Raw genomic sequence first — 57,671 nt, 5'->3', positions numbered from 1 at the left:
GTAATGCATTCAATGATCGATCTTACTCTCTCATATTTAATGAAGTGTGATAATATTACTTTAGATAAAAAAAGAAGAGAAGGTTTGAGTGAATTGATAGAAGATGTTAAAAAGAATGTTAGCACCACTAATGATAACAATATTATAAGCTACCTAGAGAGAAAAGGCTTTAGTGAGCAATTTGCTAGAGATGAGCTCTTACCGCAAATAAAGACAGTAATTGAAGCATTGAGTAAAAGTGATAATGAGCAATGCAGCTTAATAGTTGATAATTGGCGCTTAAGCAAAGAGCTCCATGACCTCATGGAAAGAGAGGAAGGTATACTACATAGTCTCATTGATTTCTGCAAACAAAATAAATGTATCTTTGCAGGAATTGGGAAAAATGATCTTGGTATTGGAGAAAACAGACTCTTTTCAGCGATAATACGTAATCAGATAGGTGGATATCGAACTCTTTATTGTGATTATGAAAAAAGAGATTTTGATTCATTGGCTAAATATGCGTTGACAACGGTTATAGATGGATCGAAAGGTCGTGGATTTGATAGTGAATATAATCATGTTGCATCAATATTTGCAGATTCGGTTAGTCAGTTCAATAATCCATCTGAAGCCCTACAGAATCTTGGAAGAAATAGAGAGCGTAATGAGAGCAGACAATCATGGTTTTTGCTGCTGCAGGTGAAGAAGTTGAGCTATTTGTGAATAAGATCTTAGCAAATTTTAAAAACGAACCACAGAAATTTTGTCAGAAAGTTTTGTTTCCAGCTACTAATAAATACAATAAGTTGCTAAAAAATAGAATGGGAGAAGAACTTGGAAGAAAAATAGAAATCTATATTAGTAAAAATATTGATGCATTAGGAAATATTGATGATTCAGCTCTGAAGAAGTTTTCTAGTGATTTGATAAAAGAAACGTATGAAAAAGTTCATGATATAAATGATTTTGATGTCAAAAAGACAGAACAAGATTTACATAGGATTTTAAAAAGTACAGAGGCATACCTTCGTTCATATGAGAACAGAATTAAAAACAACGGTAAATTATCTTGCACACGCTCAGCTTTATTTTCTGTGGGGAGTGCTATAACAAAGGTAATGTATTATCTTTGGGCAGGGTTTGACTATTTAGTCTTTTTGGCTAAAGCGTACAATATAGATAAATCTGGAGATACCAGTGCAAGAGCGTATGTACACATAATCAGAAACTGTCACTGTGAAAGTAGTGTGAAGGCGCAAAATGTATTGGTTCATGCATTAGAAATTGCCAAAGAACATGACAGCAGTTTCAAAAGAAATAGTTTGTACGAAGGCAATGAGGATAGATGTAAAGAAAAAATCATCTCATATTTTCAATCCAAGCAATATATACGTGCATTAGATAGAACAATTGCTCAAATTGAAAATAAACACTTGGTAACAATTTTGAAAGCTGTAGGCTACGAAGATGATGCTAATAAAATGGCACAAGAAATCAAAGATTTTTTATGTGATTTAAAGAATTTAAATTGTGTAGACTTGAGAGAAAAATATTATCAAGGCAACTTATATCAAGAAAGCAAATTATACAAAATCAATAATCAAGTTAGTACGATAATTGATGAAATTGTAAGGTGTCATAAGTGGCATCATGGAATAGAGGACTTAGAGCTAAAATTAAAAATCAACCATAATATTTTTGAAGTCAGAGTTAACAATGATTTTTCTAAGTTACGTGAGAAAAACTTTAACAAACGCTCTAAAGAAAGGACATATCTAGGTAGAGCTATGTTACTTATTGGGTTTATAATTTCAATGGAGCTTATAGGTAGAATATCATCAGGTCAGACCATGCCATTGCCTTTACTTTGCGGTTTTATAGTATTTGGACCACTGGCACTCTTGTGTGGTGCATTGTTATATGAAATAACAACCTATTTAGTGAGAGGAGCATTTTTTACTTTTGGAGTGCCAGTTGTGTTAGAGGAGCTATTTAAATTCATTGTTAAAAACAGTTTAATGCAGAAGTTATTAGATGTGGCATTATCGTTTGGTAATGGTGCTTTCTTAGGTGTTGAGAAGAGTGCCGTGCAATCTTTTATATTTGAAGATGCAACAAAATTTGACTCACTAAGTGATATAAATGAGCTTACACTGATAAGAGAACAGGAAAAGGCAAAGTGTACAAATGAAGTAGCTGATAAAGTTGTAGCTACAGGTGCGCCGTAGAGACATGGAAAGTGTTGAAGCTGCATGATAGATGAGAGGGTGGGCCCCTCGGAGCCGGTTTACAAGAGCAGGCTTTAAACAACCATAAGCTGCTTTGGTAAAGAGCCAAGGTGGTGAGCGTTATGGAAAAGGTGCAACTATGCATCATGTGTGAAGTAGAGAGATGAACGAAAGTGAACCACTGATGAAGTGTCGAAAATGACAATTAGGAGGCGTCAAAACCAGGGGTTCTGTAGTAACCTGGGATAAGTCTATCAGGAGCTTGTTTACTGGGTAGATGGCGTCCGGCATAGAGGTGGCATGAATCTATTTTAGGCTATTGTGCGGAACTACGGGAACCTGTCGTTTCGATGATAAGGAAGAAATCCAAGGAGCTAAACTCTAAGGATGAGAGTACCGATGCGAAAAACAGGGGCGGATCAGCTCGTAGTAGTGAAGAAGTTTCTGTAATGGGAATGGAGCGAAGGGGCTGAGTTATTTAGTTTTAGTTATTTATCAACCGCAAGGGAGGAGTTAATGAATAAAACAAAGTCTTTTGATATACCAAAGCAACTTATTTGGAGAGCTTATAAACAAGTATCGAGAAATAAGGGTGCTGCTGGTGTAGATGAGGTTTCGATAACAAAATTTGAGGAAAATCTAAAAGATAATCTGTACAAACTATGGAATCGGATGTCATCTGGAAGTTATTTTCCAGAAGCTGTAAAAGCTGTTGCAATACCGAAAGGTACAGGAAGAGGACAAAGAATTTTAGGTGTTCCTTCAGTAATCGACAGGATAGGGCAAACAGTAGCTTCTATGTATCTTGAGCCGCTAGTAGAGCCAAAATTCCACGAAGATTCATATGGTTATAGACCAAATAGATCTGCATTGGATGCGGTAGACACAGCGCGTAAAAGATGCTGGAGGTACGATTGGGTGATAGATCTTGATATATCAGGATTTTTCGACAATTTAGACCACAAGTTGGCATTGCAAGCTATCAAGAAGCACACAGACTGCAAATGGGTCATACTGTATGTTGAAAGATGGATGAAAGCTCCAATTCAGCAAACAGATGGCAGTAAGGTAATCAGGGATAAAGGAGTTCCACAGGGAGGTTCAATAAGCCCGATAATCTCAAACATATTTATGCATCATGTATTTGATGAGTGGATGAGACAAAAGTGCCCAACAATACCATTTGAGAGGTATGTAGATGATGCGATAGTGCACTGTAAGACTCAGAAGCAGGCGGAATTTATGAAGATAGCAATTGAAGAAAGATTGGCTGAGCATAAGCTAAAATTACATCCTGAAAAGACACAAATTGTGTACTGCAAGGATGACAATAGAAAAAGTGAATTTCCTACGCAAAGTTTTGATTTTCTGGGCTACACATATAGACCAAGGTTAGCAAAAAGTAAAATAGGAAAGCATTTTGTTTCATTTCTTCCTGCAATTAGCAACAAAGCCAAGAAAAATATTACTACAACCATAAGGTCATGGAAAATACTACGAAATACACACAAAACATTAGAGGAAATATCAAAGATAGTAAATCCAATAGTCAGAGGCTGGTATCAGTACTATGGCAGGTTTTACAGGAAAGAGATATACAAACCTCTGAGAAACATAGAGCGGCACCTAGAAAAGTGGGTCAGAAGAAAGTACAAGAAACTTCGAACTCATGGAAGACTAGCAAGGCAACTTCTAGGAAAAATGAGAAAGGAAGGGCCAGAAACTTTCTACCACTGGATATTAGGTTTAGGTCAAAAGATGAATAATGGAAGCTGTGTGAGTCGAGAGGTTCATGCACAGTTTTGCGAGGGGCTCGTGGGGAAGTTCCACCGGTCTACTCTCCCTTTATCTGCAATTTTGATACAGCCAACAACTAGTGAGCAGGAAGGTTTAGTTTTTAACTAGAACTTTTCAGATAAATACTGAGTGAGGATTTCAATGCCTTCATCAATCTCTTTTTCAGTGATAATGAGTGGAGGCAAGATTCTTAGAACGTTATCTGATGTTACTCCAACAGTAAGTAAACCACGGTGACTTAGCTCTTCTGCAAATTTTTGGTTATTCATTTTTACTTTTATTCCTAGCATCAACCCTTTTCCTCTCACTTCTTCTATCATTGGAAACTTGCTTGCTAAATTTTCTAGTTTGTTTTTTAAGTACTTACCTCTAACTTCAACATTTTCTAAGAAGCCAGGGCTGAGCAATTCATCCAATACAGCATTACCTACTGAAGTTGCAAGTGGATTACCACCAAAAGTAGAACCATGCATACCGACCGCCATGTACTTAGCAACCTTTTCAGTTGCAAGACAAGTCCCCAGAGGGAAACCTCCTCCTATTCCTTTTGCAAGAGCACATATGTCAGGCTTAATTCCTATGTGTTCATATGCAAATAACTTTCCTGTCCTGCCAGCACCGCACTGAACGCAATCAAAAAATAGCAGTATGTCGTTTTCGTTACATAGTTCTCTTAGCTCTTTCATGAAGACTTCACTCATTACTTTAATACCACCTTGTCCCTGTATTGGTTCTATTAATATAACACCTATGCCATTAGAAATTGCTTTCTTTACACTCTCAATATTGGGCTCTATGTTATCACACCAGTCAATATAAGGATTCAGTAATTCAGAAAATTTCTGTCTATCGTTTGTTGCACAAGTTAAAAATGTCCTTCCATGAAATGCACCATGAAATGTTAGAATTCTATAGCGATTTTTATTACCTTTTCCATTTTGATAGGCCCTAGCGATTTTAAGTCCACATTCCACTGCTTCTGATCCAGAATTTGCAAAAAATACAGTATTAGCAAAGCTGTTGTTTATTAAATTTTCTGCAAATTTGTTGGCAGTAGATATATTATAGGTATTTGATATATGCCATAGTTTTTCTCCTTGTAATTTTAGGACATCAGTTAATCGTGGGTTGGCATGACCTAAACTGCTAACAGCTATTCCAGAGTGAAAATCTATATAGCGCTTATTATCGATATCATACAAGTAAATACCTTTGCCATAAGAAAAATTTATGTTAACAGGAGAATAAACTGGCAAGATAGGAGAAATTGTCATAAAAGTATGATATGCTAATTTTTTATTAATACCATAAAAGACGTTATTTCACAATGAGAAGAATATGTATAAATTAAGTAAATTAATTTTTACTACACTAAAAACAAATAGATATACAAAAATTATCTCGCTATTCTTATTAATTTTTGTGGTTTTATTGGGCACAATATACCGCAGTTATTCATTAAAGAATAATTTTCTTTCTTTTTACCGTAATTCAAATGCAAACTTAAAAGATCTATTGGAAAATAGTATAATAAAAAAATATCATTATTTACTAATAGAAAAACATCATATTAAATATAACAGTTTTGATTACATAAACCAGTTGGTAAAATTGCGTGCTGAATTGTTACAATCAGTAAGCAAAGTAAGAAATTTTAGCTTAATACTGTATGATCAAAATGCCAGAGTAATTTTCAGTAATTTTAATACTCAAGGTCATGACTATGAGCAGTTGCTTACAAATGATGAAATTGATAAATTGCTAAGCAATCAAGAAATATTTTACGCTACAGGAAATACATTAACTTCTACTTTCCCTATATTTCATGAAGATGACATTAAGCCTTCATTTTTTTTGAAGATCATTCAAAGCTATAATGACTCTTATATTATGGTATATAGTCTATTTTCAATATTAATGGGCTTATTACTGGTTATCTTAATACTAATAATGCTTTATTTGCACTTTTCCAATACCCAAATGCTAGCCAAGCAGCATAAAACTAATATTGAATTACAAAGGGTTAAAGAGGCATTAGAGCAAGAAAATGCAAATAAGATAAAATTTTTTGCAAGTGTTACACATGAGTTGCGTACACCTCTTAATGCTATTATTGGATTTGCAAAGTTGATCAAAAATGAAACTTTAGGTTCGGTAGATCACTCTAAATACAAGGAATACGTAGACGATATATATAATGCTGGTACACATTTACTTGCTTTGATTAATGATGTGCTCGATTTTTCTAAAGCTGAATCAAGTAGTTTAACAGTAGAGAAAGTGAAGTTTAATCTGAATAAGATAATAGATTCGTGCTTAAAAATGTTATCACCTAAACTAAAAGAAACAGGTATTAGTTTAAAGAAAGAGATATCTGATAAACAATTATTAGTTATCGCCGATCCCAAAAGAATGAAGCAAGTTATAATAAATTTGTTATCAAATGCAATCAAGTTCACTCCTCAAGGTGGTTTAATAAGAATGATTATTAAAGAGAATATAGAAAAAAATTTATTAACTATTGAGTTTCATGATAATGGAATAGGGATAATGCAGCAGGACATATATAAAGTTATGTCCGTTTTTGGCCAAGCAGATTCGGGATATAGAAACGAAGGCACAGGTATCGGATTACCTCTAAGCAAGAAATTAGTAGAGTTAATGGGTGGGACTTTCAACATTCAAAGTGAAGCAAAACTTGGTACTACGATAACATTGAGCTTCTTTTATGAAGAGCAAACATGTGAAAAGTTGATTGATTTTTAGTAAAATATATTTGATATTGCACTTTTATATCTAGTACATTCCTAAGTCATACTGACGTGATACCTCTTGGCTAATAATAAGTAGCGGAATGTAAGTAAATTAAACTTTTTTAGCTATACTTCCTGAAAACACTTTATAATTCTTGAGCATAAAGAAAATTCCTTTAATAATGAAGCATGCTAATCAGGAACTTAATAAAACAAGCAACTCAAGTAGGAAATAGTGAAAACGTAATACAATATGTCAAATATCTCTATCAATTTGAGAAGTTTAGAAATACATTAAACCTCACTTTGTCACTAATAAAGCAAACTAGACTCTCGTTTGAAATATATCAAGAAGGATTAGTGGATATGGAAGAGGGAGTGTGTAAGACAATTCGTTCTTCTGGTTTAAATAAGTATGTTATTGTGCTAAGAAGGTCAAATCCTTACATCATAGTACATGAACTTTCACATATGGTTGAAAATGAACTGAACTTAAGCTTAGAGCAAGAATTTCTCTATAAAGTTTATCAGGATATTGAGCAGAACTTAAAGCAGTCAAATATTCTGGTACAAAAAATTATTGGTCAAATTATATTTAAGGAGATACAAGTTTACCAAACTCCAAAATCACGTGCGTCTGAGTTATTCGCACGCTATTTTGAGCTGTTTGCTTGGGCTCAGGAAGTTTATCCTAAAGATAAAGAATATCTAATTCGCACTCAAGATTTAAATAAAGTATTTCTTGCTACTAACCAATGGAAAAAGAGATGCCTGGATCCACAAATAATGAAGATAATAGATAAAGAAGTAAAGGAGTATAGCAATAAAACTGCCTTTAAAGATATAAACAAAGTACAAAGCAGTTGGACTAATAAATTTTCCTCTGGGAGTAAAAAAATTGGTTCTATATTTGGAGATGATAATTAGCTTAACAGAACAAAGTTCACTTCTTCAACATTTCAAGTTATAGTTCTCACAATTAAAGAGTTCAAATATATATGAAAACTATATTAGCTGTTGAAACAAGCTGTGATGAAACTGCAGCAGCAATTGTAAATAGTAATAAGCAAGTCCTTGCTCACGAAATTCTTTCTCAGGAAGAGCACAAAAAACGCGGTGGGGTAATACCTGAAATAGCGTCACGTGCTCATATGAAGCATTTAAGTGGTCTAGTAAAAAGCGCTATAGAAAAATCTAACCTTAACTTTTGTGATCTAGATGCAATTGCAGCAACATCAGGACCAGGACTCATAGGTGGACTAATAGTTGGTACAATGATGGCTAAAGCAATTTCGCATGTAGCACAAAAACCGTTTATTGCAGTTAATCACTTAGAGGCACACACATTAGTTATTAGGCTGCTATATGAGGTTAAATTTCCATTTCTAGTCCTACTTATATCGGGTGGCCATTGTCAATTTTTAATTGCACAGGATGTAGGTAAGTATATTAAACTTGGAAAAACACTTGATGACTCGCTGGGTGAAGCGTTTGATAAAATTGCTAAGATGCTGGATCTAAGCTATCCTGGAGGTCCATTGATTGAAGAGTTAGCTAAAAAAGGTGATGGTATGAGATTTAAGCTGCCAAGAGCAATGATAAAACGTTCTGGATGTGACTTCTCATTTTCTGGAATTAAAACAGCAGTAAAAAACTTAGTTAAAGAGCTTGCAATGAGCAAGCAAGATGTTTGCGATATGTGTGCTTCGCTTCAAGAGTGTATTAGCGACATATTACTCGATAGAGTCAGAAATGCTATTGATATCACTGCATCTTTAAATATTAAAATCAATGATTTTGTAATTACCGGTGGAGTTGCAGCAAATAATTTTCTGAAGGAGAGATTGAAAAAATACATAGATTTGAACGTGCTTTCTCCTCCAAGCAATTTATGTACAGACAATGCAGTTATGGTTGGATGGACAGGAATTGAAAGGTTACAGAGAAACTATGTAGACTCTCTTGACTTTGCACCAAGGCAAAAGTGGGAATTAGAAAAATATTACTAGCACAAAAAATTATCTACTATATAATGCGGCCGCTGGTGAATTTTTGTAGGCTTAAAAATTACAGTGGTATCTACTAAAGCCTTATTCACTACCGGCATTATTATTTATGAGGTACAGTATGTTCAAAAATAAATTTGACACAGTTACTAATGTTTTCAAAGCTAAATCTAGTACAAGCGCAAAGACACTCAGGTCGGGTTTATTTGTTTCGGTAAACGTTGGTATGGCCAAAGCAATTAGTAATATAGACCTCTCTTCATTACAAGGCAATTCAGAAGATAAAGTCAATAAGCAAGACCTAATAATCATATATGATTATATTAACAAAGTAACTCAAGAAGAAAACTATAATATATGTACTAATAATCTTGATTATATAAAAAGCAGGATTTTAGAAGAAAATATAAGTGATTCATTAGCTGAAAAATTTTGTCAAGATGGATGGAATATAATAAGTAATGATGGTTCTTCGCTATTAACAGTGGCTATTGAAAGAATTAGGGAAAGACAACAAAAGAAAAATAGGGATTGTGATATTAAAATGGCTGTATCTCTAATTCTTGGTATGAAGAAAGAATTGATTACAAAACTGGAGAATTTTGCAGATAGTAATGATAAAACACTTCTACATTATTTAGCTGAGTTGGGTAAAGAAGATATTTTACGTTTTGTGATAGAAAATTCTAATTTTGACATTGAAGAAGCATTAAGGAATAAAGATAGAGATGGCAAAACACCACTACACTATGCGGCTAAATCTGGTAATAAAGAATGCTTGAAAATTCTCATAGAAAATGAAGCAGATTTTAGTTGCACTACCAATAATAAAACTGAGTTACACTATGCTGCCAGAAGCGGAAGTCCTAACCTCCTAGAATATTTAAAAGAAATATTGACAGCAAAAGGAATTTTTGATAAGGAGAAAATTAAAACAGATAAATATGGAAATAACGCATTACACTATGCTGTGCAATCTGGAAATGCTGAGTGCATAAAATTCTTCATTGATAATCAAGTACAATTTTTAAAAAATAAATATAATGAGAATCCTTTTCATAAGATTGCAGGTAACTCAGAAACTCAAGAAAATGCCATAAATTTTCTTATAAAGCATCTAGAATTTTTAGGTAGACCAAACAGTAAAATTGATCAAGAAAATGTAGATGGTAACACCCCATTGCATATAGCTGCAAAACATGGAAATAAACAGCTAATAGAATTGTTTATTAAATCAGGTGCAAAAATTGTTCAGAATAAACAAGGTAACACCCCCTTACATATTGCTATTATACATGGTAATACATATTGTATAGAGCTATTTTATGAAAATATAGGAAATAGCATACTTCAATCCAAAGGTGAGTATGGAAGAGATCTTGTACATTTAGCTGCAATGTACGGGAAGTATGATTGTCTAACATTTTTACTCAATAAATTTCCTGATTACGATTTAAGTACAGAAACACGCAAAGGAAATATGGCCCTACACTTAGCTCTATCGAGTAATACAGAAACAGAACTAAGAAAAAAATGTGTGAGTCTATTAATAGACAGAAGCATGCAAGTAAATAAGAGTAATAATGAAGGAAACACCCCTTTACATTTTGCTGCCCAACTTGATTTATCGTTTTTAAGCATGATAGAAAAAAAGTTGGAAGAGAAGAAATTTGACGTTTATCAAGAGGTTTTGCGTGAGAATAGCAACGGTGACACCGTCTTTCATATGGCAGCACGTGTTGGTAATAAATCATGCCTTGAGCACCTTTTTAAAAAAGAGAGAGTGGGAGAAATATTAAGTAAGAAAAATAAGGATGGACAAACTTTACTACACTTATCTATCCTCAGTGGAAGAGTAGAATGCGTTAAGTATTTGGTAAAAAAAAGCCCAAAGGGTATTTTTTTAGAACAAGATACACAAAAAAAGTTGTTATTTGCAGCTATTTTGAGCGGCAATAAGGAATGTCTTGAATTTGTGTCAAAAGAACTTGTAGGTAAAAAGGTGGCTGCTAACATCAAAGTGTTATATGATGAAAATGACAATACACCGTTACACATGGCTGCTCTTGCCGACGACATAGGATTCTCTCAGTATGTTATTGAAAGTATTGCTAAGTCAATTATTAGGAACACAGTACCACTTTTTAACACAAACAGTCAAGGGCTTATACCTCTACATTTAACTGCCATGAGCCTTAATGCTGAGTTAATAGAATATTTTATGACAGATAATCATTACCCCTATAATAAGAAAATGTTAAATGTTGTATCTAAATCTGGAAGAACAGCATTACACTATCTTGTAATGAGTGATAATGATTTTGAAAAAACTATAAATGAGGATTTTAAGCAAGGTCAATTTTTGAAAAAGTTGGTTTTAGAAAAGCGTAAACAAAATGAGCGCTTAAGGGAAAAAGCTATTAAAGCCTTATTCTACCTAACAATCAGCACCGGAGAGAAAACTGTAAATAAGAAGATAAATTTTGATATAAAGGATAATGCAAAAAAAACAGCTTTAGATTATGCTTTTAAACATGGCGACACAAATATCTTGAGGTTATTTTTAGATTTCTTTTATGAAATAAGGGAAAACAAAAAAAGGAAATATGATAGACTTAATATGGAAGATCAAGAAAGAAGCAAAAAGCTTCTAGACTACTATAATCTGGCCATGTCAATATCAAGTGTGATTATTTCTGTTTGCGTTAAGTATAATAATGCAGAACCTGAAAAGGAAGAAATTCTTACCTGGATTTCCATTGCATTTTCTTCGATATCATTTTTACTTATCTTATACAACTTAGTGATTGGCCTTCAAAAAGAACCTGTTAAACGTAAGATAGAAAACTATACTGAAAAAATGAACAGAATTGAAGAGGTTACAGGAAAGTTAGCTAAGACAAAAGTAGGGGATCATGATTTGGAGGAATACAACTCAATATTGGAACTATTAATAAAGAATGCAGAAGATATTTCACGATTGGAAAATGAACTTTACAAGTTTACGCATGAAACTAGATTAGAGAGTAAAGACAAACTCAATATTTCTCCTCAGAAAATGAGTAGGGGTGGTAGTGCAGTACCATGTTCGAATAATTCTTTAGAAGGTAGAAAAAGTTCACCTGTTTTGAATGATTTAACAGCAAAACTTAGTCTGTTTTCAAGACGCAACAGTAGAGTACAAAATACAATGGACAAGTTAGATAATCCATCATGTGTAATTACTATAAATGAGCATCCAGAAATTAAACCAAAAGCTCCGAAAAACAAATTCAAGAATGTTGCAACCAAGCTAAAAATAGGCAATATCTTTAGTAAGAAAAAAGAAGATCTTATTGCTTCATCAAGCTTATCAGAAGGTGCTAATCAAGAGAATATTACAAAAATGAATGAAGAAAACTGTGGGTTGATAAAACGATTTGGTGATACCAATGGGTATTCAACATTTTCGACTCCTTTTAATCCAAGCGGTTCAACCTCAAGAGAAGAGTGTGGTAACAATCATAGTGCAGCGCGTCATGTGAGTTATGGTAGTGCAAATAATTCTGTGAGTGATAAGGAAGTTAGTAAATCTCCATCTCTAATACTTTCTAACTTTGAGGAGGGGATTACTGTTGACTGTTTTAAATTCGAAAGATATAGACCAAGGTTATATTCAAGTCCATCTTGTGTGAGAAAAAGAGCAATTACAGCTAGATCATTGGAATATGTAATACTTCCTGATCATATAGAAAGAGGAAAATAGATGCAGATTGTAATCACTGACTCTGATAGCATCAACTTTCAGAGGAGTGATAGTAAGCATTATAGTAAACTGTCATTGAGTAGTAGATAAGGAAAACATAGAACAATTGGCAAGGCTATCGTATAAGATTATAGTAGAGAAGGAATTAGATAGTCTTGCTATAAAAAAGTTTATGTTTTCCTATTCGCATATGTTAACATTTTATTATATTAACGATAGGGTAAGGCAATAGCTGTTAATACTTTTGAAATAAAAGTTATATATGGTGCATATAGTTAAGTTAAAAGGAAGATTGTGGAAATTACTCCATCAATAAAAAAAGAATTAAAGCAAAGTATACTATACACTTGTCTAGAGAAATGCAAGAGTGCGTTTTGGTTCATTTTCTGGTTTAGTTCAGGGATTAATGCGTTGATGTTATTTTTGCCACTCTATACTTCTCAGGTACTTGATCGAGTGATATCGAGCGAGAGTGTATCAACATTAGTTATGCTGACGATTATTACTTTATCTGCGTTTGCATGTTCTGCAATGCTTGAAACTTGTCGATATTTAGCCATGGCAAAAATTGGCGACTGGATTGATAAAACTGCAACACCAGACCTAATAGTAAGGTCAATTAGGCTAACATCAGTACAAAGCTCAACTTCAAGTGGTGAAGCAATACGAGATCTTGGAGTAATAAAAAATTTCATTACAGGAAATGGTATATTTTCACTGTTCGATACTCCATGGTCGCTAATTTACCTTGTTGTGATCTTTATGATACATACCTCTACAGGGTTTATAGCTATTGCCGGGATCATTATATTAGTTTCAATGGCAGTATGGAATGAACTTGCCACTAAGCGTATATTGCGAGAAACCAATGAAGAAACTATACGCAATATTAATGCTATAGATGTTGCAACAAGAAACGCAGAGGTGGTTGAAGCTATGGGCATGTCAGAATTTATAGTTTCTGATTGGTGTAAACGGAATGATCAAAATCGTGCAATGCAAGTTACAGCGCAGAATCGTTCTAATGTGATTACTGGGATTACTAAGTTTTTACGCTCGACTCTCCAAATTTCAGTAATTGGAACAGGCGCATTACTTGCAATTACAGCTCACAAAACTGCCGGTAGTATCATTGCTGCCTCGATTTTGATGGGTAGAGTATTGGCTCCATTTGATGCAGCAGTTCATACTTGGAAATTTTTAAATCAAGCCAGAATGTCATATGAGAGGCTACAAAGACTTATACTAACATCCCCAAAAAGAGAGCAAACTATGGCTCTACCAGAGCCTGAAGGGAAGTTGGAATTTGATAGGGTATTTTTTACTCCTTATGGGAGCAATAAGCCAACAGTAAAAGGAATCTCATTTGTAATAGAACCAGGGGATGTTGTTGGTGTTATTGGTGCAAGTGCTTCTGGTAAGTCGACCATTGCAAAACTAACCGTTGGTGTTTGGAAACCCATATCAGGTGTAGTCAGACTAGATGGCGCTGATGTATATACTTGGAATCGAGAGAACTTTGGTAATTATGTTGGTTACTTACCTCAAGATATTGAGTTATTTAACACGAGCGTTAAAGCTAATATTGCCCGCATGAGACCAGATCCAAATCCTGAAGAAATAATCAAAGCAGCAAAAATTGCAGGAATACATGAATTAATACTGAGCTTACCAAATGGGTATGATACAACAATAGGAGGACCTGGAGGAGTAATACTCTCTGGTGGCCAAAAACAGCTTCTTGGACTTGCAAGGGCTTTCTATGGTAATACTAAGCTTTTAGTGCTTGATGAACCGAATGCTAACTTAGACAGTAATGGAGAGGCGCGCTTGATTAATGCAATCAATGTTGCAAGAGAGCAAAATACTACCACTGTTATCATCACTCATAAGCTACAGCTACTATCTGTAGTCAATACAGTGATCGTCATGTCAGATGGGGTTATTTATGCTATGGGACCAAAAGATGAGATTTTGAGTAGATTAGTTGCTCCATCACCAGATGCTACAGAAGATAAACGTTCTTCAGCAAGTGGTTAAGAAAGAGAGAAGTTGTCACACTTCTCTTATAGAGTACTATATGCACAGTTTATAAAATCTTAAGCAATTGTTATTCGAAAAATCCAATAATGATTAGCCACGGAACCTATTTGCTAATTCTCTCACATTAACCTTAGACATTTCTGATGTAGGCTCTTGTGTATATGAGACATCAGATTTAACGCCTTTTTTGTCATGACCTTTAGTAATAGAACATACTACAGTATCAGCCTTTACATGCTTAACACTTGGATCTGATTGAAACCCATGCTTTCTTTCCATTTGTGCTTCAAGTTTACTGCTATCATGTGTAACCCTACACCTTTCTAGATTACGGTCACGTTTGTCAGGAGCTACATATCCATCTATATCACTACATAAGAACGGGCGCACTTTGAACCTGTCTGAACTAACACCATTTTCAACACTTGCAGAATTATGAGCTTTTCTATTATTGCGCATTTTATCTACAGCTTCCTTTATTTTTTCTTTTGATGGTTTTGGCAGCAGTGCTGGCTTATATGCACGTGCTGGTAGTTCTGGAAATGAGTCCTCCTGAAACAGCAAATGACTTTGGTTTCTCTTACTATCTGATTCTTCAATATTCTTTATTGGTGTCTTGAAAGAGTTTTCATTTTTCTTTCTTAGATCTAACTCATTTAATCCGCTTCCAACATTATTTTTTCTTGTTGTAGTGTGAATAACACCTGGAAGTTTCACTTCATACTTAAATTTTTTACCAATGGTATCTATTGACTCATTAGATGAGGAATCTATTTGAAACCTATCGTTTGAAAATTTTGATTTTGTAGCATCAAAAGATATACTACGTTTTTCTATCTTTTTATCAGTCATATTTTACCTCTAAACCTATTAACTAACAAAAGTATAAACTAAGAGGTATTAATTTTATTATAATAATAAAGGCTCAAGAAGCATCACCGTAGGGTTTTCTATATAGTACTTAAAGGCATTTAAAAATTTTGCTCCGAGTGCTCCATCAACTGCTCTGTGGTCAACAGAGAGAGTAACTGTCATTACCTCTGCTATCTCTATTTTTTCACTTATGACAACTGGTTGTTTTTTAGATGCGCCGACAGCCATAATGCAAGACTGTGGTGGATTGATTATAGCACTGAAAGTTTTTATACCAAACATGCCTAAATTAGAAATGGTAAACCCTCCTCCTTGAAATTCTTCAGGCCTTAATTTTCCAGATCGTGCTCTATTTACTAAATCTTTCACTTCTTTTGATATAGATAAAACACTTTTTTCATCAGCATTTTTTACTATAGGAGTAATAAGTCCATCCTCAAGCGCTACAGCAATTGAGATATCTATATTTGAATATTTTACTATCTTAGTATCTATCCACGATGAGTTTATGTCAGGAAATTTTTTCATGCTGAAAGCCACAGCTTTTATAATTAAGTCATTAATTGTTACTTTATTGTTCTCATTTGCTGAATTAACCTCATTTTTGAGCGATATTAGCTTATCAACGTGGCAGTCTACAGTTAAATAAAAGTGTGGAATATTTTGCTTAGATTCAACTAGGCGCTGCGCTATCACTTGGCGCATATTACTTACTTCAACTGTTGTATTTTCCTCAAATCTCTCATAGCTTTTAGTTTGATCTAAAAATTCTAATACATCAGCTTTGATGATACGACCATATGGACCTGTACCTTTTAATCGCTTTATATCAACACCTTCATTTTGAGCTATTTTTTTAGCTAAGGGACTTACTTTTATTCTATTTTCTGTTGCTCTATCCTCTTTTTTAGATCCCAGTGTCACGCACTGGGATGACATTGAAGAGCTAGATGAAATCGAAGGGTTGGATGATACTGAAAAATCGGCTTCAACCTCCTTCTCAACCTTGGTATTGATGGCAGAAGCTAAATCAAGTGCGCTTTTATCTTCCCCTTCCTCTAACATTAGAGCTATCAGTTGATTTACAGGCACACCACTTGTTCCTTCCGACACTAAAATTTTTGCTAAAACTCCTTCATCGACAGATTCAAACTCCATTATGGCTTTATCAGTCTCAATTTCAGCGATTACATCACCTATTTCAACTTTATCTTGTTCTTTTTTACACCACTTTACAATTTTCCCTCCAGTTTGACTCATTGTTGGGGAAAGAGCGGGCATCAATATTTCTATAGGCATTTATTCTGCATTAAAAGATCTATTTAATTTTTAATTTACTCTTTACCCTATGTCAATCTAATCGTAAATCATGATACTTATATCATCCTAGTACGTGATGCTGGAATCTTGGTTGACTACTGTTATCCTACTATTTCTATTGCTTAGTCCTAGACAGAGTACAAATAGTAAGATCATCATGAAAATAGACGAATCTGTTATAATGGAAATAGAAAAATGTAGTGCTTACTATCCTCTCACAAACATATAGCTTGGGTACAGAAAAAATTTATATGAGGAGCTGGTTAAATTGATAAAAGATCAGAATTAATAGTAGTTTCCGAATCTTCTGTAGCAGGTTCTTCATGTGAAGCAGAGGACAGGCTAACTTCTTTATCCTCTGTTCTCTGTATAGAACTACCACAAAAACTCCTTAACATCTCTTCAGCAGATGAATTTAAAATCTGTATAATAGACTCTTCACTTTGTTCTTTCAGCGATTGATCCATCTTAGAAATCAACTCGGAAAATTCACTACCTTCTTTTCTAGCTTCACTTTCTATCTTATTTTTTATGCTTTCTATATTACTTTGGTTAATTTCTTCTTTCGTTATGTTAAATGAATTAGCAATACCTTGATACTTAATCTCACAATCGCCACAGCCAACTATGCAAAGAGCAATAGAATCGGATATTTCACCTGCAGCCGAATTATGGATAGTGTAAGCTAAGCAATTGTCATGATATTTAATGCCAAGCTGTTGCTCTATCAATTCAGAAATTTCATTTTTTAAAGACATAAAGTACCTCCTTCTTACATTACTGTACCTTCTGATTAAAGTACAACAGCTGCTCCTAAATAGCAATCCATATATGGTTTACTTTAATAAATTATTAAAGTAAGAAGCTTTTACATCCTAAAACATAACTGAGATAAGCCAATGTAAAAAAATTTTTAAACGAGAATTATTGTATATATATTACTTATTTGGTAAAATTATTTTGGCAAAATAGCATATAAAAGTTGAGGCTAATTACGAATATTAAAGAACGAAAGGATTTACAACAGGAGTTATTAGGAATTGTTTTCAATATACTCATAGAAAGTGAAGATAGCGCCATAGAAGCTATGGAAACAAGAGCAGTAGAGATAATTAAAAAACTAAAGGAACACATTAATGATTATATAGAGTATGGTGGTCAAAAAAAGCCAATTTTAGATTGGGTTATTGTTTGTGATTCTCAGAATAATGTCAGACTAAATAACAAGTCGCTATTAAAATTTGAGAAGGCAATTAAGGATATTGGAGGAAGAGCACCGCTAAATGAAATAAAAAGTACAATAAGGTTATTAGTAGAACAAGCACAGCTAAATCATGTTAGAATTAGAGGTGAGAGAGAAGTACCACTAAACCTCTTTGAGGAAAACATAATAATGAGAGAGCGAAGAAGGGCAAGAGAACAACAAATGCGGCCAAATTTTATTAGAGAAAGAGAAGCGTCATTGAATCTCTTTGGAAACAGGGATGAAAATGTAATAATGAGAGGACAAATGAGGTCACGCTATATTAGGCGTATTAGACGTGAAAGAGAAGTACCACTTAGTTCAAAAATAGGAGAATTAATTGGTGTAGTTTCATCCATAATTGTAGGTGCTTTCATTGGTATAATGGTTGGTATGGTCATTGCTGGTTTATGTATTGAGCTTTGTGTAATCACCACTGCAGAACCGATTCTTCTCATCATGGGTGCTACTGCTGTTATAGGAGCTATTGTAGCAGGAACTGCTCCTGTATTAAAGCTAATAGAGATGTTTAAAGGTCAAGAACCTAATCTTTCTCCTAGTAGCGGTCTGGAAAGCTCTAATACTGAACATACTTATTTAAATAGGCAAAGAGTTATTTAGAAAAAAATTGGAAGAATGTTCAAAAAAGTCCATTTATAAAATACATCGGCTTAACTATGATCTTATAACTTAAGCTAATTAATTAAAAATTTTTGTTTTAGCGGTTAAATAAAGCCAGATCTTATTAGAGAGAGGATCTTCTTATCTCTTCTTTACCTTCATTTTCATTTCTAACAATTTTTTTTCCACTTAATATGTCTCTTATTTCATCTCCTGTTAAAGTTTCAAACTCCAGTAGATTTTCAGCAATGAGCTCCAAGTCTTTCCTACGCTTGGTTAAAATGTCTTTTGCTTTTTCATAGCAAGAAAATACGACTTTCTTTACTTCCTCATCTATAAGTCTTAACGTATCTTCAGAAATTGTCTCAGAATCATGTGTGATTTGTTCGCGATTATGATAGATCGGACCTATTTTGTCGCTCATTCCCCATTTTGTCACCATAGAACGTGATAAATCTGATGCTAGTTTTATATCTGAAGATGCACCGCTTGTGACTTTATCATAGCCAAAAATTAGCTCTTCTGCCACACGTCCACCCATTGCAACAGTTATATCTGCTAGCATCTTTTCTCTTGTGAGGGACACTCTATCTGTTTCTGGTAGTCTCATAACTAAACCGAGTGCTCTACCACGTGGAATAATTGTTGCTTTGTGTATAGGATCAGAAGCAGGCATATTAACTGAAACTACTGCATGACCAGCTTCATGGTAAGCAGTAAGCTTTTTTTCTTCTTCTGTAATGACTAAGGACCTTCTTTCCATGCCCATCATCACTTTATCACGTGCATACTCAAAATCATCCATGGTAACAATTTTCTTATTTCTTCTTGCAGCAATAAGCGCAGACTCATTCACTAAATTTGCTAGATCAGCCCCTGAAAAACCTGGCGTTCCCCTCGCAACTGTTTTTACGTTTACATCTGGTGCTATCGATATTTTCTTTATATGCGTATTTAATATTCTCTCACGTCCATTTATATCAGGTAAAGAAATAGTAATCTGTCGGTCAAAACGACCAGGTCTAAGTAGTGCTGGATCTAGGACGTCTGGACGGTTAGTTGCAGCAATTATTATCACACCTTCATTAGACTCGAAACCATCCATCTCAACCAGTAACTGGTTTAATGTTTGTTCCCTTTCGTCGTTACCGCCACCAAGACCGATGCCGCGATGCCTACCTACTGCATCTATTTCGTCTATGAAAATTATACAAGGAGCATTTTTCTTACCTTGATCAAACATATCCCGGACACGGCTTGCACCAACACCGACAAACATTTCAACGAAATCAGATCCAGAAATACTAAAAAACGGTACATTAGCTTCACCTGCAATTGCACGAGCAAGTAGAGTTTTACCAGTTCCAGGGGAACCAATTAAAAGGCATCCTTTTGGTATCTTCCCACCTAACACTTGAAATTTTTGCCTTTGTTTAAGAAAATCAACAATTTCAACCAACTCTTCTTTTGCTTCATCAATCCCAGCAACATCATCAAATGTCACTTTTTTTCCAGTAGTCATAAGCCTAGCTTTTGATTTGCCAAAGCTTATAGTTCTATTACCTCCTGCTTGCGTTTGTTTAAAAAGGAAAAGTAATAAACCGATAAAGATAAGGGTCGGAACCCATTGAATAAGTAATCCACCAATTATACCTATTGCAGAGTCTCCAATTGAAAAGGAGAACTTCACTTTCCTATCATGCAAACTTTTTATTAAGTCACTATATATAACACCACTTGAGTTAAAGGCTGACCCATCCCTAAACTTCCCTTCGATACTTTGGTTTCTTATTGTAATATTTTCTATATCATTATCTTCTAGTCTAGTTAAAAATTCTGAAAAAGGTATGGTTGTTTTACTCTTACCTATACTTCCGCTAAATTGAATATAAGCAACTGAAATAAGAACAATAATCACTAACCAGATCAATAAGCCTTCTAAAAATTTTTTCATTTACATTTCTAATTAAACACTAATCAAGCTTACCAAATTTTGTTTTATCGTGCTATTAATAATGCATCGAATCTTATCATCACCGTATTTCTCCGTTATAATTTACATCAGGATAAGCAACCACCTTTCCATTTTTTTCACTGTTGGAAAAGAGTAGTAAACTTTAGAAAAATAATTACAAATTTAAAAAATCTTGCCCCACTCATTGTAATCCTTAATTAAATATCAGTTAACTTTAGCAAATTTTCCTTTATTATACTAGAAATAAAATATTTAATCTCATCATCACTAGTGCTCTTACTATTATGTTTCATACATGGATAAGCAAGCATCTTTCCATCTTTTTGTACTGTAGGCAAAGAATAGTAAACTTCAGAGCAATAATCATAATTTTTTAGAAATTCAGGGATTTTTTGTGTTTTTTTTAGCGGAGCAATAGTTACTGAACACTCCTGATCTCCAAATATTGTGCAGCTAAACCTGTTATCCCATTCAATAGAACCATTTAATGGTAAGTGTACAGTAATTTCCTGTATATTTGACGATTCTCTCATTATCAAAATACTTTCTCCATATTTTCTTATTTTGCATCCATAGAGTGTGCAATTAACATCACTATTTTGTTGCAATATTCTATTAAATATTGCGATAAGGCTACGGCACCTTGGTTTATAGTGCTTGTTGACAATTGCCATTATAGAATAAAGAAGAAGCCTTAAAGCTATTTCCTCTGGCAGTTTATAAAGTTCATCTAGTTTAATTTCAATATAACCAAGATCATGAATATTAACGCAGTCATTAAGTGCAAGGCGTGTGTAGTGCATCAACGCTTTTGCAGCTCTTTTCATATGAAGGGCTGTGAGGCATATTCGCTCTGTTAAAATCTCTTGATTGTCACTTGCTTTCAGTAAGTTACGGTATAAAGTTCGTCTGTATTTTAAGTCATAATTGCTTCTATCTTCGATCCATTTTAACCGGTGAAGATTAGCGTACTTTTCTATTTCACTACGACTAAAATTTAACAACGGCCTAAATATATAAATACCATTTAAGAAAGATTTGTAATCCATTGATGATAATCCATCTACTCCACTACCTCGCTCCAATCTTAATAAGAACGTTTCTGCTTGATCATCTTTGTGATGAGCAACGAGCAAACATTTAACATTATTGTTTTTACACCACTCTGCTAGTAACTTATATCGTGCTTTTCGTGCCTGTAACTGAATATTACCTTTAATATTTTGCTTCTCCCAATTTAATATGAACGATTCCTTTGCTCCAAGTTCTTTTGCATAACTTATAACAAAATCAGCTTCTTTTTGAGACTCTGAACGTAACCCATGATTTACTGTTAATGCTATAGGAAGTAAAAGCTTGTTTTTTTTTGCCCAGTTAGTCATTAAATGCAGTAAGACTATACTATCTACACCACCTGATACTGCAACTGCGATTTGGTTATGGAAAGCAAAACTATTAGCTATATTTTGAAATAATAACTCTAATTTCATTATGTTTCTTGATGGCCAGATAGTCTCTACGTCATACAGCGACTTATTTGTGGTATATATAGATCCCGCTAACAAGCAGCGGAATTGCTCTCTTTTGTCATCCCAGTGCTTGACACTGGGATCCAGGTTTTAATGCAAGAAACTACTTCTTTATTCCAGAAAATGAAAATTCCACTCTACGATTTTTAGCATGCTCTTTTTCATATTTGGAATTTCTAGAATCATCTTTTACATTAACCAAAGGCTCAGTTTCACCTTTAGAAGCAGTTTTTATTCTATTTTCTAGATAAGGTGTACAGCTGACCATAAATTTTTTAGCTGCATCTGCTCGTCTAGCTCCTAGTGCAAGATTATACTCGTGAGAACCACGATTGTCAGTATGACCAGTTAAAGTGACCTTTGCGTCAGGATTATTTTGTAACACTTCCATCACGTCAAGTAATGCATCTGCACTCACTTCACCGATACTAGATTCATCATAACCAAAGAAAACTCTTTTATCACCTATCTGCTTAACAACAGCATTCATTTTATTTGTTGTATTTACTCTTTTTTTAGGGCAAGAACTTACACCAGTAAGCAGTAAACAAAAACAACACATTATAATCAGTCTACTCCACATCACTAAACCTCCATAAATTTAAAATATAGTGCGTAATTTTAATTTTAGTACTAATAATCCCTCTATACTAGAATAGAGTCAAGGGAAATAAAATACTAAATGTTTTCTTTACAATCTTATAATTAATTTTCTGATAAGATGCTCAATTCTTAGCAATAAAGTACAATAAAAGAATAAAAATACAATTTTTTATTGTACTTTAAGCAAATATACTTTTAACTTTATTATTAATCTATTACGATATTAAGCAGATGTTTCAAAGCAATGAATAAAAATGAGATCTTATAAGTTTTTAGAGGAAGTATTACATAAGGTAAGGAATATCGAAAACACACTAAAACTACTAAGCAAAAGCCAATTGAATGTAGAGGACAAAGTTGAACAAATGTGTCTTCTAGAGGAAATCAGACATGAAATTATCTCTCATGATGCAATAAAGGAATCATTAGCGAATGCTCTTAGGAATAAAAAGAGTGCTAATATTCAGCAGCTAAAGTTAATAGAGGGGATACACAAAAGCAGCAGTGCTATTCCTGTTGATTTAGTAAAATCTTTGTCCAAAGCTAAGATTGAATGCCAAAACTTATGGAGGCTAACTAATTCTGAAATTAGTAACTTAGAAAAGCTGAAAGAATGCTTTACTAACCTAATTAAGCTTACTCGTGAAGCAGCTTCTATAAAATCGCAGCAATTAAAGCGCTCAAACTATGAGTCATTGCTTGCTGACTATGACTCTAATATCACAGAAAAGAACATAAAGGAAATATTTCCTAAGCTAGGTAAATTTTTTAGTGAAAATGTAGAGAAAGTAACTCAAAAGCAGAAGAAGGATAAGGTTACTAATATACAAAAAGTTACGGTTCAGAGACAGATTGAACTTGGTTCCTTATTCTTACAGCAAATGAGTGTTACACCAAATGAGATTTCCATTTCTTATTACGATCCTATCGATTATGATGAATCTGACCTTTGTTATGGTTTATTTTTACTTTTACGGCATACTGGTTATGCAATTCATCAAAAATGTTTAGCGCAAAATTCTATAAAGAGCTCAATTACGAAACATATTATGTATGAAACTCAAGGGTTATTCATGGAAAGGATCATTGGAACATCCAGAGAATTTATTGAGTTCATTCAACCACACATAAAGGAGAAACTTTCTACAAAAGGCAAAATTAATAGTAGTGTTGAAAATTTGTATTTGATTTTCAATAAAGTAAATCTTTCATCTTTTTTGAAGAATGCGGATGAATTTAGTTTATTGGCTCACATTATGCTAAGAACTAAATTAGAACAAGATCTAATAAATGGTACGTTAGAAGTTAAAGATCTACACGATAAATGGTTGGAAGGTATGAAGCATTACAAGATTTCAGTAAAAGCTAAAAATGAGCTAGACACTTATTTTCAAGATGAGTATTGGATAAGTGGTGTTATAGGCTACTTTCCTATTAAAGTCATAGCGTTAATCGCTGCTGTGCAGTTTTTTTCTTTCATTAAGAAAAATCATTACGAATTTTTAGATTCTATAGTAAAAGGAGATTTCAGTTTACTTATCGATTGGTTCTCTAAAAATGTATATAGTGCAAATTATGGCTTTTTGGAACAGCTAAAAAAGGTAACAGGTAGGGATTTAGATATTGAGTGCTACACTAGTTACTTATCTGAAAAGTATAATTTGTCTCAATAAATGGTTTTCTTGAGTTGTGTATGAGTTTTGTTCAGAATTTAATCAGAAATTTTTTTACTTTCAAAGGTTTATTTGCTAGCGATATTGCTATAGATCTTGGTACTGCAAATACTTTAGTTTATCAGAAAAGTCAGGGGATAGTGCTTGATGAACCCTCAGTTGTAGCAAGAGTAAAAGAAAAAGGAAGTTACGTTCCTTATGCTTTTGGCAAAAAAGCTAAGATGATGCTCGGAAAAACACCTGGAGAAATAGAAGCGATAAGGCCCTTGAAAGACGGAGTTATTGCTGATTTTAAAAGCGCGGAAGAAATGTTAAAATATTTCATACGCAGCGCAAACACAAGATTCACTGTTAATAAGCCTAATATTATCATATGTGTTCCATCTGGATCTACCCCAGTTGAAAGGCGTGCTATACAAGATGCAGCAGAAAGTGCTGGTGCAAATGAAGTATTCTTAATTGAAGAACCAATGGCTGCAGCAATTGGGGCTGGACTTCCAGTTACCGAACCTGAAGGTTCTATGATTGTTGACATAGGAGGTGGTACAACTGAAGTTGCAATTATTTCTTTAGGTGGAATTGTTTATTCACGTTCTGCCAGAGTAGGTGGCGATATTATGGATGAGGCAATAAAGTCATACATTCGTGAAAATCATAAGTTATTGATTGGCGAAACAACTGCTGAAAAAATTAAGAAAAACGTCGGTTCAGCCAGTCTGCCAGTTGAAAACAACAAAGAGGGAATGATAATTAAAGGCAGGGATTTAGTGAGTGGTATGCCAAAAGAAATGCTTTTATCAGAATATCAAGTTGCAGAGAGCCTAATAGAGCCTGTACATCAGATAATTTCTGCTATTAGAACTGCACTGGAGAGTACTCCACCTGAACTTTCTTCTGATATAGTTGATAGAGGAATAATTTTATCTGGTGGAGGTGGGTTATTGCGCAACTTGAGTAAAGTTATTAGTGAAACAACAAAATTACCAGTTCGTGTTGCAGATGATCCACTTTGTTGTGTTGCCCTGGGTAGCGGAAAAGTACTTGAAAACATGGACTATTTTGGCCATGTTTTATTCAAGCAAGATTAAATTGTTTTTGAATGCAGTTTATCGAATTGTTTTGATGGAAGTATGTAATATAAATGAGATCCCAGTGTCACGCACCAAGTAATTTAAAGGCAACTTCCAGCAGGAAGGGGTGTCATCCCAGCGCTTGACACTGGAACATGACTACAAATAAGTACGCTGTTTCGATGAAATTGTGTAATAGAAACTGGATTCCAGCGCTTGACACCAGGTTTGTGTTTATAAATTATATGCTAAAAGAATTTGAAATTGAACCTTTATTAAAAGATAAAGCTCCGCATCAAACTAAGGCTATTGTTGCAATGTCCGGGGGAGTTGATAGCTCCGTTGCTGCAGCACTGCTGTATAACCTTGGGTACGAAGTGATAGGTGTGACTCTTCAGCTATATGGCACTGATGGCAATGCTAATGCAAGAAAAGGTGCATGCTGCGCTGGACAAGATATTTATGACGCCAAACGCGTAGCTGAAAATGTTGGCTTTCCTCATTATATTTTAAATTACGAAGAAACATTTAAAAAGGAAGTAATAGAAGATTTTGCGAATACTTACATGCGTGGGGAAACCCCCATACCATGTGTAAGATGTAACCAAACAGTAAAATTCCGTGATCTATTGCAAGTCACAAAAAATCTTGGTGCGGATGTGCTCGTAACAGGACATTACGTAAGAAGATTAGAAGAAAATGGTGAGGTAAAGTTGTGCAGAAGTATTGATAAAAGTAAAGATCAAAGTTATTTTTTGTTTGCTACAACTGAGGAGCAGTTAAAGCTTTTGCGATTTCCACTAGGTGGGTTCTATAAAAGTGATATAAGAAAATTAGCAAAATATTTTAGCTTACAAATCTCTGAAAAGCCGGATAGTCAAGATATATGCTTTGTTTCCGAAAGCTATAGTAAAACAATAGCTAAATTAGCTCCACAATCTGTACAGAAAGGTAAAATAGTAGATATTCATGGAAAAGTGCTAGGTGAGCACAGCGGCATAGTAAATTTTACAGTGGGCCAGAGAAGAGGCCTCTGCATTGCACACAGTGAGCCTCTTTATGTAATAAGAATTAATACAGAAAATAATGAGGTTGTAGTGGGTCCAATCAATGCGCTCATGCAAAAAAAGATATTGGTCAAAGAGTTAAATTGGTTAGAACAACCAAAAGAAGGCATGGAAGTAACTGTGAAGCTTAGGTCATCACATGCAGGAAGCTTAGCGACAATATATTCAACTGACGAAAAGAACAAAGCCTGTGTAATTTTAAACGACGATTACTTTGGCATCAGTCCAGGTCAAGCCTGTGTAGCATATAAGGGCGAACAAGTTATAGGTGGAGGTTGGATATGCTCCTAACTTGGTGGTTTAATTTTTTAATGCAGAATGTAAACATACAATAAAATTTATTGCTGTTTTATCCTATATTCTTTATACTATAAAGATAATTATTATATTGTGGACTAGAGGGATGGTTAAAGAAGTTGAAGAGTTAATAAAAATTGTTGGTAAGGGCAATTTACTAGAGGCCGCATTTATTCGTTTGGGCAGTTTTCAACATGCTGACTTACATCATTGCATGGATTGCAGAAATCATATAGGTCTATCCGAATTCATTAATAAAAAAGAACAAGAGCCATTAGATAAATATTTTAACTTAAAATTTAGTCTACAAGGATTGTTTTTAATTTATGTTCAAGCTTATAGAGTTCTTGCAGAAAATGCTCAGTTCAATACTCAAGAAGTAATTGATAAAATATATGCTGCAGTTGAAAGTAAAAAAATACCTACTCTTTGTGACACTTCGAAGAAACTGCTAAGGGAAATTGTAGATCAAGTAGAATTGACAGAAGATCAAAAAAAACTAAAGCTTTTTAATATTCTAGCAAATCCGAAAGGTGAAGCTCTATTTAACAATAATGATGACTTTGAAAAACAAGTACTCAATAATGTTAAAAAGTTACTCAAAATAAGCTATGCAAATGAATTTGATAAAGAGTTTAGCTTATGTAAAGAGGTAATAAATCATTATTACTCGATTTACAGTATAAAAATAGATAAAGACATAGCATTACTATTTTCTAGTTATGGTATATTTTCTACATGTACTGGAAATGGAGATATTTTATCACTCAATCAATATATTAATGAGAAAGCTAGAGTAATCAACACACCACTGTATTACAGTTACATCTTACAGTTAATAAACGTATTAAGAAAAATTGAGTTACCGTATAGAAATGGATTCACCAAGTATACACTTAATTATAGAGGTATAAGTGAATTGAACGGGACATTTACAGCTGCAAGAGAGCAAGACAGTCAAGATTCTCTATATCCTAAAAATATCAAACGTACTCTAGAGCAACTACTAAAAAACCAAAATAGTGATGCATTTGAACAATTAGTAACAAACCCTGAGAATACGTATTACTCAGTGCCACAAAGTGAATGCAGACTAAACTCTACTATCAGTAACAAAAAAAACAAAAATCATAAAAACACATTTTGTAAATTAGCTTTAGGTATGTTTGTATTGTCTGTTGGATTATATGCTACCGATTATTTCTTTATGGAGCAAAATTTGTTTAACTCAATGAGCCCACAAACTAATCTAATAATTGCTGCAGTACTGACTATTGTAGTAGTATATGCTTTATTTCAACTACTGAAATCACCTCAAGAACCGCCACATTCAACGTTCAACAGTGTAACTATTAATGGTTTTACAAATGGTCCTATGCAACCATAAACCTCTACTTATGAATGATAAATGTAGCACTTTTAAAGTGTATGCTATATAATATCTTCTCTTGAATAACGAGGTAATCCATGGATTTAAGCAAAATAACAACAAAACCAGATGAAATAAATGTAGTAATTGAAATAGGCGCAAATGCTGAACCCGTAAAGTATGAATTTAATAAAGAGCTCGGATTATTACAAGTTGACAGATTTTTGTCTACCTCAATGACTTATCCTTGCAATTATGGATTTGTACCAAATACCTGCTCAGGTGATGGTGACCCTGCGGATGTTTTGGTGCTAACTCAATTTCCTTTAGCGCCTGGAGTTTTGATATCGGTGCGTCCAGTAGGTGCATTACTTACCAAAGATGAAAAAGGAGAGGATGAAAAAATATTAGCTGTACCTATCTCCAGTGTTGATAGCTATTATGACAATATAAAGAACTATTCTGACTTACCTAAAAATCTACTAGATAAAATTGCTCATTTCTTTTCTCATTATAAAGATTTAGAAAAGGGAAAAACGGTAACAGTTGGAGAATGGGCTGATGTGGAAAAAGCAAAAAAAATCATTGAAAAAAGTAGAAATTAGTTTGCATTAGAGCTGCTCAGAAAAATATTGTTGTTTTTTATGTTGCGGTTAAAAGCATTAGACAGGCAGTAAAGGTCTTGATATTATAGTAATAATTTGGAAGGGTGGCCGAGCGGCTGAAGGCGGCGGTTTGCTAAACCGTTATACGATTGAAAAGTCGTATCGAGGGTTCGAATCCCTCTCCTTCCGTATATTATTGTTTAGGTATTCATTAAAGTAATTTCACCCTCTTTTTTAATTATTAAAAAGTTAGCTAGCGTTTATTCAGTATTTATTATAGAATTAGTTATTAGCTAAATAATTTTATATGCATAAAATACTAATTTTGATATTAATAATGCTGCCGCTTAGGTTACTTGCAACTGAGATTGAAATTGTTGCAGATGTAAATGGTGAGCCAATTTCAAATTTAGATATCGAAAGACGTATAAACTTCATAAATTCATTGCTTGGCACTCAGAAGATTAATCAAAAAGAGGTAAAATCTCAAATTCTAAGACAGTTAATAGACGAAATTATCATTGTCAGCAAAGCACAGAAGATGAATATAGAATTGAGTAACGAGGAGTTAAATAATGCTGTCACGTTATTCTTAACTCAAAGTTTAAAACTTGAGGCTGATGAAGTTGATCAATACGTAAAAAAGCATAATATAGATCTCAATACCCTAAAAAAACAAGTAAAGTGTCAGCTACTGTGGAACAAGATTATTGAAGTAGGAATTGTGCCACTTGTCAATATCAGCGATAAAGAAGTGGACGATGTAAGAAAACAAAAAGAGAAACCTGACTACCTTATTACATTTCAGGAGTTTGTAATTCCTGATCAGAAGATGGCTGAAGATTTAATAAAACAATTGCGTAGCAGTAATAATCCAGAATCTTCAATAAAGATGAGCAAAGCAACCGTTAATTTAAGTCAGCTAAAAGGTAAACTCAAGGACGTTTTGGAAGGATTAGAAATCAGTGATGTAGCAGGTCCGGTTAGTTTAAGCGAAGGTTACTCTGTTATAAAAGTCATAGATAAAGTACAGCTTAATCATACAATGCTGAAAAGTACTTTAAAACTGAAACAGGTTGTAGTTGAAGGTTCAGAAAGTTTACTCTCTAATTTTAAGGAGCAAAAGGTCAGTTGTTTAAATTTTGACAAGTTAGCAGATGATTTCAAGTTGCCAAGCGTAAAAGAGTTTGAAATAAAAATGCGAAATTTAAATCCTGATTTACAGATTTTATTTAGTAAAACAAATATGAATGAAATAGTAGAATTAAGAGAAAATAGCACTGCAAAGTTGATGATGTTATGTGATATCAAAAATAATGCAATGGATATAGAAGCAATCAAACAGGAAATGTATCAACAAAAGATTATGATACAAAGCAACCTGTTATTGGATAATATGCGTAAAAATGCAGCTGTTAGTTATCAGTTTAATTGAAGTTAGAGAGGTTTTCTACTCCATAAAAAGTTTATGAAGAATATAATGCTCATTGGCGGTGGAGTTGGAAATGCAGTGTTATTTTCGATAGGGAAGGCATGTCTTGAAAACAATCATAAGGTTTTATATTTCGCTGGCTATAAAAAATTAAGTGATGTATTTAAACGAGCACTGATAGAACGTGCATCAAGTGCAGTAATTTGGGCATGTGAAGAAGGATTGATAGAAACAAGTAGAGATCAGGATAAATCCTTTCATGGTAATATAGTTAATGCAATAAGCTCATATCAGCAAGGAAAGTTAGGTAAAATTACTATTAGTTTAAACACTATAGATAAAATCATCACTATTGGTTCTGATAAAATGATGAAAGCTGTAAATGAAGCTAGAAAAACAATTTTAAAGCCATATCTGAAACCAAAACACATAGCAATATCATCAGTTAACTCTCCTATGCAGTGCATGATGAAAGAAATCTGCGCTCAATGTATTCAGCAACACATAAATAAGGAAACAGGAGAAATAAGTTTTGTTTATAGTTGCAGTAATCAAGACCAGGATATGGAGCTTGTTGACTTTGATTTTTTAAGTGAGCGCTTGAAGCAAAATAGTTTACAAGAAAAGCTCACTGCAAAATGGATAGAACATGTTCAAAGACACTAAACAGCACAAAGAGGAACTAAGGAAGCAATATAGAACCATAAGAAAAGATGTTGATGAAAGTTATTCTAGTTATGCAGCAAATTCTCTTATTAATCTCTTTAACAAAAACTTAAGTTGCGTTAAAGGTAAAACAATAGCAGCGTACATTCCAACAGACGGAGAAATTAATGTTGTGCCTTTGATGAATCATTTACTCGATTTAGGATATAAAGTAGCAATTCCTAATAAAAATAAGTTATTAAAATTTGAGGAATGGAATAAAGCAGATGAAGATATAATTCCCGACACAATCATTACCCCTATTGTTGCTTTTGATGATCATTTTAATAGGTTAGGTTTTGGCGGTGGTTGGTATGATGAAATGATAAAAAAATTACGGCCACTTGGAAAAATATTTATAGGTGTAGCCTATGAGAAGCAATATTGTAAAAATTTACCTGTAGAAAAACATGATCAAAAATTGGATATTATAATCACTGAGATGTGTGTTAGATGTAGAAGTGGATTGCTCAAAAAAGTGGATAGAAAGGAGTAGCATAGTCTCCCTCTTTCTGATAGTATAGCCCTTCTCATAATAGTCCAAAAAGAGTAAGATATGGATTGATAGTAGTGGAAGGTAAGGATGCCAGTAGCAAATAGTTATGACTTAAGAAAAAAGGTAATGGAAGCATTGGATGAAGGAGAGAGTGGAGAAACTGTTGCCAAGAGATTTAAGATCGGAAAAACAACTTTATATGAGTGGAAGAAAAGACGTGAGAAAACGGGAGATTTTCAATCAAAAAAGCTTGGAAGCGTGGCATAAAATTACCGACTGGAATGCATTTGCCGAATTTGCAAATGAGCAAGGTGGCAAAACTCAGTCAGAGATGCTGGGGCAATATTAGTAGACAAACAATTCATCGAGCACTTAAAAATATAGGATTCACAAGAAAAAAAAGACCTACAGATATAAAGAAAGAAATGAAGAAAAGCGAGCTCAATTTTCAAAGGTTATAGCAACAAAAGAACCTAAAGAATTAGTGTATATAGATGAGTCTGGACACTGAACCTATGGTTATTGCCAGAAAGGACAGCGGTTTTATGCCCTAAAATCTGGGAAGAAAACTCAACGAATTAGCATGGTTGCAGCCTTAAGTGGAAGAAAAATAATTGCTCCGTTAACCTTTGAAGGCCACTGCAATATGGATATCTTTAATAAATGGTTTGAGCAGTTTCTGACACCGATTTTGGAACCTGGACAAACTGTTATCCTTGATAATGCTACTTTTCATAAGTCTAATAAGATTTGCTAAAGGAGTTGGTGCAGAAATTTTATATCTTCCTCCATATTCTCCAGATTTTAACAAAATTGAACATTATTGGTTTGCTATAAAAAACAGAACCAGGAAAAACATTCCTTTATTCAAATCTTTTCGTCATGCTGTCGATTCTTCTTTCTTATGACCTTTTTGGACTATTATGGGAAGGGCTATATTGCCTGAGTCTCTTGACCTTGGGTCTTTTACTTTACTTTTTAAACATGGAGTACTCTCTATTAATGGCGCAAATCTTCCTTTTGACCAGCGTTTTCCCATTTCAACTGTTGGCTGTACAACTAACATTGGCCCTGGTGTTTGATCGATAATATAGCCTATCCAATTGTTACCTGCTTCTGTTCCTCCAATCTTAGCTCCTTTCATGAATACTACTTTTTCTACTGGCGAGGACGGAGATAGTGAATCCATGATCTCTTTAAGGTATGGCGTTCTCTCTGTTCTCCATTTACCAGGTTCTGATGCTGCAGTTGCTGCTAAAACTCGATACTCATTCGCCCACTCTGATACTTTAAGCTCTGGATCTGGTTTTAAACCTTCAGAAAAAGATTTGGCGTATATCATTGTCTGCATCTACTCACAATTGGTTCTATCTGAATATCATTAACAGTAGAACTACACTCCTCTAGCTCCATAAACATCTTTTTCTGAAATTCCTTTTCTATATATCTTTTGCTCATCTCACTTAGCATTATTGCTATAACAAGTGCAAATACTCCTGTTATTGTTGCAAAAATGATCGCACTGCTTATTGTGGCTGCTGTTAAACCTATATATGCTGCCATTGCTACTGCATAATCAGTTACTCCCTCTATAACTTTCAGGTCATCCATTTCTCTACCTAAAATCCTTCCTACTCCCGTATAGCTATTCACCAGATTTTTAGCAATTTCTTGAGCTTGTGGTCTTTCATGTACTGCACTTAGAAACGTTTCCATTATTTCACGATCAAGTAGTGCTTTGCCTTTGCTTTCTAATATTCTGAATTCTATTTCTTCTTTATTCTTATTATTATTCATAAAAATTACCCTTCACTAATAACAAAATGTTTTTATATATTTACTGCTGTTTTTTTATCAGCATTGGCATAGAGCCATAGCTTTTGAGTGAAGTCAAATCAATTTCTCAATCTTTTTTGCTTATTTTTTTATCTAAGAGTAAAGATATTAATATATACTGATTTCTTTATTTTAAACTCGTTGAATTTCGTCCAAAGAGATGCCTACTGTTTTTAAAATAATATTGATAGAAATTCCTTCCTTAACTAAATTATTTGCAATTTTCATCCTTTCTACTCTCTCCACTTTCTCTTTGCAAACTTGTATGCTTTCAAACAGAGATTTTATTAGTGCATTACGTAGTTCTTGACTCTCAATTTTTTTGTATTCTTTTATTAAATCAGGTAGCTCATTTTCTACTATCTCATCTTCTTCTATGAGCAGATCTGTAATGCTAATCGATAATGTTTCTGCTGTTGCATATAATTTTTCCAGTGGAATAGCTACACGCCCTTTTTCATAGTTGCTTATTTCGTCACGGGTCGTACTCATTTTCTCTGCTAAATCTTTTTGAGTATACTCTCTCACTAGTCTCCATTCTTTTATCTTCTTTCCTATTTTGCAGTAAATAGAACCTCCTTTTTCTTCAACGCATTCATCAGCAGAGAGACCAATTGTTTTTGCAACAATATCAACAGAAACTCCTGCTTTTACCAAACCTTTTGCAATCTTTATTTTCTCTGCTTTTTTACTACTTTTTTCACTAACTTGAGCAAATTTGGTTAGTAAACAAAACATTTTACGTAGCTCTTTATCGTTAATCTTTTTATATTTTCTTACTAGATTTAATATTTCCTCTCCCTCATCTTCAAAACAGATTTTTTCATTTGATACAGGAATTAGGTCTACAATACCAATCGACAATATCTCTGCTATAGCATACAACTTTTCAATCGAAATTCTGCGTGTTCCTTTTTCATATTGCAGTATTACCTGATATGTTGTACCGATTTTTCCCGCTAAATCTTTTTGAGTATAACCTCTCTTTAACCTCCAGTTCCTTACTTTGTGTGCTATCTGATACCTTATCGAGATGTTTGTCATAAATATTATACAGGTTAACATTACGTTTAATTGTTGAATATTTCTTCAGAATTGTGTATAATTATTAATGCTTTTTATCTTACTTTCTCATGGCTCTTTCGAAGTTTCTCGATCCGAAGAATGATGTTGCATTTCGCCGTATCTTTGGTACTGAGAAGAATAAAGATATCCTCATTCATTTCCTCAATGATATTCTGGATTTCACTGGCAAAAATACAATACAGGATATAGAGTTTTTAAGTACTATTCAAGACCCTGATATTGCCTCCAAAAAGCAAAGCATTGTTGATGTATTATGTAGGGATTCCACGGGGGTGCAATGCATAATTGAGATGCAGGTCGCTAAAACTAAAGGCTTCGAAAAACGGGCACAATACTACGCAGCTAAAGCTTATTCAAGACAAGCTGATAAAGGTGATCAGTACCATAACCTTAAGGAAATTATCTTTATTGCTATAGCAGATTGTATTTTATTTCCTGATAAGTCTGAGTATAAGTCAAAGCACACTATTCGCGATGAAAATACTAATGAGCATGATCTAAAAGATTTTTACTTTATATTTATTGAGTTGCCTAAATTTCCAAAAACCAAAGAAGATCAGCTTTCAAGTATAGTTGAAAAATGGGTCTACTTCTTTAGATATGCAGACGAAACTAGTGAAGAAGAGCTAGAGAGAATAATAGGAAGTGATCTAATAATTAAAAGAGCATATGAAGAACTCAATAGGTTCAACTGGTCAGAAAAAGAATTTATTGCCTATGAACAAGAGATCAAGCGTATTCGTGATGAACAGGCTGTCCTTGCTCAAAAACTCGATGATGCTAAACATGAAGGTAGACAAGAAGGTAGACAAGAAGGTATTCAAATCGGCGAGGAAAGAGGTATTCAAATCGGAAAGGAAGAGGGAAAGGTTAAAGGCAAAATTGAGGTGGCAAAGAACCTACTTAAAGCTGGCATCTCTATTGACGTTGTATCGCAAACTACAGGTCTTTCTTTCGATGATATCAAACATTTACAGGCAGAAAAGACCTCATAGTTCCCTCAATTTATCCCTCTGCTTATTCCTTTAACTACTGATGTTCCATTTAAGAATGTATCAGGCTTTTTAGATAACTCTACTTTCCTTGAAACTTTCTGACCTAAAACTTTAGAAGGCTTTTCTACTTTCTGCTGTAGTATCATAATTTCTTCCTTAGCTAAAACTTCTTCTAAGTTACTCTTTAAATGATCTAGAAACTTATCAGTTTGTTTAAATTCTGGACATGCTTCTTTTCCAAATGAATATAGGGTTTCTGCTATTTCAGAAAATCTTCTATTTGTTATTTTTCCATTTATTATTTTTTCAATTATAGCTGATTGCACTGCCATGGGATCAAAGTTTAGATTTGTCACTGATATTCCTGACTTAATAGCAGTTTTATTTAACACTTTCTCAAATCTATGTGTAATATTTAGTGCATAACCTCTTGCTTCTAATAAAGGTATAGATTGATCTACTGCAGGTATATATTGTTTACCCGTAAACTTTCTTACAAGCAAATCAAGTAACATTATCGTACCATTTACATCCATTTTTGCATCTACTTGTGAGATTGGACTTTTAGTTGTAGTACTTGATTTGGAATCTAATAACCCACCTATAGAGCTTTTTACCCAACCAAATAAATCATTTATCCATGAAGATGGTCGTCTTGTACCACTACTCATTGTGTACTCACTTCTACGGTTTCTAATGTGCTGCCTATGTCTATGAGGTTGATCAGATAACATGACTTCTGTAAACACATCATCGTACACTTGATCCTTATACTCTCTTTTTACAATATCCAAGTATCTTGCAGCACTTATTTCCTTCTCATGATCTTTTAATACTATCTCTTTATCAGTAAATTTTATTGATAACGTTTTCATTTTAGGTGTTTTATAGAATTTACTAAGTGTAATACTGCAAAAATCATCTTTAGTAATAGTCGAATCAAAAGCATTAGTTATTATTAGATCATGACCATTACTACGAACAAACGTATTGTTTCCTCCTTTTCTAGGCGTGATAAGCTCAGCATCTTTCTCCACATCTTGATCGGTTACCACAATAATTTCTTTATCTTTGTCAAAGATCAAAGGTAGTGGTTTTAATTCTAATTCAGAACTTATTTTCATAGGCGCACTATCTGAGATAATATGAAGATTTTCATACCAATCCAAACCGTCTTTTAATCTTACTGTTAGCACTTCTAATAAAAAACTTTGTCCCATTTCTGTTTCTAACTTAACTAGCAAATCATTTCCATCTTGAAAAATTCTTGGCAGATTAATATGTATTTTCAAATCATCTTGTATTATTTTTACCACGTTACGTAAATCTAATGTATCTATGGAACTTCCTTCATCAAAATTATAGATGTTTACTTCTGGTATAGAAGAAATACTATGTTCATATCTTTTCTCACCTGAAGCTATAGTAATTACGTATATATTCTCACCACCATTTCCAATTAAGTGACTGTTATGGATTGGGTGATTGTGAAGTGCCTCAAATTTCCCACGGCCAACAAGTATAGATTCACCACCTGATTGCACAGCGATAGTCATATTGAGTTTATTCGCTATAGCTGGGTAACTTTCTATAATTTCATCAATAGTTTTATTAGTATTCTGTATTGCATACAAGTTTCTTTCCTTACCTACTTTTATTTCAGCACTGTCTTTTAATTGATAGATTATATTGTTCATTATGTTATATGAGATAGCTATACTAAAGCTGCCATCTACAACTTTTGGAAAAAAATTGAACTTTATACTATTGTGATCTTTAATATCAATACTCTGAATATCAGCAAGCAAGTAGTCGAATATAAACCTATGGTTATTTTCGAAATTAGCAAGTAATTTAACAGATGCACTACCTTTTTGAAATGGTACAATATAGTTAAAGTTACCTTTGAGTGCTAGATTATTTACTTCAGTGTAATTTCTAACTATTACTTGTATATCATAGACACAGTTATTATCTTTTATTTCCAAATAATCAAGTTGATCTTCCTTACCACCATTACCATCCAAGAATTTAGTTTCACATGCACTAAATATATGATCTGCCTTAGCTTTTCTACCAAGCACTCTTTCTACTGAATTAATTTGAAATCCAGAATAACCATATCTATTGTACATAATAGTGCCAATATTTGTATTTAAATATACATTCACACTTACAGCTTCTTGAGCAAATTCAGTCAGATCTAAGGTATCAATTCCATCCTCTCCGTACAAAGACCCTTCTATCAGATCTCCCTGCAAAACAAAGATATCATTCTTATTTCCTCCATAGTATCTCTTAGATCCATCATTCACTATAAATATGTTTGGGCTATCCTTAAATCCTTTTGCATAATCTTCACCTTCTCCTAAATTAATTAGAGTATATCCTTCTGTTTTGTTATCAGATAAACCAATTGCATTTTTACATAAATATGAGCCATAACTTGGAGCAGGATGATAATCTCCTTTTGGTAAACAAAATAATTTTCCACCACTTGGATCATCCGGTCTTTCTTTACTCCATTTTATATCATTTCTTTTTCTGTCAAGCAGTACTGTACTGTCTAAATCTATCTCAAATTTAGTTGTGTACTCTTCAGTATAATAATGTCTAATCCCAAGTGATGTTGTGTGCAGCACTTTACGACAAGAACCCACAACTGATCGATCAGTAGGGAATACATAGCTTTGAATAGCACGATTCTTCCTTAAATACTCAAATCCTTGCTTAACTAATTGGTTATAAAGTTGTTTTTCTTCCATTAACTTTTCTACATATTGTTCAGGTCGCATACCTATAAATGCACGCAATCCTTCAATAAATTTTTCTCCTCTAGTTAAGTGAATAATTTCATCAATTTTATCAACTCTCTTTACTGCCATGTAAACATCAGTGCCAACAAATACTATAGCGCCAATTCCTGCTCCAATAGGTCCAGTAATAGATGAAACTCCTTCTAATACTTCAAAACCTTCAGCAACTTCAATCCCAATCTCTGCAGCGTCAACTCCCAGGTAAATGCTATCTCCTACTACGCCAACCAATGCTCCTTCTGTACCATTTTTAAATGCTTTTACCTGATTTACTAAATCATAAATAATAAAGGCAGAAGTACCTCGAGCAAGAAAAGGTGATGCAACTCTTAAAGACCTACCAAGTAATACCTTTTCTTCTGAGAGCAAATTTAATCCTTTACGAGATGCAACTTCAGCAACTTTAGCAAACCCTTGACCACCTGCTATAAAACCAACATTAATTGCTACACCCTGATAATCTCTGTTTAAAAAGTCAGCTAAAATATTTTTAGCCATCATTCCATGCATAGTTATGCTAGAGATTTTCTTTACTCTATTTAAATGATTCATGACCTTCTGATTACTGGTAAGCTTATTAATCAAATCACGAAACCTACCTGTAATTTGAACTTTATCTGCTAGCTCAATTAGCTGAGAACGTTTTTCTTCTGGTATATCTTTTATATAGTCAATAAACTTTTTACTATCTATTTTAATTTTACTAAAATCTCTTTTCTCATCTTTTTCTGTATTGAATTCATCTACGTCTTCCCAAGACAGTTTACACTCCCCAATCTTCGCTTCTCTTCTGTTCCTTACTGAACTCGTACTCGGCAAACATTCTTCAACTTTACCTTTTTGATATATTGCAGACGCCCTTTCTAGTAACTCTTTTGCTCTTTCATGATTACCTAAAGCTTTCTCAGCACCACTTAAATTTTCTAAGACCATAGCTACTTCAACATGATTTTCTCTATAATACTTTTTAAATATAGGCAAAGCCCTTTCTAGCAACTCTTTTACTTTTTGATAATCACCTAAAGCTCCATAAGGGATGCTCAGGTTTACTAATGTTTCAGCTACTTTAAAATGTTCTGCTCCATAACATTTCTCTAAAATAGGCAAAGCCTTTTCTATCAATTCTTTTGCTTCCTGATTATCACCTAAGGCTATATAATCAGTGCCTAAACTTTCCAGAATCATACCTATTTCAAAATGCTCTTCCCCATAGTGCTTCTCTAAAATAGGTAAAGCTCTCTCTAGCAACTCTTTTGCTCCTTGATAATCATCAAAGTATCTATAGATGGTACTTAAATTTACTAATATTTTAGCTACTTCAACATGATTTTCTCCATAATGATTCTCTAAAATAGGCAAAGCTCTTTCTAGCAACTCTTCTGCTCTTCCATAATCATCTAAAGCTATATAAGTGATACCTTGATTTGTTTTAGCTATAGCTACCTGAAAATGATCTTCTCCATAATAATTTTCTAAAATAGGTAGTGCCCTTTCTAGTAACTCTTTTGCTGTCTGATAATCACCAAAACCTCTACAAGCAATACTAAGATTTACTAACATTTTAGCTGACTCAAAGTGCTCTTCTTCATAATTGTCACCTAAAATAGAGAATACTCTTTCTATTGACTTTTTCGCTCTTTCATAATCACCTAAAGATCCATAAGCAATACTCAGGTTTATTAGTACTTGAGCTAATGAAGAACGATCCTCCCGATAATGATTCTCTAAAATGGGAAAGGCCCTTTCTAGTAACTCTTTCGCTGTCTGATAATCATCTAAAGCTCGATAGCTGATACTCAGATTTACCAGTGTTCTAACTAATTGAAAACGCTCTTCTTCATAATCTTGCTTTTCAATTTTTAAAGCTCTTTCTAGCAAATCTTTTGCTCTTTGGTAATCACCTAAAACTAGATAACTGTTGCTTAGATTTACTAGTCTTTTAAATACTTCAAAATGATCTTCTCCGTAATGCTTTTCTAAAATAGGCAAAACCCTTTCTAGCAACTCCTTTTCTCTTTTGGGATTACCCAAATTAAAATACCCATCACTCATCCATGTCAACAAATTTTCAAGATAATCCTTTTCTATTTTTTCTTTATCTTGAGGGTTCTTTTTTAACCAACTATCTATACGTGATAAAAATGCCTCTAAGTGCGGTAATAATTCTCGTTTTTTTAAATAGTCTTCTAATTTATCACTACCATAAGGAAAACTTGCTCTGAGTAGCTCGAAAGTCTCGTCCATAACCTCCTTGCTTTTACCCTCCTCTGCTAACGCTATTCTTGTCACTTCTTGAACTAATTTATGGGTACTCAACACACTTTGCTTTTGCTCGCCACTCACCATAGAATATTTTATAAGTAAACGAACAGCTGACCTTAATTCCTCTTCATTATTTCCTGTCAAATCTAAAAAGAATTCTCTACTAATATTGTCAGGTGCAAGATAAGAGATAACATCAAGAATCCTTAAAGCTAAATTTCCATACTTTTCATTGCTTGCTATCTTATCGGTTGTAATCTTCCAAGTTGTGAAAGTTGTTTTTGCATAGTTATTATCAATTCCCCTGAATAATACAGAATCAAGCAAATCTTTCGCTTTTTTCTCATATTCCTTTAGGTAATCATCTATATCAAATTTTCTAGTAACTCTTTGATCTTCAATATATGATATTGCTTGCTGTATAGCTAAAGGAAAGTGTTGTAATTTCTCTACCAAAGCTTTTATCTTTTCATTTTGAGATTCATCTTCTATACTAAAGCCCTTTTTTACAAGTTCTATCGCTTCTTCTGACTTTAATTCGTTTAGATTAATAACTTCTATCCCCCTTTCCCACTCTCGATTACGAGAAGTAATTAAAATATAAGGTCCATTACCACCCGGTAATGAATCATGAATTGGTAAAAACTTATTCAAATAATTACTTTTCTCGGCATCATCAAAAATAAACAAGCTTTTACTATTACTGAAAAATTCATAAACCTCTTCTATGAGAGCTTTTATATCCTTTTCTTTTCCATTCTCATCTTTTATATCAATTCTTAGTTTATTCTTCGCTAATCGAGTAAATGATTCAACAAGAGCTATCTCACTTTCAGCATTGATCCATATAACGTTGTCATAACAATCTTTACTATATTCTTGAACATATTGTCTAGCTAACTCAGTTTTTCCTATTCCTCCTAAACCGCTAATTGAGGTTATTTGTGATATTACTGTTACTTTTTCTGAACTACGTTGTATCTTATTATGCAGGTCAATTAACTCTTCCCTTCTTCCAGCAAACAAAATTACTGGCTTTTTCACATTAAACCAAATAGGCTCTCTTACTTGCTCTCTTGCTACAACTGCATCATATATCTTATCAAGCTTTTTATCTATTTTCTCGAAACTTTTTTCACTTTCTTTCCTTCCTTCTACAATAGAATCTGCTATCTTGTGACGTTGCCTACTGGCTTCCTGATATTGACTCATTAATTCATCAAAGACTCCCTTAATCTCATTTTGATTACTTTCTATGTAACCTGATAACTCATTAAAATTCTTACCTATATAATCCTCTAATTCATTGAAGTTTTTTTCAGCTTCCTGTTCCATTTCTCCTTTGAATTTGCTTAGTAACCTCTCTTCGACTAACTTCGGATCTTGCTTATTAAGCTCATCCAATAATTCATCTTTCCATTTTCCCTCATCTAACTTTAAAATATACCTATACTCCTCCCTAGAAGGATTTTCTTCAATGTATTCTCTAGCGAATTTTTTTATTTTACTTTCCAATTCCCATTTAAAAAGAAGACGATAGCCATATTTGCTAGTATCACTCTTTCCATCTATTCTCCTATAGTATTTATCAGCACTACCATCACTCTTTATTGTTACTAATCCCGCTTTATCAAATAGTTCTGCAGTATTCCATGAATTCGAGTTTTTACTTTCTAAAGTATGTCCTAGCTTAATATGAGGAACACCAGTGTAGGTTTGTTTATATCTTTTTGATTCTCCAAAAATAATACCCTCAGTAATTGAGGAAGCACAAAGCTCTTTTTCAGTATTTTTTCTATAGTAATCAACCACTCTACTCACAGCATCTTCTGCTAATTTTGTCATTGCTCTCTGCCAACTTCCTTCTGCTGTTACTTGTATAAATTGGCTCTCAAAACTTTGAAAAATCTCAATACCAGATTTTACTAACTCTTCCCTGACTTTGATTGGATCCTTTTTAAATATATACAATTGATCTATCAGCTTTTTAAGCTCTGCTCTATTATAACTACTACCAATGCTGGATATTGTTGCTCGAAGAATGTTAATTCCAATAAGAGGAATTACTTTTGATTCCGCTTCTCCTTGTTCTGTTCCACCTTTTCCTATATATATTATCATATTAACAAAATCAGCCCATTTACCTTGCTTTCCTCTTTGATTTTCTAGTCTCTCATAGTACTCTGATAAAGAGCGTTCATAAATAAAAACAAAATCTTCAACAAACTTTCTGAGCTTTTCATGCACTTCCTTCTCCTGTGCAGAAAGTCTTTTTACTTGATCAGAAGATTTTTTTAAATGTTCTTCTAGAGTCCTAATAATCTCTCCCTTATTTTGTTGCTTAGCAATATCTAGTGGAGTTTTACCTTGATTATTTTTAATATTTGGGTCTATACCAGACACATTCAAAAGAAGTTCAACAATGTCTTGATGATTTTTGCTTACAGCAACATGTAGTGGTGTATTACCACCATCATTGAGATCAATATCATTAATATTTTGTACTTGAGTAAGTAACCCTTCAATTTCACTAATCTTATTTAGCTGAGGATTATCCGTTCTATGCTCACGTATCGCCAGAAACAATTTAGCAATGTTAGTATCATCAGGATTATATTGACGTCTTATTCTATTTTTAAATTGAAAAGATTTACTGTTTTGTTGCTTATTCAGCTGCTCTTTCAACCGATCAATGATTTCTGAATTAATCTCTTTTTTTAGATTACTTACTCGATGTTGTGTCCTCAGCATACACACCCCCTATATTACCTAAAGCTTTTATATAGTAATTAGATACATCAGAAAAACAAAGGATTTTTGAATATTATGGTATTTTGTTGAAGTTTTTGAGCTTCCTTGTAGAAGGGCTTTGTTCTAATTTCGTTTTTGCTGTAAATCATCTCAATTTTTCTTTATTCTCCCAAATTTGGGAGAAAAACCCTGGACCATCCTTTCAAGAATATAATCTTAAGGTGAAAAATTTGAAAGAATGTGGAATATTATAGAAAAAGCAGTCACTCTGTATATATATCACATAGTGTGGATAACAAAATATCGATATCCATTATGAGTTGGAGATATTGGTCAGAAAACAAAAGAAGTTGTACAAGAAGTATGTGGAAGTAGAAATTATCAGAGGTAGAGTTGCGTCAACATGTATACGTTTCTGTACCCCATACTTCAGCATTAGTAAGTTAGTGCAGTTAATAAAAGGAAAAAGTTCCAGCAAAACTTTCCAGAGCTGAGAAAAAGATACTGAGTTATGGTTAGTAGGCTACTTTGTAATGATAAAAAATCATATTGAAAATCACTCTAAAAAAGAAGATAAATTTGGTAAGTTGAAAGTTAGCATTCTACGCTCTCTTTCAATCTTTGGATTTTAATCCATAGTGGTTGAATTGAGATGTCATTAAGTACAAATTAAATTCTTTTATTTACTCACTTTACTCATTTTGTATAATATTCGAGAGAGCGAGTTCGAAAAGTACGCTTACCCCCACCAATATAGGTTTCAACATACCATAAAGCCAGCCTATTTATTCTATCGGGGTTTTATACTAATTCTCTAGTGATATTTGTTATTATGACTCCAATACATGCTAATTTAATTATAAATTAATCATTAAATGCTAGAATAGCTATAATTAAATTTATTAGATAATACTTATGAGTGGAAAAAAACATGTCTTTAAGATGGTACCTGGACAAAAGTTTTCATCTAGAATGGGTAGGTATGATCAGTGTTCTCAAATTGATAATCCTGAATCTCTGAGAAAAGTCAAGCTTACACCACTCAGTGAAGAAGACAATAACCTAGAGTTATCTATAAGATTATGTAACAGTTTTCTTCAGAACGGAGTAATGTACTGCGTAGAAGAAAAACAAAATCGATATGTTCACCGTGGTACACCTGGTTATTCCGAGAACAGTAATTCATTTGCATATGACAATGATAGATTAGTTAAACTATCATTAAATTGGGGCATAGGAGATAAAACTGGTTATCATAATTTTGTAGGTGAAGAATTGAAGTACAAATATTTAACATGGGAGGAATCAGGTCTTGGTGACGATAAATATTATTTTTCAGATAAGGAAGGAAACATAATCGATTCACCTGACAACAAGATATTACAATACAGTATGCCACACCATGATACAGCAAAGTTGATAGAAGATATAACATCGTCTAAGATACCAAAGAGTGTACTAATATCAAGTGAGTTCGCCAAAACTTTTTTTAAGAACTTAACAGGAAATCAGTTAGAGACTCTTGCCGATATTCTTAATAATGAGAAATTACAGATTTTAGCAAAGAGCTTAACAAATAAACAACTACAGGTTTTAGCAGAGAACTTAACAGATGGACAATTTCTAGCTTTAGTGGATCATTTAACCAATCATCAATTACAAGCCCTTACTCACACATTGGATTCAAAAAAGTTAGGAATAATAGTCCCCTTATTAAATAAGGATCAGGTTGAGAACTTAGTAAAAGACTTTAACCTAGATCAAGTAAGACAAATTTTTCCTCACCTTAAAATGGATCAGTTCGAGATGATGATCAAGACAATGAAGCATGACCAGTTTGTAGAACTAATAAAAAATGCAAATGAGAAAATGATAAACACTATTTTTCACGAAGCGTTGAAAAAGCAACTTCCAGCCCTAGTAAAAACTTTAGAAGAAGATACATTACATGATTTAATTAATAAGCTAGACCACGAGAAACTTGCAATAGTCGCTCGCGAGTTAACTGATTCTAATAAAATTCAGATGGTTATTAAGTCTTTAGCTAATAACCCAGAAAAACTTCAAGCTTTTGCTCATAATATGTCTCGTGAGCAGTTTAAAGAACTTTTGGATAACTTAGGTGCAGAAGAGCTGAAAGATATTATTCACAAACTGCCTCATGAGAAAGTCATGTCTGTGATTGGTAATCTTGGCAGTAAAGATCAGTCCAATGCTATCATTGATGAATTAAAAGGGAAACTTGACGAGCAGAGTAAACATAACGAGGAAATCAAGGAGATGCTCAAGCAAATCAAGGACGATATGCCAGGCATTGCAGAAGCTCCAGATTTTACAATAGTAGAAAACAATAATGATTCAATGCTACTTGTATGGTAGCAATTTATGAAAATCAATTTTTTTATAGTAGGTAACTTATTATGAGTAAAAACAATGTAGAATTATATTTTAATGAAAAGATTTCAGACCAAGAGAAATTAATGGAACTTACGGTCCCGAGTTTTGAAAAACTAGATTTTGTAAAACCAAGGATAAATTCAATACAAATTGATAATAAAGACAAAAATGCTGATACTAAGAAGTTAGATTTTGATATAACTAAGCCACTGGACAAAATACCTTTAAACCAAATGAAGCCAACAAACGTAGGTATAACATACCTTAAAAAGGTTTATGATGGCTTGATAGAAAGTATTGATAATCATAACAAAAATTTAAACAGTCAAATTACAGATAGCATAGTAAATCCACTGTTAACAACTATAACAAATATAGGGCAAAATACAACTAAAATAAACGCTCAACTTCAAACTCTTAAAAAGGATCTTCAGGGATTTCGTGATGATCAGCCAGGCATTGCAGAAGCTTCCATATTCCCTCATGCTACTGGCGAAGAGAATGGGTTGCTTTAATAAAAAAGGTAATAGCCTGATATCAGACTGTTACTCTTTTCGCATGCTATTTAGATATAGCTGAGTTAATTTTATAGGAGTTAACATGAGTAACAACAGTAAACAAGAAAGCGAAAATAACTTTGAAGCAATAAACCAAATGAGCGATTTCAACTTTAAAAAAATAGACGATATAGAAGTTGCAGTTAAGCCCACAAACTTTGAGGACGTTAAAAACAAGATTGCATCGATTTATTACGTCAATCAAGTTATGGATAAGTTAGTCTGCGATTTAAACGAGAAGTTTGTTTCGGGCTTGCGTGTCTCAATTATGGACAACATAGCACAACTTCGAGGAGAGTCTCTTGATATGAGTAAAGCATTGGCTAATGGTTTATCTCATTTGAATAAGTTAATTCAGCAGGATGGATTTATTGATAATAATCAAAACTACAGAACATGGGCAGAAGAACTTGATCACCTAAGGGGCGAAGTTGAAGGATTAAAAGCAGCAATAATTGACCATAATAACGTAGAATGGGAAGCACCAACTCACTCTGATATATTATAGTAGTTAGGAAAGTAACAGCTTGCTAGCAGGCTGTTGCTTTCTTTCACATACCATTTCAATACAACTGAATTAGGAAATCTATTTTAGGACTTTCGGCTTATAGTTCTCATCATGTTTTGCAAACACCGTATCTGCAAGAAAAGTACTATTATCAAACATTTTACCTTGCACAACAACACCACTTTTTTCTGAAAACATTGGTGGAAGTATTCCCTGATATTTCACCACAACGCTTTTGTTAAAATCTGTCATCTGAAAAACTACTTCACTTTCGCTCCGTATCACGCTCTTTTCAACAACCATTCCACCAACACGGATTGGCTTTTGATTATTTGGCAAGACTATGGCTTCACTTACTGTATAGAAAAATGAGATATTTTCTTTGAGCGTTGTTAAAATAAAAAAAACTGCACAACTTAAAAAGCAGAAAATTCCTGAAGTTATAAGTAATCGCTTATGTTTCTTCTTCATTATTATCTTTCAGGCTTTCTAGAATTTTTTTACTTTTAGTATAGCAAGAAACGGTAAAAATCAAATTTCCACCAATCAGTATGAAACTAATAAGGTAAGCAAAAATTACATATGTATTCATAATGCATTGCCAATAAATAACTCACCTGCATCAAAATAAATTGAGCTTCCATCCTTTTGCTGCAACACCAATTTACCACTTTTATCTATATCAGCAAAAATTCCTTCATACAATTTGTCAGCTAACTTTACACTGATTTGCTCATTCATTTTGAATGCTTTTTTTAACCACATTTCTCTTATAGCATAAAACCCATCAAATAGCCATTGCTTTCTTAGCTTATTAAAATTTATTATTAATTCCTTTAATAGATCCATGTTAGACACAGATTCACCGTAATTGCTAATGCACGTTGTGCCTGGAAGTGGCGCATGATTGACATTAATTCCAATTCCTATAATGAGCCAATTTGAATTAGATTTTTTTTCAAGCAATATTCCGCTTATTTTCTTGCCATCGATTAGAATGTCATTTGGCCATTTATGTTGAAGATTGAGATCGTTTATGAATTGATCTCTTGTCATCCCAGTGCTTTGACACTGGGATCCAGAAGAAAAAGTATGGATTCCAGTGTCACGCATTGGAATGACACCGCAGTGGGTTTGATTATTCAAGAAATTTAACGATAATAAAGTATTTCCAACAGCAAGAGCAGTCACAAAAGTCAATTCTGTCAATTTGCTGACATCCGTTTCTTGGTTAATTATCAAACTCGCATAGAGATTACCCTCTGGAGAAATCCAGCTTTTTCCAGTGCGTCCCCTACCTTCTGTTTGTTTATCAGCAATAATGACAGTTTCATTAGATATCCCTTTCTCAATTAAACCCAATGCTTCTTTATTAGTACTTGGAACTTCTTTGTAATGATGAATATGAAAGCCCTCAAATGTTTCAGGGATCATTTTCTTAATTGTATCAAAAAACTCTCTTATCCAGAAAAACTGTTGCCACGGCTAGCAGAACTTGATAATACAGGTGATTGCATACTGCTATATGAAGCCCTATTTTCATTTACGTCATAGGGCATTGCTTCAGGACCGCTGTTAACATTTGTTTCAGTAAGTGGAAATTCCCGTTCGTAATTAGGAGCTTCCCCTGCATTCTCAGAAAGTCTAGTATAATTTACTTCATAATCAACGCTATCAAAAATTTTTTTATTTACATCATATAAAAGCTCCTTCTTTGGTTGAAAAGACTGCACTGATGGATTGTCACTTCCTAAACTTGCTTGTAGCCTATCTGGTTCTTGTATTGAGCTCTCAAAGTCACTGCCCCAAGAAATATAACTATCTGTCATACTAGCTTGTGTTTCTCTCCACCTAGCTTGTGTTTCTCTCCACTTCGATTTCACCTCACTTAAACTCATCGGTAATATCACATTCAGATTTGGAAGTGATTTGGATCTACGTAAATTATTCTGTCTTGTTTTTTGAAATTCCTCAAATGCAGCCTTAAATTTCAAGAGCGAATTCGAATCATCTAATATAGCTCTAAGCGCTAGGGAAAGTTGCTGTGAAGTTAGAGATTGCTCTGGCAGATTCGGTGGAAGTGACATATTTTCTTGATAATTTTTAATGGAATTACTACCATCTTCCAAATTGTTGTGCGCACCCATGATTATCGATGGCAAGCTAGGAAATGATTCAAATTGATTCATGCTATTCAGAGGCGAGTTAGTTTCTGGATATGATGGCAACGATTCCTCTGTTTGGTTAGCTTGCTGATCAGCACCTTTAACCATAACGTTTTCAGGTTGCGGTGTTTCTGTTTCTTTCACTGGATCATCAACTGGTGGTTGTTGTGGAATAGGAATAACCGACTTTTCAGGCTCTTGCGAAAGCAACGGTGGCGTAAGAATAGGCACAGCTTGCTCTTTTTCTTGTACTAGACTTTCTCCTTCTTCTTCATTTTTACTTCTTGGTTCGCTACTAACCTTATTAGATTTACCCTTACTGCGTATGGCGGAAATAGTAAATGCTGCTAATGTAATTACTGAAACTAATGCAGCAACTACAGAAATGGCAAAAATTGCCAGAGGAGCTGTAGAGATTACAATACCAAATTTAATTGCTAAAGCAACATAAGGAAAATATAAAACAGTTACAGTGCTCGATCCTCCTAGCAAGAGAGCGGCAATTGAAAATTTCAAAACAGTTTTTCTTTTACTCATTTTTCACCACAAAATATTAATTAATCACTAATTATAAACACTAAATTGTTAATTTGTCAATGAATTAATCAATGAGTAAAGATCTTCTGCGTACAAGAAAAGAACGAGATTGATCAGTGAAGCCACTGAAGTGATAATGAATAGACCCTTAGAATAAGCAACCTTATTACCACTAGCTTTATCAAAATACATAACTTTCATGATATTTAAATAATAGTAGCATGATATCACACTCGCTGTTACAAGAATCAAAGACAGGCTGATAAAGCCAGAATTTATTAAACTTTTGAATATAAAAAATTTAGCGATAAAACCTGCAAGTGGAGGTATTCCCGACATCGAGAGTAATAGTATAGAAAGATGGAATGCTAAAATTGGTTGCTTTTTTCCTATACCAGATAAATTTGCAATATCACAATCATCATCGTCAATTTGTACGAGATATGAGAATAGCCCTATGCTTGTGATGATATATATCACCAAATACATTAAGGCACTATCTGTTCCTGCTTGTGTAAAAATAGAAAGTGAAGCAAATATAAAACCAATGTGACCAATTGAACTGTAAGCAAACAGCCTTTTTAAGTTTTGCTGACGCAAGGCCCCAAAAGCTGAGATAAGCACAGACAATGCTGAAACGTATAAGAAAATAGGCTGAACATAACTTTTTACATTTACTAACTCTTCATTCATCAATCGAATTAAAAATGTTACAAGTGCAGCTTTTGGGGCCGTAGAAAAAAACGCAGTTACTATTGTAGGTGCACCTTGATAGACATCTGGAGCCCACATATGAAAAGGAGCAATAGCAAGCTTGAAACACAAACCAATAAGGATAAAAACTAACCCAAAAACTATTCCATAAGTTATCTGATGGTTTTGCAAGAATGAACCGAGCTCAGAGAAATTGACTTGTCCTGTATATCCATAAAGCAGCGACATTCCATATAGCATAATGCAGGAAGATAGTGCACTAAGTGTAAAATATTTCACTCCTGCTTCACATGAATAAGCTGAATCTTTATTAAAGCTCGCAAGAACATACAAAGATATACTCATCAACTCAAAAGCTAAATAAAAAGAAATCAGACTATTTGCTGAAACCAAAGTTATCATGCCAAATAGCGCAAAAAGAATCAGTATTGAAAATTCATATTTATAGTCATATTTTGATAAATTCAGCATCAAAAGTATTAAAATTCCTGTGCTGAGAATTAACCCTTGGGCTGACCTGATGTATAAATTGAGTTTTAACAACGAATTAAAGAGAAAAATTTCATTGTTTTCTGCCGAAATAATTAAAATAATCAAAGTTACCACTGTGCAGCCAAGTGCTAATAAGTTGATAGTTCGGCGGTTAAATATAATTCCAAGCAGTAGCAACACTAACGAGGAGATAATAGAGAACATTTCCGGCAATATCTGTATATAATTCATAGCGCATTATATTTGACTAACAAATTTGCCATACATGGCTTCAAATAATTCAGTGCAAGGGTTGGGTAAAATCCAAGCAAAATAACAAACACTGCAAGCAGAATTAAGACAGAAAATTCTATGCTATCCAAACGGTTATTTAATAATTTAGAATAGCTAACCCCCCATATTATTTGCTTACATAAATTCAGCATATAAACTGCGCTTAAAATAGTGCCAAGTGCGATAAATCCTGTAAAAAACCCTATGCTCTTAAACATTCCAACCATAGCCAAAAACTCACCTATGAATCCAGATGTTCCAGGTAGCCCTATTGAAGCCATTGAAAATAAAATGAACATAAAACCAAATTTTGGCATTGTGTTTACTATGCCAAAATACTTTGCAATCTCCAAAGTTCCAGTTCGAGTATATAGCATTCCAACACACAAAAATAAAGCAGCAGAAATAAGGCCATGACTAATCATTTGAAATATGCTACCCAGTACTCCTTCCTCACAAAATGAAAAGAGGCCAGCGGTAACGATCCCCATATGTGCTATTGAAGAATAAGCTATTAACTTCTTTATATCATCTTGAGCAAACGCAACTAGAGAAGCATATATCACCGCAATAATGCTCAGCACAACAACGAAATTTGAAAAATACAAACTTGCCTGAGGAAGCATTGGAATAGAAAACCTTAAAAATCCATATCCCCCCATTTTAATAAGCAAGCCAGCTAAAATCACAGACCCAGAAGTTGGTGATTGCACATGTGCATCAGGAAGCCAAGTGTGAAATGGAAACATCGGTACTTTTATTGCAAAAGAAATAAAAAATGCAATCCACAGCAATGACTGCACTTCAAGATCAAGGCTTGGCACTAATGTAGCTAATTTTTGTATACCAAACGTTCCAAAAACACTATAGATGTATACTAACCCCAGTAGAAATAATAATGAGCCAGTTAATGTATAAAGAAATAACTTAAACGTCGCATATATCCTTTGCTTCCCTCCCCAAATGCCAATAATAAAGAACATTGGTATTAAGACAGCTTCAAAAAACACATAAAAGCTTATAGCATTCAGTGAAACGAAAAAACCGACTACAAAACTCTCAAGCAGTAGAAATAATGCCATATAGGCTTTTAGGGTCGTATAACTCATTTTGCAATTATAGAGCATACAAATAACAAACAAGAAAGTTGTAAGCAGAAGGAAAAGCAACGATATTCCATCCACCCCTATTCCAATATCTCTTACTGGATAGCTGACAAACTGAAAGTCCGCATCGTTATAATCAAATTCTATACAAGCTACAATGCTAAGCAAAAATGGAAGTACAGCAAAAAATAGGGCAAGGAATCTTAAGTGTATAGATTGATGATTAATCCTGATTAAGGATAAAATCAACGCTCCTATCAGTGGAAGCAAGAATATACTAAGTAACAACACCTTCTATTTAATTCCAATAATATATAAAGCACCGATTATTAAAGTAACAAACATAATAAATGCATAATCAAATATATAACCAGTTTGTAACTTTATAGAATTTTTTGAACATTCATTAACCAACCTTACAACACCATTTGGTCCAAATGAATCAATAGCCTTAACATCAAACTTCCATAGAAGCCTAGATATAAACCTTATCGGTGCAATTATAACAAACTCATATACCTCATCAAAGTACCATTTATTCTGCAAAAACTTAAGTAAAAATTTACTCTTAATTTGCCTAATTACTTGATATTGGTAAATTAGGTACGCAAGTGCTATTCCACTTAGGCTTGCTAAGGTTGGCAGTAGTTTTATAAAGAAATTATGAACTCCATGCTCATCAATCATCACTAAACTTGATTTCCAAAACGCATTACTAGTTATGTTCAAAATATTTGCTCCCCATATTCCAGAAAATACTGATCCAAAAGCGAGTATCAGTAATGGTATAAGCATAATCTTTGGTGCCTCATGTATATTAATTTTACTTTGTTTTTGGCTGTGGAACACAAGAAGCAATAACCTCCAAGAGTAAAACGCTGTGAAGAATGCAACAACTAAGCTTATTACAAAAGCAAAGCTATCCGTGCTATAAGCATGTTCAATTATCAAATCCTTTGAGTAAAAACCTGCAAATGGAAATATTCCAGAAAGCGCAAGAGATCCAATCCACATGAGAGTATAAGTGCAAGGGATTTTCTTCCAGCAATTTCCCATTTTCTGAATGTTTTGCTCATGATGCATTGCATGAATCACATTGCCAGCACCAAGAAATAGTAGAGCTTTAAAAAAAGCGTGTGTCATTAAATGAAAAATAGCAACATTGTAAGCAGAAAGCCCACATGCCATGAACATATAACCAAGTTGACTGCAGGTTGAATAAGCAATTATTTTTTTTATATCGTTCTGAGTAATCGCAACCGTAGCTGCAAAGAAAGCAGTAAGTGCCCCAACAATAACTATTAATTCTCGTGCCACATTTGATAGCTCAAATAATGGAGAACATTTTGCTACTAAAAATATACCTGCTGTTACCATCGTTGCTGCGTGAATGAGTGCAGAAACAGGGGTTGGCCCTTCCATTGCATCTGGCAACCAAACATGTAAACCAAGCTGTGCAGATTTACCCATACAGCCAATAAAAAGTAATATGCATATTATATGAGTTACTTTGAATTCACAGCAGAATGCTCTAATGTTCTGTGTGCCAAGAAGATCAGTTGTATCAAAAACTTCAGTAAAATTCAAAGAGTGAAATGTATAATAAATAAGAAAGATTCCAATCAATAGTGCAAAGTCTCCTACCCTATTCACAACAAATGCTTTAATTGCTGCATTATTTGCAGAATATTTTTGGAACCAAAATCCTATGAGTAAATAAGAACACAGGCCAACCCCTTCCCAGCCAAAAAAAAGCTGCACGAAATTATCGCTTACAACCAGCACAATCATGCAAAACGTAAATAGCGATAGGTAAGAAAAAAACCTCGACTTCCCTTTGTCATGCTCCATATAACCGATAGAATAGAGGTGGACTACTAGTGAAACGGTGGTAATGACAATAAGCATTAAGGATGAGAGAGCATCCACACTAATTGCCCAATTTACTTTTAATACACTTAATGAAAATAGAGGAAATAAACTTAAGTGATAATTTTCAGAGAAGGTGAGAAAAACATACCAAGATAAAACTGCAGATATTCCAATCCCTGCCGTTGTAACTAACTGACTAAAAACATCTTTTTTAAAAAGTGCTGCAAATAGCGAACCAAAGAGTGGCAAAAATACTATCAATTTCAGTATATCCATCATACTTTCATTCTTTCATTAAGTTCGCTTGTTCAACATCTATATTGCCACGGCTTCTATAATATACAACCAATATTGCAAGCGCAACTCCTGACTCTGCTGCCGCAACAGTCAACACAAACATCACAAAAATTTGCCCAACTATATCATTCATAAAGGCAGAAAAAGCAACTAAATTGATGTTAATCGCCAGCAATAATATTTCTATTGATAACAGTATGTTGATTATGCTCTTACGGTTGATGAAAATACCACACACTCCAATAGTGAACAAAACAGCAGCAATTATCAAAAAGTGATTTAATCCTATTTCCATTCCACTCCTTTTCCAAATTTAGCCTTAATCAATTTTACAGATGAAGATTGTGTCAATTGCTTTAACACGTTCTGTTTTCTAACTCCTTTTTTCTTTTCCTGCAAAGTAAGAGCAATTGCACCAACAATTGCAACAAGCAGCAGAATACCAGAAAGATGAAAAGCGTACATGTAGTCAGTGTAGAGCAAATTACCGATAGCTTTCACGTTATTGTTATTATAGTTTATAACATTGCTTATATTCGGTTCTGAACTGCGAATTACAAAGCTGATGATTAGAAAAAACACAACACATAATATAGCACCAAGAGTGAAATGCTTTGCAAAACCCTGATGCAATCTTATGTAGTCAATATCGAGCATCATAACTACAAAGAGGAATAACACTGCAACTGCACCGATGTATACTATCAGCACCATCATAGCAATGAATTCAGCTCCAAGGAGAATAAAAAGCACTGCAGAGTTAACGAAAGTGAAAATTAAAAATAACACTGCATGCACAGGATTCCTTACGCTAATTACACAAACAGCAGATAAGATGCTTAGAATTGCAAAAGAATAAAAGAAAAAAGGCATTGATACTTTAACTGCAACAATAGCTACTAACTTAAAGTAATTATTGCTGTAAAGTCAATATCATATTAAATATTTGAAACTCTACCCTTACTTAACCATTGAGGGGTAAGCACTTCTCTCAAGGCGGTCAATGTATCTATTTCTGGCTTTTTTTCCTTCTTTTTACTGACTTCTTCATAAATTTTTGCAATACCAAGTATTAATGCACTAATTACAGGGACTGCTATAAAGACTCCTCCAAGAACTGGATTACCTGTAGCACATAACATCACTCCAATTGCTATAAAACCGACAACAGCAACACCTAAAGCGCTATACATACCTGCATTATCATAAGGGTTTTGCAGTTCGTGAGAGGTTGTTTGTAATTGGCCACTATTCATATCTATTTTAGTGCCAGCTGAAGGAACAGCTAATCCTTCTGTTCCTTCACGCTTTAGTGGTTTACAGCCTCCTGGTGTAGGTTGGGTGCCTTGTAAATCATTCTCAGTATCGCCTGGAAAAGATTCCTTAGACTGCAAACTTACTTCTGCAAGTGCTGTTGTTTTAAGATTTTGATCTTGTGTTATGTTGATAGGAGGGCTTAGCTCTTTATATTGCTTTAATGATGGTTCCATGAGATCTTCAATGCTACCCAATATTTGTTTAAAATTTCCATGGTTAATCTTTAGCAATTCTTTTACACAATGTATCAGCTTCCATTCATGACTAGATTTTCCTAGTTCACTAGGGTTATCCCAAATATCACCTACAATACCATTATTGACTCTAATAAGCAGACTTACATGGATATCATGATTAAAGTTATTTTTTGAATGAATAATTAAATTCCTTAATTCTTTTAGCTTATTATCGTAAGCCTCTTCGTCATATTGTTTAGCTGTATTTTTATCTGAAGTAGCATAAAGAGATTGAGGGTTTTTTTACGCAATCTTTTAGTTCTTGTTTTTTTCTCGTATTTAATTTTAATGCCTTTTATAAATTCGTTGGTTTCTTCAGTCATTTTTATTTGCACCTTTTCAGCAAAATATCTGACCAATACAATATGACTTTTCATCCTATTTGACGCTCTAGATTTATCCTCATCAACATACGATTTTAACTCCTTTATAATCTCTTCAGGATTATTAAAATGCTTAGTTAGGTATTTGATAAATTTGAGGTCTGTTTCCGTATCACTTTTTAACCTCTTTTTATTTTTATCCTCTAATTCTTCGAGTTCTTTTTCTAACTCACTGATCTCTTTTTCTAACTCCTCTATAGCCTTGTGAAACTCCAGAGATATCAAGTGATCGATCCAGCCATACCAGTCATATTCAGATTTATCTTCTGATAGCTCATTGTGGTCTGCAAAACGCACTTTTCTTTGTTGTAATTGTTCTTGACCATTTAAATTAGCAAACATATTTATTATCTATTTACTATTATTAGTATATATTTCAATATTACCTAAAATTTTAACATTTGTCAATCCAGGCACCTACTGTTTGAAATAAACTGGAAGCAAGCAACAAAAACTTTACAGAGCGCAAGTAGTAAGATTAACTTACTGCAGCTATAATTTATAGGGCTACAATGAACGATTATCTCTCGCTGCTAAATCCAGAACAACAATCAGCTGTAACTAACATAGATGGACCAGTTTTAATACTGGCAGGAGCCGGAACGGGAAAAACAAGAACGATCACTTCAAGAATAGCGCACATAATTCGAAATGGCTACGCTTACTCCGATGAGATCTTAGCAGTTACATTCACGAACAAAGCAGCAAATGAAATGATATCAAGAGTGCTTGAACTTACGGGCACAAATATACCATGGCTTGGCACCTTCCACGCAATTGCAGCAAAAATTTTACGTTATCATGCTGAAATTGTTGGCTTAAATTCCAATTTCACAATCATTGGTGTGGATGATCAATTACAGGTAATAAAAAATATTATTAATGAAATCAGCCCTGATTACCTATCAGAAAAATGTAAGACCATTATGAATATTATTCAGCAATGGAAAGAGAAGTGTTTATTGCCGTCTGAAGTGGAAGATGTTCAATCATTTAGGCAAGTATATGTGACTGCACTCAAAGTCTATCACCAATATCAGGAAAGGTTGAAATTTCTTAACTCTGTTGATTTTGGTGACTTATTGTTATATAACATACAACTTTTTAATCAAAAGACCGAGGTTCTGTCCTACTACCAAAACAAGTTTAAATATATTATGGTAGATGAATATCAAGATACAAATGCAATACAATATCTTTGGCTAAAATACCTTGCAAAAGAGCACTCAAATATTTGTTGTGTAGGAGATGACGATCAATCGATATACAGTTGGCGTGGTGCAGAAGTTGAAAATATTTTGAAATTTTCCGATGATTTTAAAAATGCAAAAACCGTTAAACTGGAGTGTAACTACAGGTCAACATCCCACATACTTGCAACTGCATCATATGTTATCAATCACAATAAGACTCGCTTAGAAAAAAAGTTGTGGACAACAAACATTGAAGGGGAAAAGGTAAATCTAATAAAATTATGGGACGGGAAAGCTGAAGCAAGGTTCATAAGCGAACAGATATTAAAGCTCAATAAATACAGATTTAGTGACATTGCAGTGCTCGTAAGAGCGACTTTTCAAACTAGAGTGCTCGAAGAGTATTTTATAAAATATTCAATTCCCTATAGGATTATAAGTGG

43 protein-coding genes, 1 tRNA gene and 4 pseudogenes (2 of these 48 running past the window's edge) are annotated in these 57,671 nt (G+C 33.7%); 26 read left to right on the top strand and 22 right to left on the bottom strand.

Annotation, left to right across the window (positions count from 1 at the left end):
- The 4 genes from OOL01_RS08285 to ltrA all read left to right on the top strand — a co-directional run.
- On the top strand, positions 1-708 hold the final stretch of the coding sequence (locus OOL01_RS08285) for a DEAD/DEAH box helicase family protein (protein ID WP_264686802.1). 1,386 nt of this gene lie to the left of the window's left edge; 708 of the gene's 2,094 nt are visible here — the last part of the coding sequence; its start codon lies off the left edge, out of view; the stop codon is at positions 706-708.
- On the top strand, positions 666-2,213 hold the full coding sequence (locus OOL01_RS08280) for a hypothetical protein (RefSeq protein ID WP_264686801.1): 1,548 nt from the start codon (positions 666-668) through the stop codon (positions 2,211-2,213). The genes OOL01_RS08285 and OOL01_RS08280 overlap by 43 nt, the downstream gene beginning before the upstream one ends.
- Positions 2,214-2,563: 350 nt before the next feature.
- Entirely contained in the window at positions 2,564-2,686 is a 123-nt protein-coding gene (locus OOL01_RS08275) for a hypothetical protein (RefSeq protein ID WP_264686502.1), read from the top strand.
- A gap of 43 nt (positions 2,687-2,729) precedes the next feature.
- Complete coding sequence (gene ltrA, locus OOL01_RS08270) at positions 2,730-4,118, top strand: group II intron reverse transcriptase/maturase (RefSeq protein ID WP_264686800.1); 1,389 nt, start codon at positions 2,730-2,732, stop codon at positions 4,116-4,118.
- On the opposite strand, the gene OOL01_RS08265 is transcribed toward ltrA, so the two are convergent.
- A complete protein-coding gene (locus tag OOL01_RS08265; RefSeq protein WP_264686799.1) occupies positions 4,115-5,284 on the bottom strand; it encodes an aspartate aminotransferase family protein in 1,170 nt (389 codons plus the stop codon). The genes ltrA and OOL01_RS08265 overlap by 4 nt on opposite strands.
- A 64-nt stretch (positions 5,285-5,348) precedes the next feature.
- On the opposite strand from OOL01_RS08265, the gene OOL01_RS08260 reads away from it, so the two are divergent.
- The 5 genes from OOL01_RS08260 (at position 5,349) to OOL01_RS08240 (ending at position 14,554) form a co-directional block, all read left to right on the top strand.
- The gene (locus tag OOL01_RS08260) at positions 5,349-6,776 is read left to right on the top strand and encodes a sensor histidine kinase (RefSeq protein ID WP_010403276.1); all 1,428 of its coding nucleotides are present in this window, start codon (positions 5,349-5,351) and stop codon (positions 6,774-6,776) included.
- A 176-nt stretch (positions 6,777-6,952) separates the two neighbouring features.
- The gene (locus tag OOL01_RS08255; protein WP_010403278.1) at positions 6,953-7,690 is read left to right on the top strand and encodes a WD_0702 family putative metalloprotease; all 738 of its coding nucleotides are present in this window, start codon (positions 6,953-6,955) and stop codon (positions 7,688-7,690) included.
- Between the two features lie 71 nt (positions 7,691-7,761).
- Positions 7,762-8,772 carry a tRNA (adenosine(37)-N6)-threonylcarbamoyltransferase complex transferase subunit TsaD gene (gene tsaD, locus OOL01_RS08250; protein ID WP_264686798.1) on the top strand — a complete coding sequence of 337 codons (1,011 nt, stop codon included), beginning with the start codon at positions 7,762-7,764 and terminating at the stop codon, positions 8,770-8,772.
- Between the two features lie 118 nt (positions 8,773-8,890).
- A complete protein-coding gene (locus tag OOL01_RS08245; RefSeq protein ID WP_264686797.1) occupies positions 8,891-12,514 on the top strand; it encodes an ankyrin repeat domain-containing protein in 3,624 nt (1,207 codons plus the stop codon).
- Between the two features lie 294 nt (positions 12,515-12,808).
- Positions 12,809-14,554, top strand: coding sequence for a type I secretion system permease/ATPase (locus OOL01_RS08240; RefSeq protein WP_015588031.1), 1,746 nt, complete (start codon positions 12,809-12,811; stop codon positions 14,552-14,554).
- Positions 14,555-14,647: 93 nt separating this feature from the next.
- On the opposite strand, the gene OOL01_RS08235 is transcribed toward OOL01_RS08240, so the two are convergent.
- From OOL01_RS08235 to OOL01_RS08225, 3 genes are all read right to left on the bottom strand, one after another.
- Positions 14,648-15,409, bottom strand: coding sequence for a hypothetical protein (locus OOL01_RS08235; protein WP_264686796.1), 762 nt, complete (start codon positions 15,407-15,409; stop codon positions 14,648-14,650).
- Between the two features lie 57 nt (positions 15,410-15,466).
- Positions 15,467-16,729, bottom strand: a complete 1,263-nt coding sequence (locus tag OOL01_RS08230) for a pyruvate dehydrogenase complex dihydrolipoamide acetyltransferase (RefSeq protein WP_264686795.1) — start codon at positions 16,727-16,729, stop codon at positions 15,467-15,469.
- Between the two features lie 284 nt (positions 16,730-17,013).
- On the bottom strand, positions 17,014-17,508 hold the full coding sequence (locus OOL01_RS08225; protein ID WP_264686794.1) for a WBM0748 family T4SS-associated protein: 495 nt from the start codon (positions 17,506-17,508) through the stop codon (positions 17,014-17,016).
- Positions 17,509-17,732: 224 nt separating this feature from the next.
- Here OOL01_RS08225 and OOL01_RS08220 point away from each other — a divergent pair, with 224 nt between their 5' ends.
- A complete protein-coding gene (locus tag OOL01_RS08220; RefSeq protein WP_264686793.1) occupies positions 17,733-18,614 on the top strand; it encodes a hypothetical protein in 882 nt (293 codons plus the stop codon).
- A gap of 124 nt (positions 18,615-18,738) precedes the next feature.
- Here the strand turns inward: OOL01_RS08220 and ftsH are convergent, their stop codons facing one another.
- The 3 genes from ftsH to OOL01_RS08200 form a co-directional block, all read right to left on the bottom strand.
- On the bottom strand, positions 18,739-20,568 hold the full coding sequence (gene ftsH / locus OOL01_RS08215) for an ATP-dependent zinc metalloprotease FtsH (protein WP_010406977.1): 1,830 nt from the start codon (positions 20,566-20,568) through the stop codon (positions 18,739-18,741).
- Between the two features lie 218 nt (positions 20,569-20,786).
- Positions 20,787-22,079, bottom strand: a complete 1,293-nt coding sequence (gene tilS / locus OOL01_RS08205) for a tRNA lysidine(34) synthetase TilS (RefSeq protein ID WP_264686792.1) — start codon at positions 22,077-22,079, stop codon at positions 20,787-20,789.
- Positions 22,080-22,221: 142 nt separating this feature from the next.
- Positions 22,222-22,701: an OmpA family protein gene (locus OOL01_RS08200; protein ID WP_264686791.1), complete on the bottom strand. Its 480-nt coding sequence runs from the start codon at positions 22,699-22,701 to the stop codon at positions 22,222-22,224.
- A 274-nt stretch (positions 22,702-22,975) separates the two neighbouring features.
- On the opposite strand from OOL01_RS08200, the gene OOL01_RS08195 reads away from it, so the two are divergent.
- The 10 genes and pseudogenes from OOL01_RS08195 (at position 22,976) to OOL01_RS08150 (ending at position 32,343) form a co-directional block, all read left to right on the top strand.
- Positions 22,976-24,394 carry a gluzincin family metallopeptidase gene (locus OOL01_RS08195; protein ID WP_010403317.1) on the top strand — a complete coding sequence of 473 codons (1,419 nt, stop codon included), beginning with the start codon at positions 22,976-22,978 and terminating at the stop codon, positions 24,392-24,394.
- Positions 24,395-24,414: 20 nt separating this feature from the next.
- Positions 24,415-25,482, top strand: coding sequence for a rod shape-determining protein (locus OOL01_RS08190; RefSeq protein ID WP_064085834.1), 1,068 nt, complete (start codon positions 24,415-24,417; stop codon positions 25,480-25,482).
- Between the two features lie 227 nt (positions 25,483-25,709).
- On the top strand, positions 25,710-26,822 hold the full coding sequence (gene mnmA / locus OOL01_RS08185; RefSeq protein WP_264687268.1) for a tRNA 2-thiouridine(34) synthase MnmA: 1,113 nt from the start codon (positions 25,710-25,712) through the stop codon (positions 26,820-26,822).
- Between the two features lie 112 nt (positions 26,823-26,934).
- Positions 26,935-28,215: a WD1261 family protein gene (locus OOL01_RS08180; RefSeq protein WP_264686790.1), complete on the top strand. Its 1,281-nt coding sequence runs from the start codon at positions 26,935-26,937 to the stop codon at positions 28,213-28,215.
- Between the two features lie 80 nt (positions 28,216-28,295).
- A complete protein-coding gene (gene ppa, locus OOL01_RS08175) occupies positions 28,296-28,802 on the top strand; it encodes an inorganic diphosphatase (protein WP_264686789.1) in 507 nt (168 codons plus the stop codon).
- A 98-nt stretch (positions 28,803-28,900) separates the two neighbouring features.
- Positions 28,901-28,991: transfer RNA gene (locus OOL01_RS08170), tRNA-Ser, on the top strand.
- Positions 28,992-29,109: 118 nt separating this feature from the next.
- On the top strand, positions 29,110-30,237 hold the full coding sequence (locus tag OOL01_RS08165; RefSeq protein ID WP_010403414.1) for a SurA N-terminal domain-containing protein: 1,128 nt from the start codon (positions 29,110-29,112) through the stop codon (positions 30,235-30,237).
- 33 nt (positions 30,238-30,270) lie between these two features.
- Positions 30,271-30,900, top strand: a complete 630-nt coding sequence (locus OOL01_RS08160) for a ferredoxin reductase domain-containing protein (protein WP_139686783.1) — start codon at positions 30,271-30,273, stop codon at positions 30,898-30,900.
- Complete coding sequence (locus OOL01_RS08155; protein WP_264686788.1) at positions 30,884-31,435, top strand: 5-formyltetrahydrofolate cyclo-ligase; 552 nt, start codon at positions 30,884-30,886, stop codon at positions 31,433-31,435. Before OOL01_RS08160 ends, OOL01_RS08155 begins: the two co-directional genes overlap by 17 nt.
- Positions 31,436-31,522: 87 nt before the next feature.
- Positions 31,523-32,343, top strand: a pseudogene (locus OOL01_RS08150) (IS630 family transposase).
- A gap of 29 nt (positions 32,344-32,372) precedes the next feature.
- Here the strand turns inward: OOL01_RS08150 and OOL01_RS08145 are convergent.
- From OOL01_RS08145 to wmk, 3 genes and pseudogenes are all read right to left on the bottom strand, one after another.
- Positions 32,373-32,777: pseudogene (locus tag OOL01_RS08145) on the bottom strand (phage terminase large subunit family protein); the annotation flags it as partial.
- A pseudogene (locus OOL01_RS08495) lies at positions 32,774-33,007 on the bottom strand (ankyrin repeat domain-containing protein); the annotation flags it as partial. The pseudogenes OOL01_RS08495 and OOL01_RS08145, both read right to left, overlap by 4 nt.
- Positions 33,008-33,403: 396 nt before the next feature.
- Positions 33,404-34,315, bottom strand: coding sequence for a WO male-killing family protein Wmk (wmk, locus tag OOL01_RS08135; RefSeq protein ID WP_264686786.1), 912 nt, complete (start codon positions 34,313-34,315; stop codon positions 33,404-33,406).
- An 89-nt stretch (positions 34,316-34,404) separates the two neighbouring features.
- Between wmk and OOL01_RS08130 the strand changes: the two genes are divergently transcribed.
- Positions 34,405-35,352, top strand: a complete 948-nt coding sequence (locus OOL01_RS08130) for an Rpn family recombination-promoting nuclease/putative transposase (protein WP_264686785.1) — start codon at positions 34,405-34,407, stop codon at positions 35,350-35,352.
- Positions 35,353-35,357: 5 nt separating this feature from the next.
- Here the strand turns inward: OOL01_RS08130 and OOL01_RS08125 are convergent, their stop codons facing one another.
- Positions 35,358-43,181, bottom strand: coding sequence for a tetratricopeptide repeat protein (locus tag OOL01_RS08125; protein ID WP_264686784.1), 7,824 nt, complete (start codon positions 43,179-43,181; stop codon positions 35,358-35,360).
- Positions 43,182-43,421: 240 nt separating this feature from the next.
- On the opposite strand from OOL01_RS08125, the pseudogene tnpA reads away from it, so the two are divergent.
- The 4 genes and pseudogenes from tnpA (at position 43,422) to OOL01_RS08105 (ending at position 46,643) form a co-directional block, all read left to right on the top strand.
- Positions 43,422-43,813, top strand: a pseudogene (gene tnpA, locus OOL01_RS08120) (IS200/IS605 family transposase).
- Positions 43,814-44,096: 283 nt separating this feature from the next.
- Positions 44,097-45,560 carry an MgtE intracellular N domain protein gene (locus OOL01_RS08115; protein WP_264686783.1) on the top strand — a complete coding sequence of 488 codons (1,464 nt, stop codon included), beginning with the start codon at positions 44,097-44,099 and terminating at the stop codon, positions 45,558-45,560.
- 41 nt (positions 45,561-45,601) lie between these two features.
- Complete coding sequence (locus tag OOL01_RS08110; protein WP_264686782.1) at positions 45,602-46,093, top strand: hypothetical protein; 492 nt, start codon at positions 45,602-45,604, stop codon at positions 46,091-46,093.
- An 85-nt stretch (positions 46,094-46,178) separates the two neighbouring features.
- Positions 46,179-46,643 (top strand): hypothetical protein, encoded by a 465-nt coding sequence (locus tag OOL01_RS08105; protein ID WP_264686781.1) that lies wholly within the window; start codon positions 46,179-46,181, stop codon positions 46,641-46,643.
- A gap of 78 nt (positions 46,644-46,721) precedes the next feature.
- Here OOL01_RS08105 and ccmE read toward each other — a convergent pair whose 3' ends face one another.
- The 11 genes from ccmE to OOL01_RS08050 all read right to left on the bottom strand — a co-directional run bounded on the left by ccmE (position 46,722) and on the right by OOL01_RS08050 (position 56,377).
- On the bottom strand, positions 46,722-47,114 hold the full coding sequence (gene ccmE / locus OOL01_RS08100; RefSeq protein WP_010404099.1) for a cytochrome c maturation protein CcmE: 393 nt from the start codon (positions 47,112-47,114) through the stop codon (positions 46,722-46,724).
- Positions 47,098-47,235 (bottom strand): CcmD-like small membrane protein, encoded by a 138-nt coding sequence (locus tag OOL01_RS08095; RefSeq protein ID WP_007302385.1) that lies wholly within the window; start codon positions 47,233-47,235, stop codon positions 47,098-47,100. The genes ccmE and OOL01_RS08095 overlap by 17 nt, the downstream gene beginning before the upstream one ends.
- Positions 47,232-48,077 (bottom strand): biotin--[acetyl-CoA-carboxylase] ligase, encoded by an 846-nt coding sequence (locus OOL01_RS08090; RefSeq protein WP_264686780.1) that lies wholly within the window; start codon positions 48,075-48,077, stop codon positions 47,232-47,234. The genes OOL01_RS08095 and OOL01_RS08090 overlap by 4 nt, the downstream gene beginning before the upstream one ends.
- Before the next feature lie 26 nt (positions 48,078-48,103).
- Positions 48,104-49,345: a hypothetical protein gene (locus OOL01_RS08085; protein ID WP_264686779.1), complete on the bottom strand. Its 1,242-nt coding sequence runs from the start codon at positions 49,343-49,345 to the stop codon at positions 48,104-48,106.
- A 48-nt stretch (positions 49,346-49,393) separates the two neighbouring features.
- Positions 49,394-50,782 carry an NADH-quinone oxidoreductase subunit N gene (locus OOL01_RS08080; RefSeq protein ID WP_264686778.1) on the bottom strand — a complete coding sequence of 463 codons (1,389 nt, stop codon included), beginning with the start codon at positions 50,780-50,782 and terminating at the stop codon, positions 49,394-49,396.
- Positions 50,779-52,221: a complex I subunit 4 family protein gene (locus tag OOL01_RS08075; RefSeq protein ID WP_264686777.1), complete on the bottom strand. Its 1,443-nt coding sequence runs from the start codon at positions 52,219-52,221 to the stop codon at positions 50,779-50,781. The genes OOL01_RS08080 and OOL01_RS08075 overlap by 4 nt, the downstream gene beginning before the upstream one ends.
- A 3-nt stretch (positions 52,222-52,224) precedes the next feature.
- A complete protein-coding gene (nuoL, locus tag OOL01_RS08070) occupies positions 52,225-54,081 on the bottom strand; it encodes an NADH-quinone oxidoreductase subunit L (protein WP_264686776.1) in 1,857 nt (618 codons plus the stop codon).
- 4 nt (positions 54,082-54,085) lie between these two features.
- Positions 54,086-54,394, bottom strand: a complete 309-nt coding sequence (nuoK, locus tag OOL01_RS08065; RefSeq protein WP_264686775.1) for an NADH-quinone oxidoreductase subunit NuoK — start codon at positions 54,392-54,394, stop codon at positions 54,086-54,088.
- Positions 54,385-54,972, bottom strand: coding sequence for an NADH-quinone oxidoreductase subunit J (locus OOL01_RS08060; protein WP_264682695.1), 588 nt, complete (start codon positions 54,970-54,972; stop codon positions 54,385-54,387). Before OOL01_RS08060 ends, nuoK begins: the two co-directional genes overlap by 10 nt.
- Before the next feature lie 65 nt (positions 54,973-55,037).
- Positions 55,038-55,589 carry a hypothetical protein gene (locus OOL01_RS08055; RefSeq protein ID WP_264686774.1) on the bottom strand — a complete coding sequence of 184 codons (552 nt, stop codon included), beginning with the start codon at positions 55,587-55,589 and terminating at the stop codon, positions 55,038-55,040.
- 224 nt (positions 55,590-55,813) lie between these two features.
- Positions 55,814-56,377, bottom strand: a complete 564-nt coding sequence (locus OOL01_RS08050) for a hypothetical protein (protein ID WP_264686773.1) — start codon at positions 56,375-56,377, stop codon at positions 55,814-55,816.
- A gap of 170 nt (positions 56,378-56,547) precedes the next feature.
- On the opposite strand from OOL01_RS08050, the gene OOL01_RS08045 reads away from it, so the two are divergent.
- Positions 56,548-57,671 carry the 5' portion of an ATP-dependent helicase gene (locus OOL01_RS08045; RefSeq protein ID WP_264686772.1) on the top strand. Its footprint extends 790 nt past the window's final position, so the window shows 1,124 of its 1,914 coding nt (coding positions 1-1,124); it begins with the start codon at positions 56,548-56,550; the stop codon falls past the right edge of the window.

Source organism: Wolbachia endosymbiont (group B) of Rhopobota naevana (assembly GCF_947250615.1).
Classification (GTDB): Bacteria; Pseudomonadota; Alphaproteobacteria; order Rickettsiales; family Anaplasmataceae; genus Wolbachia.
Note: the sequence above shows the minus strand (reverse complement) of the source record. Positions and strands in the feature narration are given on the sequence as shown.

Excerpts from the sequence above, each read along its gene's own strand:
- OOL01_RS08280 (WP_264686801.1), top strand. The coding sequence starts at position 666 with ATGGTTTTTGCTGCTGCAGGTGAAGAAGTTGAGCTATTTGTGAATAAG.
- OOL01_RS08275 (WP_264686502.1), top strand. The coding sequence starts at position 2,564 with ATGATAAGGAAGAAATCCAAGGAGCTAAACTCTAAGGATGAGAGTACC.
- ltrA (WP_264686800.1), top strand. The coding sequence starts at position 2,730 with ATGAATAAAACAAAGTCTTTTGATATACCAAAGCAACTTATTTGGAGA.
- OOL01_RS08265 (WP_264686799.1), bottom strand. The coding sequence starts at position 5,284 with ATGACAATTTCTCCTATCTTGCCAGTTTATTCTCCTGTTAACATAAAT.
- OOL01_RS08260 (WP_010403276.1), top strand. The coding sequence starts at position 5,349 with ATGTATAAATTAAGTAAATTAATTTTTACTACACTAAAAACAAATAGA.
- OOL01_RS08255 (WP_010403278.1), top strand. The coding sequence starts at position 6,953 with ATGCTAATCAGGAACTTAATAAAACAAGCAACTCAAGTAGGAAATAGT.
- tsaD (WP_264686798.1), top strand. The coding sequence starts at position 7,762 with ATGAAAACTATATTAGCTGTTGAAACAAGCTGTGATGAAACTGCAGCA.
- OOL01_RS08245 (WP_264686797.1), top strand. The coding sequence starts at position 8,891 with ATGTTCAAAAATAAATTTGACACAGTTACTAATGTTTTCAAAGCTAAA.
- OOL01_RS08235 (WP_264686796.1), bottom strand. The coding sequence starts at position 15,409 with ATGACTGATAAAAAGATAGAAAAACGTAGTATATCTTTTGATGCTACA.
- OOL01_RS08230 (WP_264686795.1), bottom strand. The coding sequence starts at position 16,729 with ATGCCTATAGAAATATTGATGCCCGCTCTTTCCCCAACAATGAGTCAA.
- OOL01_RS08225 (WP_264686794.1), bottom strand. The coding sequence starts at position 17,508 with ATGTCTTTAAAAAATGAAATTTCTGAATTGATAGAGCAACAGCTTGGC.
- ftsH (WP_010406977.1), bottom strand. The coding sequence starts at position 20,568 with ATGAAAAAATTTTTAGAAGGCTTATTGATCTGGTTAGTGATTATTGTT.
- tilS (WP_264686792.1), bottom strand. The coding sequence starts at position 22,079 with ATGAAATTAGAGTTATTATTTCAAAATATAGCTAATAGTTTTGCTTTC.
- OOL01_RS08200 (WP_264686791.1), bottom strand. The coding sequence starts at position 22,701 with ATGTGGAGTAGACTGATTATAATGTGTTGTTTTTGTTTACTGCTTACT.
- OOL01_RS08195 (WP_010403317.1), top strand. The coding sequence starts at position 22,976 with ATGAGATCTTATAAGTTTTTAGAGGAAGTATTACATAAGGTAAGGAAT.
- OOL01_RS08190 (WP_064085834.1), top strand. The coding sequence starts at position 24,415 with ATGAGTTTTGTTCAGAATTTAATCAGAAATTTTTTTACTTTCAAAGGT.
- mnmA (WP_264687268.1), top strand. The coding sequence starts at position 25,710 with ATGCTAAAAGAATTTGAAATTGAACCTTTATTAAAAGATAAAGCTCCG.
- OOL01_RS08180 (WP_264686790.1), top strand. The coding sequence starts at position 26,935 with ATGGTTAAAGAAGTTGAAGAGTTAATAAAAATTGTTGGTAAGGGCAAT.
- ppa (WP_264686789.1), top strand. The coding sequence starts at position 28,296 with ATGGATTTAAGCAAAATAACAACAAAACCAGATGAAATAAATGTAGTA.
- OOL01_RS08165 (WP_010403414.1), top strand. The coding sequence starts at position 29,110 with ATGCATAAAATACTAATTTTGATATTAATAATGCTGCCGCTTAGGTTA.
- OOL01_RS08160 (WP_139686783.1), top strand. The coding sequence starts at position 30,271 with ATGAAGAATATAATGCTCATTGGCGGTGGAGTTGGAAATGCAGTGTTA.
- OOL01_RS08155 (WP_264686788.1), top strand. The coding sequence starts at position 30,884 with ATGTTCAAAGACACTAAACAGCACAAAGAGGAACTAAGGAAGCAATAT.
- wmk (WP_264686786.1), bottom strand. The coding sequence starts at position 34,315 with ATGACAAACATCTCGATAAGGTATCAGATAGCACACAAAGTAAGGAAC.
- OOL01_RS08130 (WP_264686785.1), top strand. The coding sequence starts at position 34,405 with ATGGCTCTTTCGAAGTTTCTCGATCCGAAGAATGATGTTGCATTTCGC.
- OOL01_RS08125 (WP_264686784.1), bottom strand. The coding sequence starts at position 43,181 with ATGCTGAGGACACAACATCGAGTAAGTAATCTAAAAAAAGAGATTAAT.
- OOL01_RS08115 (WP_264686783.1), top strand. The coding sequence starts at position 44,097 with ATGAGTGGAAAAAAACATGTCTTTAAGATGGTACCTGGACAAAAGTTT.
- OOL01_RS08110 (WP_264686782.1), top strand. The coding sequence starts at position 45,602 with ATGAGTAAAAACAATGTAGAATTATATTTTAATGAAAAGATTTCAGAC.
- OOL01_RS08105 (WP_264686781.1), top strand. The coding sequence starts at position 46,179 with ATGAGTAACAACAGTAAACAAGAAAGCGAAAATAACTTTGAAGCAATA.
- ccmE (WP_010404099.1), bottom strand. The coding sequence starts at position 47,114 with ATGAAGAAGAAACATAAGCGATTACTTATAACTTCAGGAATTTTCTGC.
- OOL01_RS08095 (WP_007302385.1), bottom strand. The coding sequence starts at position 47,235 with ATGAATACATATGTAATTTTTGCTTACCTTATTAGTTTCATACTGATT.
- OOL01_RS08090 (WP_264686780.1), bottom strand. The coding sequence starts at position 48,077 with ATGATCCCTGAAACATTTGAGGGCTTTCATATTCATCATTACAAAGAA.
- OOL01_RS08085 (WP_264686779.1), bottom strand. The coding sequence starts at position 49,345 with ATGAGTAAAAGAAAAACTGTTTTGAAATTTTCAATTGCCGCTCTCTTG.
- OOL01_RS08080 (WP_264686778.1), bottom strand. The coding sequence starts at position 50,782 with ATGAATTATATACAGATATTGCCGGAAATGTTCTCTATTATCTCCTCG.
- nuoL (WP_264686776.1), bottom strand. The coding sequence starts at position 54,081 with ATGATGGATATACTGAAATTGATAGTATTTTTGCCACTCTTTGGTTCG.
- nuoK (WP_264686775.1), bottom strand. The coding sequence starts at position 54,394 with ATGGAAATAGGATTAAATCACTTTTTGATAATTGCTGCTGTTTTGTTC.
- OOL01_RS08060 (WP_264682695.1), bottom strand. The coding sequence starts at position 54,972 with ATGCCTTTTTTCTTTTATTCTTTTGCAATTCTAAGCATCTTATCTGCT.
- OOL01_RS08055 (WP_264686774.1), bottom strand. The coding sequence starts at position 55,589 with ATGGAACCATCATTAAAGCAATATAAAGAGCTAAGCCCTCCTATCAAC.
- OOL01_RS08050 (WP_264686773.1), bottom strand. The coding sequence starts at position 56,377 with ATGTTTGCTAATTTAAATGGTCAAGAACAATTACAACAAAGAAAAGTG.